This window comes from Pseudomonas allokribbensis (assembly GCF_014863605.1).
GTDB lineage: Bacteria > Pseudomonadota > Gammaproteobacteria > Pseudomonadales > Pseudomonadaceae > Aquipseudomonas > Aquipseudomonas allokribbensis.
Genome location: NZ_CP062252.1, coordinates 930,116 through 987,786 on the forward strand (window position 1 = coordinate 930,116; position 57,671 = coordinate 987,786).

General features: G+C 59.8%; 44 protein-coding genes and 3 tRNA genes (1 of these 47 cut by a window edge). 27 read left to right on the forward strand and 20 right to left on the reverse strand.

Features of this window, described 5'->3' with window-relative positions:
- Positions 1–17: 17 nt before the first annotated feature.
- From IF199_RS04085 to IF199_RS04130, 10 genes are all read left to right on the forward strand, one after another.
- Positions 18–103, forward strand: a tRNA-Leu gene (locus tag IF199_RS04085).
- A gap of 97 nt (positions 104–200) precedes the next feature.
- Positions 201–277: transfer RNA gene (locus IF199_RS04090), tRNA-Met, on the forward strand.
- Positions 278–415: 138 nt separating this feature from the next.
- On the forward strand, positions 416–874 hold the full coding sequence (rimP, locus tag IF199_RS04095; RefSeq protein ID WP_039769696.1) for a ribosome maturation factor RimP: 459 nt from the start codon (positions 416–418) through the stop codon (positions 872–874).
- A gap of 47 nt (positions 875–921) precedes the next feature.
- Positions 922–2,403 carry a transcription termination factor NusA gene (nusA, locus tag IF199_RS04100; RefSeq protein ID WP_003221546.1) on the forward strand — a complete coding sequence of 494 codons (1,482 nt, stop codon included), beginning with the start codon at positions 922–924 and terminating at the stop codon, positions 2,401–2,403.
- A 27-nt stretch (positions 2,404–2,430) separates the two neighbouring features.
- Positions 2,431–4,950: a translation initiation factor IF-2 gene (gene infB / locus IF199_RS04105; protein ID WP_102619400.1), complete on the forward strand. Its 2,520-nt coding sequence runs from the start codon at positions 2,431–2,433 to the stop codon at positions 4,948–4,950.
- A gap of 159 nt (positions 4,951–5,109) precedes the next feature.
- A complete protein-coding gene (rbfA, locus tag IF199_RS04110) occupies positions 5,110–5,511 on the forward strand; it encodes a 30S ribosome-binding factor RbfA (RefSeq protein WP_096818842.1) in 402 nt (133 codons plus the stop codon).
- A 4-nt stretch (positions 5,512–5,515) separates the two neighbouring features.
- Positions 5,516–6,433, forward strand: a complete 918-nt coding sequence (gene truB / locus IF199_RS04115) for a tRNA pseudouridine(55) synthase TruB (protein ID WP_096818844.1) — start codon at positions 5,516–5,518, stop codon at positions 6,431–6,433.
- A 141-nt stretch (positions 6,434–6,574) separates the two neighbouring features.
- Entirely contained in the window at positions 6,575–6,844 is a 270-nt protein-coding gene (rpsO, locus tag IF199_RS04120; RefSeq protein ID WP_011332409.1) for a 30S ribosomal protein S15, read from the forward strand.
- A 194-nt stretch (positions 6,845–7,038) separates the two neighbouring features.
- Entirely contained in the window at positions 7,039–9,144 is a 2,106-nt protein-coding gene (pnp, locus tag IF199_RS04125) for a polyribonucleotide nucleotidyltransferase (RefSeq protein WP_096818846.1), read from the forward strand.
- A 129-nt stretch (positions 9,145–9,273) separates the two neighbouring features.
- Positions 9,274–9,349, forward strand: a tRNA-Thr gene (locus tag IF199_RS04130).
- Positions 9,350–9,355: 6 nt separating this feature from the next.
- Here IF199_RS04130 and IF199_RS04135 read toward each other — a convergent pair.
- Entirely contained in the window at positions 9,356–9,859 is a 504-nt protein-coding gene (locus IF199_RS04135) for a hypothetical protein (RefSeq protein WP_192559753.1), read from the reverse strand.
- A 276-nt stretch (positions 9,860–10,135) separates the two neighbouring features.
- Here IF199_RS04135 and IF199_RS04140 point away from each other — a divergent pair, with 276 nt between their 5' ends.
- Positions 10,136–10,441 carry a DUF6388 family protein gene (locus tag IF199_RS04140; protein ID WP_096819324.1) on the forward strand — a complete coding sequence of 102 codons (306 nt, stop codon included), beginning with the start codon at positions 10,136–10,138 and terminating at the stop codon, positions 10,439–10,441.
- A gap of 51 nt (positions 10,442–10,492) precedes the next feature.
- Here IF199_RS04140 and nadC read toward each other — a convergent pair whose 3' ends face one another.
- Positions 10,493–11,341: a carboxylating nicotinate-nucleotide diphosphorylase gene (gene nadC, locus IF199_RS04145; protein WP_085711842.1), complete on the reverse strand. Its 849-nt coding sequence runs from the start codon at positions 11,339–11,341 to the stop codon at positions 10,493–10,495.
- 255 nt (positions 11,342–11,596) lie between these two features.
- On the opposite strand from nadC, the gene IF199_RS04150 reads away from it, so the two are divergent.
- The 5 genes from IF199_RS04150 to IF199_RS04170 all read left to right on the forward strand — a co-directional run bounded on the left by IF199_RS04150 (position 11,597) and on the right by IF199_RS04170 (position 17,995).
- On the forward strand, positions 11,597–13,786 hold the full coding sequence (locus IF199_RS04150) for a DUF1631 domain-containing protein (RefSeq protein ID WP_192559754.1): 2,190 nt from the start codon (positions 11,597–11,599) through the stop codon (positions 13,784–13,786).
- 64 nt (positions 13,787–13,850) lie between these two features.
- Positions 13,851–14,411 carry a 1,6-anhydro-N-acetylmuramyl-L-alanine amidase AmpD gene (ampD, locus tag IF199_RS04155; protein ID WP_096818851.1) on the forward strand — a complete coding sequence of 187 codons (561 nt, stop codon included), beginning with the start codon at positions 13,851–13,853 and terminating at the stop codon, positions 14,409–14,411.
- Positions 14,408–15,241: a regulatory signaling modulator protein AmpE gene (gene ampE / locus IF199_RS04160; RefSeq protein ID WP_096818853.1), complete on the forward strand. Its 834-nt coding sequence runs from the start codon at positions 14,408–14,410 to the stop codon at positions 15,239–15,241. The genes ampD and ampE overlap by 4 nt, the downstream gene beginning before the upstream one ends.
- A gap of 179 nt (positions 15,242–15,420) precedes the next feature.
- Positions 15,421–17,451: a methyl-accepting chemotaxis protein gene (locus IF199_RS04165; RefSeq protein ID WP_192559755.1), complete on the forward strand. Its 2,031-nt coding sequence runs from the start codon at positions 15,421–15,423 to the stop codon at positions 17,449–17,451.
- A 154-nt stretch (positions 17,452–17,605) separates the two neighbouring features.
- Positions 17,606–17,995: a hypothetical protein gene (locus IF199_RS04170; RefSeq protein WP_096818857.1), complete on the forward strand. Its 390-nt coding sequence runs from the start codon at positions 17,606–17,608 to the stop codon at positions 17,993–17,995.
- On the opposite strand, the gene IF199_RS04175 is transcribed toward IF199_RS04170, so the two are convergent.
- Both IF199_RS04175 and cra read right to left on the reverse strand, forming a co-directional pair.
- Complete coding sequence (locus IF199_RS04175) at positions 17,996–18,772, reverse strand: TatD family hydrolase (protein WP_192559756.1); 777 nt, start codon at positions 18,770–18,772, stop codon at positions 17,996–17,998. It abuts the gene before it with no gap.
- A 3-nt stretch (positions 18,773–18,775) separates the two neighbouring features.
- The gene (cra, locus tag IF199_RS04180) at positions 18,776–19,771 is read right to left on the reverse strand and encodes a catabolite repressor/activator (protein ID WP_192559757.1); all 996 of its coding nucleotides are present in this window, start codon (positions 19,769–19,771) and stop codon (positions 18,776–18,778) included.
- Positions 19,772–20,077: 306 nt separating this feature from the next.
- Between cra and ptsP the strand changes: the two genes are divergently transcribed.
- Genes ptsP through IF199_RS04200 form a run of 4 tightly spaced genes read left to right on the forward strand, consistent with a single transcriptional unit; the run spans position 20,078 to position 27,226 of the window.
- A complete protein-coding gene (ptsP, locus tag IF199_RS04185) occupies positions 20,078–22,939 on the forward strand; it encodes a phosphoenolpyruvate--protein phosphotransferase (protein ID WP_192559758.1) in 2,862 nt (953 codons plus the stop codon).
- Positions 22,939–23,880 (forward strand): 1-phosphofructokinase, encoded by a 942-nt coding sequence (pfkB, locus tag IF199_RS04190; RefSeq protein WP_192559759.1) that lies wholly within the window; start codon positions 22,939–22,941, stop codon positions 23,878–23,880. Before ptsP ends, pfkB begins: the two co-directional genes overlap by 1 nt.
- 11 nt (positions 23,881–23,891) lie before the next feature.
- Positions 23,892–25,625 carry a PTS fructose-like transporter subunit IIB gene (locus IF199_RS04195; RefSeq protein WP_192559760.1) on the forward strand — a complete coding sequence of 578 codons (1,734 nt, stop codon included), beginning with the start codon at positions 23,892–23,894 and terminating at the stop codon, positions 25,623–25,625.
- Positions 25,626–25,684: 59 nt separating this feature from the next.
- Entirely contained in the window at positions 25,685–27,226 is a 1,542-nt protein-coding gene (locus IF199_RS04200; RefSeq protein ID WP_192559761.1) for an alkaline phosphatase D family protein, read from the forward strand.
- Between the two features lie 50 nt (positions 27,227–27,276).
- Here IF199_RS04200 and IF199_RS04205 read toward each other — a convergent pair whose 3' ends face one another.
- Both IF199_RS04205 and IF199_RS04210 read right to left on the reverse strand, forming a co-directional pair.
- Positions 27,277–29,805 carry a PepSY domain-containing protein gene (locus IF199_RS04205; protein ID WP_192559762.1) on the reverse strand — a complete coding sequence of 843 codons (2,529 nt, stop codon included), beginning with the start codon at positions 29,803–29,805 and terminating at the stop codon, positions 27,277–27,279.
- Between the two features lie 132 nt (positions 29,806–29,937).
- Positions 29,938–32,262, reverse strand: a complete 2,325-nt coding sequence (locus tag IF199_RS04210) for a TonB-dependent receptor (protein WP_102619411.1) — start codon at positions 32,260–32,262, stop codon at positions 29,938–29,940.
- 207 nt (positions 32,263–32,469) lie between these two features.
- Here IF199_RS04210 and IF199_RS04215 point away from each other — a divergent pair, with 207 nt between their 5' ends.
- The 4 genes from IF199_RS04215 to IF199_RS04230 all read left to right on the forward strand — a co-directional run bounded on the left by IF199_RS04215 (position 32,470) and on the right by IF199_RS04230 (position 37,288).
- Complete coding sequence (locus tag IF199_RS04215; protein ID WP_085698411.1) at positions 32,470–33,150, forward strand: Fe2+-dependent dioxygenase; 681 nt, start codon at positions 32,470–32,472, stop codon at positions 33,148–33,150.
- A complete protein-coding gene (locus tag IF199_RS04220) occupies positions 33,151–33,909 on the forward strand; it encodes a tetratricopeptide repeat protein (RefSeq protein ID WP_244142440.1) in 759 nt (252 codons plus the stop codon).
- Positions 33,910–34,144: 235 nt separating this feature from the next.
- Complete coding sequence (locus tag IF199_RS04225) at positions 34,145–36,364, forward strand: alpha-xenorhabdolysin family binary toxin subunit A (RefSeq protein WP_192559763.1); 2,220 nt, start codon at positions 34,145–34,147, stop codon at positions 36,362–36,364.
- A gap of 45 nt (positions 36,365–36,409) precedes the next feature.
- Entirely contained in the window at positions 36,410–37,288 is an 879-nt protein-coding gene (locus IF199_RS04230) for a hypothetical protein (RefSeq protein ID WP_244142441.1), read from the forward strand.
- 43 nt (positions 37,289–37,331) lie between these two features.
- On the opposite strand, the gene IF199_RS04235 is transcribed toward IF199_RS04230, so the two are convergent.
- The 5 genes from IF199_RS04235 to IF199_RS04255 form a co-directional block, all read right to left on the reverse strand.
- Positions 37,332–38,495, reverse strand: a complete 1,164-nt coding sequence (locus IF199_RS04235; protein WP_102619415.1) for a type III PLP-dependent enzyme — start codon at positions 38,493–38,495, stop codon at positions 37,332–37,334.
- Positions 38,496–39,076: 581 nt separating this feature from the next.
- Positions 39,077–40,231 carry an osmoprotectant ABC transporter ATP-binding protein OsmV gene (locus tag IF199_RS04240; protein WP_085685646.1) on the reverse strand — a complete coding sequence of 385 codons (1,155 nt, stop codon included), beginning with the start codon at positions 40,229–40,231 and terminating at the stop codon, positions 39,077–39,079.
- Positions 40,228–40,881, reverse strand: a complete 654-nt coding sequence (locus IF199_RS04245; protein ID WP_085729571.1) for an ABC transporter permease — start codon at positions 40,879–40,881, stop codon at positions 40,228–40,230. The genes IF199_RS04240 and IF199_RS04245 overlap by 4 nt, the downstream gene beginning before the upstream one ends.
- Positions 40,882–40,894: 13 nt before the next feature.
- Positions 40,895–41,788 (reverse strand): glycine betaine ABC transporter substrate-binding protein, encoded by an 894-nt coding sequence (locus tag IF199_RS04250; RefSeq protein WP_192559765.1) that lies wholly within the window; start codon positions 41,786–41,788, stop codon positions 40,895–40,897.
- A 21-nt stretch (positions 41,789–41,809) separates the two neighbouring features.
- Positions 41,810–42,499: an ABC transporter permease gene (locus IF199_RS04255; protein WP_192560906.1), complete on the reverse strand. Its 690-nt coding sequence runs from the start codon at positions 42,497–42,499 to the stop codon at positions 41,810–41,812.
- Between the two features lie 357 nt (positions 42,500–42,856).
- Between IF199_RS04255 and IF199_RS04260 the strand changes: the two genes are divergently transcribed.
- The 3 genes from IF199_RS04260 (at position 42,857) to IF199_RS04270 (ending at position 46,224) form a co-directional block, all read left to right on the forward strand.
- A complete protein-coding gene (locus tag IF199_RS04260; RefSeq protein WP_192559766.1) occupies positions 42,857–44,440 on the forward strand; it encodes a peptide chain release factor 3 in 1,584 nt (527 codons plus the stop codon).
- Positions 44,441–44,574: 134 nt separating this feature from the next.
- A complete protein-coding gene (locus tag IF199_RS04265; protein WP_192559767.1) occupies positions 44,575–45,810 on the forward strand; it encodes an MFS transporter in 1,236 nt (411 codons plus the stop codon).
- Positions 45,811–45,966: 156 nt separating this feature from the next.
- On the forward strand, positions 45,967–46,224 hold the full coding sequence (locus IF199_RS04270) for a hypothetical protein (RefSeq protein WP_096818890.1): 258 nt from the start codon (positions 45,967–45,969) through the stop codon (positions 46,222–46,224).
- A 103-nt stretch (positions 46,225–46,327) separates the two neighbouring features.
- Here IF199_RS04270 and IF199_RS04275 read toward each other — a convergent pair whose 3' ends face one another.
- The 9 genes from IF199_RS04275 to IF199_RS04315 all read right to left on the reverse strand — a co-directional run.
- Positions 46,328–47,308, reverse strand: coding sequence for a peptide ABC transporter ATP-binding protein (locus IF199_RS04275; protein WP_192559768.1), 981 nt, complete (start codon positions 47,306–47,308; stop codon positions 46,328–46,330).
- A complete protein-coding gene (locus tag IF199_RS04280) occupies positions 47,308–48,276 on the reverse strand; it encodes an ABC transporter ATP-binding protein (RefSeq protein WP_192559769.1) in 969 nt (322 codons plus the stop codon). Before IF199_RS04280 ends, IF199_RS04275 begins: the two co-directional genes overlap by 1 nt.
- 10 nt (positions 48,277–48,286) lie before the next feature.
- Positions 48,287–49,213 carry an ABC transporter permease subunit gene (locus tag IF199_RS04285; RefSeq protein ID WP_192559770.1) on the reverse strand — a complete coding sequence of 309 codons (927 nt, stop codon included), beginning with the start codon at positions 49,211–49,213 and terminating at the stop codon, positions 48,287–48,289.
- A gap of 11 nt (positions 49,214–49,224) precedes the next feature.
- The gene (locus IF199_RS04290; RefSeq protein WP_192559771.1) at positions 49,225–50,235 is read right to left on the reverse strand and encodes an ABC transporter permease subunit; all 1,011 of its coding nucleotides are present in this window, start codon (positions 50,233–50,235) and stop codon (positions 49,225–49,227) included.
- A 73-nt stretch (positions 50,236–50,308) separates the two neighbouring features.
- A complete protein-coding gene (locus tag IF199_RS04295; RefSeq protein ID WP_096818898.1) occupies positions 50,309–51,904 on the reverse strand; it encodes an ABC transporter substrate-binding protein in 1,596 nt (531 codons plus the stop codon).
- A 78-nt stretch (positions 51,905–51,982) separates the two neighbouring features.
- Positions 51,983–53,395, reverse strand: coding sequence for an OprD family porin (locus IF199_RS04300; protein WP_096818899.1), 1,413 nt, complete (start codon positions 53,393–53,395; stop codon positions 51,983–51,985).
- Positions 53,396–53,573: 178 nt separating this feature from the next.
- Positions 53,574–55,172 (reverse strand): ABC transporter substrate-binding protein, encoded by a 1,599-nt coding sequence (locus tag IF199_RS04305; protein WP_102619422.1) that lies wholly within the window; start codon positions 55,170–55,172, stop codon positions 53,574–53,576.
- Between the two features lie 294 nt (positions 55,173–55,466).
- Positions 55,467–57,089: an ABC transporter substrate-binding protein gene (locus IF199_RS04310; protein ID WP_192559772.1), complete on the reverse strand. Its 1,623-nt coding sequence runs from the start codon at positions 57,087–57,089 to the stop codon at positions 55,467–55,469.
- A 260-nt stretch (positions 57,090–57,349) separates the two neighbouring features.
- Positions 57,350–57,671: the 3' portion of an ABC transporter substrate-binding protein gene (locus IF199_RS04315; RefSeq protein WP_192559773.1), read on the reverse strand. It continues 1,280 nt past the right edge of the window; 322 of the gene's 1,602 nt are visible here — the last part of the coding sequence; its start codon lies off the right edge, out of view; it ends in the stop codon at positions 57,350–57,352.

Here is a 57,671-nt window from a genome sequence, read left to right on the forward strand (position 1 = left end):
GTTTCAAACGTAGTATTGCCGAGGTGGTGGAATTGGTAGACACGCAACCTTGAGGTGGTTGTGCCCATAGGGTGTAGGGGTTCGAGTCCCCTTCTCGGTACCAATTAGTCAGGAGAGCCCGCTGTTGCGGGCTTTCTTGCAGGTGGAAGGTTACATTGACCCTACTGGGGATCGGTCGTATACTTCCGCCCCAGCTTTGTCGCGGGGTGGAGCAGTCTGGTAGCTCGTCGGGCTCATAACCCGAAGGTCGTCGGTTCAAATCCGGCCCCCGCAACCAGTTTAAGGAGCCCCTTTTAAGGGGCTTTTTGTTAGCTGGACACTTTCAACGCCGCTGTTCGACGGCGTTTCAAGGATGGGCGTTTCGCCCATTTTTTTATTTTGCATAGCATGCACATACATGCACGAGGGGGTTCAGGTGTCGAGCAAGCTAGAAGAGTTGCAGGCCTTGCTGGCCCCGGTGGTCGTGGCCCTAGGCTATGAATGCTGGGGTATTGAGTTTTCGGCTCAAGGTCGCCACTCAATGTTGCGCGTTTATATCGATAAGGAAGGCGGCGTACTGGTGGACGATTGCGCCATCGTCAGCCGTCAGATCAGCGGTGTGCTGGATGTTGAAGATCCGATATCCGTTGAATACACCCTTGAAGTTTCCTCGCCAGGCATGGAACGCCCACTGTTCACTCTTGAGCAGTTTGCCAAATATGTCGGTGAACAAGTGAAGATCAAGCTGCGCTCGCCTTTTGAAGGACGACGCAACTTTCAGGGCCTTCTGCGCGGTGTAGAAGAACAGGATGTCGTGGTGCAGGTAGATGACCATGAATTCCTGTTGCCGATCGATATGATCGACAAGGCCAACATTATTCCCAGTTTTGACTGAGACGCGGATCCCGCGGATCCAATGGCTTGCGAAAGGCGAGGCGTACGATGAGCAAAGAAGTACTGCTGGTTGTTGAGTCGGTATCCAATGAAAAGGGCGTACCGGCAAGCGTAATTTTTGAAGCGCTGGAGCTGGCTCTGGCCACTGCTACCAAAAAGCGTTTTGAAGACGAAGTTGATCTGCGTGTGGAAATCAACCGCCACACCGGTTCTTACGAAACTTTCCGTCGCTGGACGGTCGTCGAAGAGAATGATCTCGATGATCCGGCCATCGAAACCTGGCCAAGCAAGGTTGCTGAAACGCATCCTGGCGCCAAGGTTGGTGACGTCGTCGAAGAAAAGATCGAATCCATCGAATTCGGCCGCATTGCTGCGCAGACCGCCAAGCAGGTCATCGTGCAGAAAGTGCGCGAAGCCGAGCGCGCTCAAGTGGTTGACGCTTATCGCGAGCGCCTGGGAGAAATCATCTCCGGCACCGTGAAAAAAGTGACCCGCGACAACGTGATCGTCGACCTGGGTAATAACGCTGAAGCGTTGCTGGCCCGTGAAGACATCATCTCTCGCGAAACCTTCCGTGTTGGCGTGCGTCTGCGTGCGCTGCTCAAGGAAATCCGCACCGAGAACCGTGGCCCGCAGTTGATCCTGTCGCGTACCGCGCCGGAAATGCTGATCGAGCTGTTCCGTATCGAAGTGCCGGAAATCGCTGAAGGCCTCATCGAAGTCATGGCCGCTTCCCGTGATCCGGGTTCGCGCGCCAAGATCGCTGTCCGCTCCAAGGACAAACGCATCGACCCGCAGGGCGCGTGCATCGGTATGCGCGGTTCGCGCGTCCAGGCCGTGTCGGGCGAGTTGGGTGGCGAGCGTGTCGATATCGTCCTGTGGGACGATAACCCGGCGCAGTTCGTGATCAATGCCATGTCGCCGGCAGAAGTGGCGGCCATCATCGTTGATGAAGATGCCCACGCCATGGACATCGCCGTTGGCGCAGACAATCTGGCTCAGGCCATCGGTCGTGGTGGTCAGAACGTGCGTCTGGCGAGCCAGCTGACTGGCTGGACCCTGAACGTGATGACCGAATCGGACATCCAGGCTAAGCAACAAGCGGAAACCGGCGACATCCTGCGCAACTTCATCGACGAGCTGGAAGTCGACGAAGAGCTGGCTCAGGTGCTGGTTGACGAAGGCTTCACCAGCCTGGAAGAGATTGCCTACGTACCGTTGGAAGAAATGCTCAACATCGACGGCTTTGACGAAGACATCGTCAACGAGCTTCGTGCTCGTGCCAAGGATCGCTTGTTGACCAAAGCCATCGCTACTGAGGAAAAGCTGGCAGACGCCCATCCGGCCGAAGACCTGCTCTCGCTTGAGGGTATGGACAAGGATTTGGCGATGGAACTGGCGGTGCGCGGCGTAATTACCCGCGAAGACCTGGCCGAGCAGTCTATTGACGACCTGCTCGACATCGACGGCATTGACGATGATCGTGCCGGCAAGTTGATCATGGCCGCCCGAGCCCACTGGTTCGAGTAATTAGGCGCGGCCTGAGGAGAGAAATGCATGACGCAAGTCACGGTGAAACAACTGGCCGATGAGGTCAAAACACCGGTAGAGCGCCTGTTGCAGCAGATGCGTGAGGCAGGTCTGCCGCACACCGCCGCCGAAGAACATGTGACTGACAGTGAGAAGCAATCCCTGCTGACTCACTTGAAGAGCAGCCACAAGGCGAAAGTGGAAGAACCACGCAAGATCACGCTGCAGCGTAAAACCACCAGCACCCTGCGTGTGGCTGGCAGCAAAAGCATCAGCGTTGAAGTCCGCAAGAAGAAAGTTTTCGTACAGCGTAGCCCGGAAGAAATCGAAGCCGAGCGCAAGCGTGAACTGGATGAGCGTCGCGCAGTAGAAAATGCTGCCCGTCAAAAGGCTGAAGAAGAAGCCCGTGTTCGCGCCGAAGAAGAAGCGCGTCGCCAGCCTGCTGCTGCATCGACCGCCACTTCCGAGCCTGTTGCAGCACCTGCGCCAGCCGCTGAACCTGTGCGCGAAGCTGCGCCGGTTGTGGCTGCAGCGCCAGCTGCCGACGCTCGCAAGCGCGACGAACAGCGCCGTCCGGACAAACCACGTGCCGACGACAACAACCGTCGCGGCAGTGGCGATGGCGAGCGCAAAAACGCTCCGCATCGCGCTTCGGTCAAGGAAAAGGCACCGGCTCCACGTGTGGCGCCACGCACTACCGATGAAGAAAGCGATGGCTTCCGTCGCGGCGGTCGCGGCAAGGCCAAGTTGAAGAAACGCAACGCCCACGGTTTCCAGAACCCTACCGGTCCTGTCGTGCGTGAAGTGAAGATCGGCGAAACCATCACTGTTGGCGATCTCGCTCAACAGATGTCGGTGAAGGCTGCTGAAATCATCAAGTTCATGTTCAAACTGGGTACTCCAGCGACCATCAACCAGGTGCTTGATCAGGAAACTGCTCAGCTGGTAGCCGAAGAACTGGGCCACAAAGTGACCCTGGTCAGCGACACCGCCCTGGAAGATTCCCTGGCCGAGTCCCTGAAGTTTGAAGGTGAAGCCGTTTCCCGTGCTCCAGTCGTGACCGTAATGGGCCACGTTGACCACGGTAAGACTTCCCTGCTCGACTACATCCGTCGTGCCAAGGTAGCTGCAGGCGAAGCCGGCGGCATCACCCAGCACATCGGTGCGTACCACGTTGAAACCGACCGTGGCATGGTGACGTTCCTCGACACCCCTGGTCACGCCGCGTTTACCGCAATGCGTGCCCGTGGTGCCAAGGCGACCGACATCGTGATCCTGGTGGTTGCGGCGGACGACGGCGTGATGCCACAAACCATCGAAGCCGTTCAGCACGCTGTTGCTGCTGGTGTTCCGCTGGTGGTTGCGGTGAACAAGATCGACAAGCCGGGCGCTGATCTCGATCGCATCCGTAGCGAACTGTCGGCCCACGGCGTGACCTCCGAAGAGTGGGGTGGTGACACTCCATTCGTTCCGGTCTCCGCGAAGATGGGTACCGGCGTCGACGAACTGCTTGAAGCTGTATTGCTGCAAGCCGAAGTTCTCGAACTGACTGCAACCCCATCGGCTCCTGGCCGTGGTGTCGTGGTTGAATCGCGTCTGGACAAGGGCCGTGGCCCGGTGGCGACTGTTCTGGTTCAGGACGGTACTCTGCGTCAAGGCGACATGGTGCTGGTCGGCTCGAACTACGGCCGCGTGCGCGCCATGCTCGACGAGAACGGCAAGCCGATCAAGGAAGCAGGTCCGGCCATTCCGGTCGAGATCCTCGGTCTGGACGGTACGCCTGATGCTGGCGACGAGATGAGCGTGGTTGCCGACGAGAAGAAGGCCCGTGAAGTGGCTCTGTTCCGTCAAGGCAAGTTCCGCGAAGTCAAACTGGCTCGCGCTCACGCCGGCAAGCTGGAAAATATCTTCGAAAGCATGGGTCAGGAAGAGAAGAAGACGCTCAACATCGTCCTCAAATCCGACGTCCGTGGTTCGCTGGAAGCATTGCAGGGCGCTCTGAACGGCCTGGGCAACGACGAAGTGCAAGTGCGCGTGGTCGGTGGCGGTGTCGGTGGTATCACCGAATCCGACGCCAACCTGGCACTGGCTTCCAACGCTGTACTGTTCGGCTTCAACGTGCGTGCCGATGCCGGCGCACGGAAGATCGTCGAGCAGGAAGGTCTGGATATGCGTTACTACAACGTAATCTACGACATCATCGAAGACGTCAAGAAAGCCCTGACCGGTATGCTTGGCAGCGATGTTCGCGAGAACATCCTCGGTGTGGCCGAAGTACGTGACGTGTTCCGTTCGCCTAAGTTCGGCGCTATCGCCGGCTGCATGGTGATCGAGGGTACTGTTCACCGTAACCGTCCGATCCGCGTACTGCGTGAAGACATCGTGATCTTCGAAGGCGAGCTGGAATCCCTGCGCCGCTTCAAGGATGACGCTTCCGAAGTACGTGCCGGCATGGAATGCGGTATCGGCGTGAAGAGCTACAACGACGTCAAAGTCGGTGACAAGATCGAAGTCTTCGAGAAGGTTCAGGTTGCTCGCAGCCTCTGACTCGCGCACTTCAAGGGCCACGTCGGGCCGTCGCATGAACATGCGCGGCACGGCGTCAGGACTCTAAACGCAACGCCCGGTCTGGCTTTTGTCAGGCCGGGCGTTTGCCGCTTTCAGACCTTGCGGGTTTCACCGCGGGGCAGTAACAGGTAACAAATCATGGCAAAAGAATACAGCCGTACCCAACGTATCGGCGATCAGATGCAGCGTGAGCTGGCCCAACTGATCCGTCGTGAAGTCAAAGACCCGCGCGTCGGCCTGGTCACCATTACCGCTGTTGAAGTCAGCCGTGACGTCGGTCACGCCAAGATTTTCATCACCGTGATGGGGCAGGACAACGCTGAAGACATCGCGCAAAGCATCAAGGTGCTCAATGCTGCCGCCGGTTTCCTGCGCATGCAGTTGGCCCGTGAGATGAAGCTGCGCAGCGTGCCGCAATTGCACTTCCACTACGACGAAAGCGTCGTGCGTGGCGCGCACCTGTCGGCCCTGATCGAGCGCGCCGTGGCTGAGGACAATCAGCACGTGGTTGCGGCAGAACCCGAAGACACCAAGGAGTAACTCGGTGGCTCAGGTCAAACGTATCCGTCGTAACGTCAGCGGCATCATCCTGCTCGACAAGCCGCTGGGGTTCACCTCCAACGCCGCGTTGCAGAAGGTTCGCTGGCTGCTCAATGCCGAGAAGGCCGGGCACACCGGCAGTCTCGACCCACTGGCCACCGGCGTGCTGCCGTTGTGCTTTGGCGAGGCGACCAAGTTCTCGCAATACCTGCTCGATTCCGACAAGGGTTACGAAACCCTGGCGCAACTGGGCAAGACCACCACCACGGCAGACGCCGAAGGCGAGGTTTTGCAGGAGCGTCCGGTGACCGTTGGTCAGGCCGACATTGAGGCGGTCCTGCCGAAATTTCGCGGGCAAATCAGTCAGATACCGCCGATGTACTCGGCCCTCAAGCGTGATGGCCAGCCGCTGTACAAGTTGGCCCGTGCAGGCGAAGTAGTGGAGCGTGAACCGCGTTCTGTTACTATTGCGCGCTTGGAATTGCTGGCCTTCGAAGGTGATACTGCGCGTCTTGCGGTGGATTGCAGCAAGGGCACCTATATTCGTACCCTGGTGGAGGATATCGGTGAGCAACTCGGTTGTGGTGCGTACGTCGCTGAATTGCGCCGTACCCAGGCCGGGCCTTTCACCCTGGCGCAGACCGTGACCCTCGAAGAGCTTGAAGCGGTACATGCCGAAGGCGGCAACGAAGCGGTCGACCGCTTCCTGATGCCATCGGACAGCGGCCTGCAGGATTGGCCACTGCTGCACTTCTCGGAACACAGTGCGTTCTACTGGCTCAACGGCCAGCCGGTACGTGCTCCGGATGCTCCGAAGTTCGGCATGGTGCGGGTACAGGATCACAACGGTCGCTTCATCGGTATCGGTGAAGTGAGCGAAGACGGGCGTATCGCGCCGCGTCGACTGATTCGGTCAGAATGACCGGAAACCAGCCTGTGTAACAGCAGGCTGGCGAGTGTGGCTGTTAACAGGCACGGTCACTACTCATTTATAGATACAGGGATTTGTCCCTGGCCTGTTGAAACTGTTTTTGAAACAGTTTCCTGATAAAAGGATTGCCTCATGGCTCTCGACGTTCAAGAAAAAGCTCAAATCGTAGCTGACTACCAGCAAGCTGTTGGTGACACTGGTTCGCCAGAAGTGCAAGTTGCACTGCTGACCGCCAACATCAACAAACTGCAAGGTCACTTCAAGGCCAACGGTAAAGACCACCACTCCCGTCGTGGTCTGATCCGCATGGTAAACCAGCGTCGCAAGCTGCTGGACTACCTGAAAGGCAAGGACGTGAGCCGTTACAGCGCTCTGATCGCTCGCCTGGGTCTGCGTCGCTAATCAGCGATTGCGCTAGAGGTTGGTTGTCTGTCGTGCGTCAGTGGGATTCCCGCTGGCGCATGGCAGGCTCCCAGCCTCAAGTTTTATCTGGATACACGTTTTACCCCGGACAGACGTCGGGCCGATTCCCGGCATTGCCCAAGAATTTCGCAAGAAACCAGTTCCCCCAAGAGCCACAAAGAAGGTAGGACACCGTGAACCCGGTAATCAAAAAATTCCAGTTCGGTCAGTCGACCGTTACCCTCGAGACTGGCCGTATCGCCCGTCAGGCCTCCGGCGCAGTATTGGTCACCGTTGACGACGACGTCAGCGTATTGGTGACTGTAGTCGGTGCAAAACAAGCCGATCCGGGCAAGGGTTTCTTCCCTCTGTCCGTTCACTACCAGGAAAAGACTTACGCTGCCGGTAAGATCCCTGGCGGTTTCTTCAAGCGTGAAGGCCGTCCTTCCGAGAAAGAAACCCTGACTTCCCGACTGATCGACCGTCCGATCCGTCCGCTGTTCCCAGAAGGTTTCATGAACGAAGTGCAGGTTGTCTGCACCGTCGTTTCCACCAGCAAGAAGACCGATCCGGACATCGCTGCGATGATCGGTACCTCGGCTGCCCTGGCGATCTCGGGCATTCCGTTCGACGGTCCGATCGGCGCCGCTCGCGTTGCCTTCCACGAAAGCACCGGCTACCTGCTGAACCCGACTTACGAGCAGCAAGCTGCTTCGAGCCTGGACATGGTCGTTGCCGGTACTTCGGACGCCGTGCTGATGGTTGAATCGGAAGCCAAAGAGCTGACCGAAGACCAGATGCTGGGCGCGGTACTGTTCGCTCACGACGAGTTCCAGGTTGTGATCAACGCAGTCAAAGAACTGGCCGCTGAAGCCGCCAAGCCAACCTGGACCTGGGCACCTGCTCCAGAAGCCACCGAACTGCTGGGCGCTATCCGTGCCGAGTTCGGCGAAGCGATCTCCCAGGCTTACACCATCACCATCAAGGCCGACCGTTACGCTCGCCTGGGTGAGTTGAAGGATCAGGTTGTTGCCAAGCTGTCCGGTGAAGAAGGCCAGCCTTCGGCTTCCGACGTCAAAGCCGCTTTCGGCGAAATCGAATACCGCACCGTTCGCGAAAACATCGTAAACGGCAAGCCACGTATCGACGGTCGCGACACCCGCACCGTGCGTCCGCTGAACATCGAAGTCGGCGTTCTGCCGAAGACCCACGGTTCGGCGCTGTTCACCCGTGGCGAAACCCAGGCTCTGGTAGTCGCGACGCTGGGCACCGCCCGTGACGCACAGTTGCTGGACACCCTGGAAGGCGAGAAAAAAGACCCGTTCATGCTGCACTACAACTTCCCTCCGTTCTCGGTGGGCGAGTGTGGTCGCATGGGTGGCGCCGGTCGTCGTGAAATCGGTCACGGCCGTCTGGCCCGTCGTTCGGTTTCGGCGATGCTGCCTGCCGCTGACGTGTTCCCGTACACCATCCGTGTGGTTTCGGAAATCACCGAATCCAACGGTTCGAGCTCGATGGCTTCCGTTTGCGGCGCTTCCCTGGCCCTGATGGACGCTGGTGTTCCGATGAAGGCACCGGTTGCCGGTATCGCCATGGGTCTGGTTAAAGAAGGCGAGAAATTCGCTGTTCTGACCGACATCCTGGGTGACGAAGACCACCTGGGCGACATGGACTTCAAAGTAGCCGGTACCGCCAAAGGCGTCACCGCGCTGCAGATGGACATCAAGATCAAGGGCATCACCGAAGAGATCATGGAAATCGCTCTGGGCCAAGCCCTGGAAGCGCGCCTGAACATCCTCGGCCAGATGAACCAGATCATCGGCCAGTCGCGTACCGAGCTGTCGGCCAATGCTCCGACCATGATCGCGATGAAGATCGACACCGACAAGATCCGTGACGTTATCGGTAAAGGTGGCGCGACCATCCGTGCGATCTGCGAAGAAACCAAGGCTTCGATCGACATCGAAGACGACGGTTCGATCAAGATCTTCGGCGAAACCAAGGAAGCGGCTGAAGCTGCACGTCAGCGCGTTCTGGGTATCACCGCAGAAGCCGAGATCGGCAAGATCTACGTCGGCAAGGTTGAGCGCATCGTCGACTTCGGCGCATTCGTCAACATCCTGCCAGGCAAGGATGGTCTGGTTCACATCTCGATGCTGAGCGACGCTCGCGTAGAGAAAGTGACCGACATCCTGAAAGAAGGCCAGGAAGTGGAAGTACTGGTACTGGACGTGGACAACCGCGGCCGTATCAAACTGTCCATCAAAGACGTGGCAGCGGCCAAGGCTTCGGGCGTTTAATCACCCCGTCGCTTTAACGCAATAAAAATGCCCCGCCGTGAAAACGGCGGGGCATTTTTTTGCCTGCGAAATATCGAGACATTCGGCGAAGTTGCCGACCTTCAAGACCAGTGCTAGGTTTAGCCCACCGCCCGTGTAGCTCAGCCGGTAGAGCAGCGCACTCGTAACGCGAAGGTCGCAGGTTCGATTCCTGTCTCGGGCACCACTTCTCTTATTTCACCTTGCGGCTCAACTCCTCGACGGTACGTTTGAGCTGATCCATCGCGCGATCCTGGTCGTTGAGCTTCTGTTTGAGGCTGGAGATTTCGCTGTTGCTCGAACTGGAGCTGGAGCCGCTGTTGCGCTTGAGGTCCTCGACCTGACGGCTCAGCGTATCGAGCTGACGGTCCTGTTCCTTGACCTTGTTCTTCAGATCGTCGATTTCTCTGCCGCTGGAGCTTGAGCTGGAACCGCTGCTGCGCTTGAACTCTTCGATCTGACGCGACTGGTCGTTGACGGTGTCGCGCATCTTTTTCAGTTCCTCGACACCGATGCCGCTCTTGATCACTACGTCTTTGCCGAAATCGTTGTGAATGGCGGAGATCTGGTCGCCATAGGAAGGGCTGCTGCTACTCAGTTCAACTGCCATTGCGCTGGCCGGCAGGGCCAGGGTGCCCAGCAGGGCGGTCAGAGCGGTGGCGGACACAACAGAAGCAATCTTCGAAAAGCTGCGCATCACTGGGTTTCCTTGTGAACAGCGAAGGTAAGTGCCGACATGGCACATCGCTATGACTTGGAATTCCGGTTTATGTTCCCCAGGTCAACTTTTTTTGGGAGAGATGTAAAGACCCGTGTAATTCGCTCGCCAAACGTCCTATATTCGTTGTCTGCATGAGCATCGCCCAGCAGTTTTCAGATGATCCCGAATGGTTCCGAAGGCCGGACAATCCGCGTCAGAGAGATCCTTGATGATCCAGATCCATCTTCCATTCCCATGATCAGCGAGAACGACATGACTGTGAAAGAATTGACCCAAGAGCAAAGGCACGAACAGGCGCTGGAAAAGTACAAACTTGATGCGTCGGAGCTGATGGACGAGATCAAGGATCTGAGTCCCGATGAGCAGAAAGATCAGATCCAATGGGCGTTCGAAGACGAAGCCGAAGCCCAGGGATTGCAGCCGTGGGAACTGACGCTCAAATACACCAGCACCCCTGAAGAGTTCGAGGCCAAGCGCCTGGAGCTGCACAAGGAGGCGGCTGAAGTGTTGGGCGTCGAGTGGGAAGAATACTGCGAGATGAACAATCTGGTGGTCTGAAACAAAAACGCCAGCCTCGAAAGGGCTGGCGTTTTTTATTGCGCGCTCGATTCAGAGGCTGAGTCGCATCGACAGGTCTACGGCCTTCACATCCTTGGTCATCGCACCGATCGAGATGTAATCCACCCCGGTCTGTGCAATCGGCAGCAACGTGCTTTCGTTGATGCCGCCACTGGCCTCCAGTTTCGCCTTGCCGCCGTTCAGGCGCACGGCTTCGCGCATGTCATCGAGGCTCAGTTCGTCGAGCATGATGATGTCGGCGCCGGCCGCCAGCGCTTCCTTCAGTTCATCCAGGCTTTCCACTTCGATTTCCACTGGTTTGCCCGGCGCGATCTTGTGCGCGGCGGCAATGGCCTGCGGGATTCCGCCGCTGGCGGCGATGTGGTTTTCCTTGATCAGGAACGCGTCGTACAGGCCGATGCGATGGTTATGGCAACCGCCGCAGGTGACCGCGTACTTCTGCGCCAGACGCAGGCCCGGCAGGGTCTTGCGGGTGTCGAGCAGTTTCACGTCGGTTTCTGCGACGAAGTCCGCAAGGTATTGCGCGCGGGTGGCCACGCCGGACAGCAACTGCAGAAAATTCAGGGCGCTGCGTTCGCCGGTCAACAGCGAACGGGCCGGGCCTTCCAGGTGAAACAACGGCTGGTTCGGCGAAACCCGTTCGCCATCGCGTACCTGCCAGTGCACCGCCACCCGAGGATCGAGCTGACGGAACACCGTGTCGACCCAGGCTGTGCCGCAGATCACGGCAGCGTCACGAGTGATGATGGTGGCTTTGGCCAGGCGTTCGGCCGGGATCAGTTGCGCAGTGATGTCGCCGCTGCCGATGTCTTCGAGCAACGCACGGCGCACGTTGGCTTCGATTTCGGCGGTCAAATCGGCGAGACGTAGATTCGGCATAACGGGCTCCACAAACTAAGTGGCCCGATTATAGGGGCATGGCATCGACCAACCCAAGGCGAGAACCTCCCCGTTGGCTTGCATCCGGTCGAATTTCTTTGAGCAAACCCGATTCCCGGGTGGTCACTTGAAGGCGTCGGCGTCTAGGGGAAACCCTGACGCCTCTGGCGCCGGATGCAACTTTTGCAAGATAATCCGCCTTGCATTTGACGCCATAGCTTTGACGTCGGCAAATCACCGTTTCAGGAGGCTTGGATGCACAACGACGGGAATGTAGTGCCTTTGCACAAGGCTGCTACCGATCAGGCGACTCACTCGCCGCTCGCCCGCCTGCCTGTGATTCTGCTTCAGGTTCGCGACAAGGCTGCACAGCGCCTGCGCAACGGTTTGCAGGAGCTGTTCGATAACGCCGACGACACGCTGTTCGAAATGGCCGACCGGGCGCGCAACGACGTCGAACAGAACATCTTTTTCGAAGCCATGCGCGACCTGCGCCTCAAGCGCAAGAACATCGAGCGTGGCTTTCTCGAGCAATTCTTCGAGGCCTTTGTCGGCCTCACTCAATATGATCCCGCCCAGAATGTCGTGTCTCATGCATTGCAGTACGAAGACACCACGGCGCGCACCGACGACATGGAGCGCAGCGTAGCGATCGAGACCATGGTTGGCCGTGTGCTGAATCGCGACGGTTTCGCCCTCGATCAATTGACCGCGCGGCTCAGCGCGCTGCTGGGCAAATCCCTCGATGATCAACACAACCCGCTGGGCCCGGCGATGCTGTGTGAGTACTTCCTGCAGGCCGGGCGCAATCTGGGCGTGGAGATCAAGGTCAAACTGATCCTGCTCAAACTGTTCGAGCACTACGTGTTGGCCGATACCGACCAGCTCTTCGCGGAGGCCAATCAACTGTTGGTCGCTACAGGCGTGTTGCCCGAGCTGAAACCGGCACCGGCCCGTCGCGCCAGGGATCATGCTTCGGCCAGTGCACACAGCGAATTCGACGATCTCGATCAATCCCCGGCGGACGCGGGTGTGCAGGAGGTTTTCGCCGCACTCCAGGAACTGTTGATGCACGTGCGCGGCAGCGTCGCGCCGACCCTTGAGCCAAGCGCGGCGACTCAGCCGATTTCCACCCGCGACCTGTTGCGCCTGCTCTCGCATTTACAGCAGTACGTGCCGGCGCTGGCGGGGCAGGAAGACTTCGATCTGCGCAATCAGCTAGAGCAATTGCTGACCCGGGTCAGCGTGAAAAGCGGTAAATCACGGATCGTCGGTGGCGCCGACGAGGATGTGATCAACCTGGTTGCCATGGTTTTCGACTGCATTCTGGATGACCGCAACCTGCCGGATTCGCTCAAGGCGCTGATCGCCCGGTTGCAGATTCCGATGTTGAAAGTCGCGGTGATCGACAAGAGCTTTTTCAGCCGCAGCAGCCACCCGGCGCGACGCCTGCTCAACGAAATCGCCGAAGCGGCCATGGGCTGGGGCGAGTGCGACGGCGATGCACGTGACAGCCTCTATCTGCGCATCGAACAAGTGGTGCAGCGTCTGCTGACGGACTTCGTCGATGACCCGGCGATTTTCTCCGAGCTGCTGGCGGATTTTCTCACCTTCACCAGCGACGAGCGTCGCCGCAGTGAATTGCTTGAACAGCGTCTGCGCGATGCCGAAGAGGGCCGCGCGAAAACCGAACTGGCCCGCCTGCGTGTCGAACAGGCATTGAACCAGGCGATGCTGGGCAAAGTCCTGCCACCGTCGGTGGTGACCTTCGTCCAGACGGCCTGGGGCAAGGTGTTGCTGCTGACGTGCCTCAAGCACGGCGATCAGTCCGCCGAATGGCAAGCCGACGTGCAGACCATGGAGCAGTTGATCTGGAGTGTGCAGCGTCACGAGGATGCCGAGTCAGGCTTGCGCTTGCTGTCGCTGGTGCCGGGCTTGCTCAAGTCGCTGCGTGACGGGCTGAGCAGTTCTGCCTTCGACCCGTTTGCCACCAGCGAGTTTTTCAGTGCGCTGGAAGCATTGCACGTTCGTTTGCTGCAGCCCTCCGTCGAGCCGGATCAGGTTGAATCGCCGCCGATGATCCAGGTGTCACAGGCCATCGTTCTGCAGACCGCCGACGAAGGCAATCTGACCTTGGGCGCGGGGCGTTTGCCGGCCGATGAGGCGAGCCTGCGCCAGGTCGATCAATTGCGTCTGGGCAGTTGGGTGGCGTTCGAAGAAGATGAAGAACACACCTTGCGCTGCAAACTGGCGGCAATTATCGAGGCGACCGGCAAGTATGTGTTTGTCGACCGCACCGGGATGAAAGTGCAGGAGCGCAATCGCATCGCCCTGGCCATGGAGTTCCGTCGCGGGACGGTGCGGGCGCTGGATGACACCTTGTTGTTCGACCGCGCGCTGGAGTCGGTGCTCGGTAACTTGCGGCGGCTCAATCGCGGCAAGTGATCGCGCGCCAGGGGCCGATCACGGCATACTGGGCGCCAACACAGTCGGCGTTGAAGGAATCGGTATGCAGTTGGATCCCGCAAGCGGGTGGTGTCACGGGGTGCAGGTCTGCCCGTCACCCAACTTCAATGAACGCCCGGCGGGCGAAGTGTCCCTGTTGGTCATCCACAACATCAGCCTGCCGCCGGCGCAGTTCGCCACCGGCAAGGTGCAGGAATTTTTCCAGAATCGTCTGGATGTCACGGAGCATCCCTATTTTGCGGGGATCGCCGACCTGCGCGTCTCCGCGCATTTCCTGATCGAACGTGACGGCAAGGTCACCCAGTTTGTCTCCTGTCTTGAGCGTGCCTGGCATGCCGGCGTTTCGGTGTTCGAAGGGCGGGAAACCTGTAACGATTTTTCTGTGGGCATCGAACTCGAAGGTACCGATGATCTGCCGTTCACCGATGCGCAGTATCAGGCGTTGATCGTGCTGACCCGCCATTTGCAAAAAGCGTTTCCGGCGATCACTGTCGAACGTATCTGCGGGCACAGCGATATCGCACCCGGACGCAAGACCGACCCTGGACCCGCATTCGACTGGGCACGCTACCGCGCCGCCCTGGCACAAGAGGAAGGACAATGAGTTTTCTGGTGTTACTGCTGGCGGTCTGGATCGAGAAGTTCTCGGCCCTGCGCCATCGGGTTCAACGCGATGGCGGATGGATCCGCGAACTGCACAAGCTTGAAAGTGGCCAATTGGCAAAGCGGCCGTGGCTGGTGCTGGTCATTCTGGTGCTCCTGCCGGTGGCGTTGCTGGGGTTACTGCTGGTGGTGCTGGATCCGGTCGCCTACGGCTTGCTGGCCCTGCCGGTGCATCTGCTGGTGGTGATTTACAGTCTGGGTCGCGGCGATCTGCTCGGCGGTCTGGGCCCGTTCCGCGATGCCTGGCGCCGGGAAGACTTGCAGGCCGCCGCCCATGTGGCCAAACGCGATCTGGATATCTGTGCCGAAAGTGGCGAGCAATTGCTGGAGCAAGTGCAGCGCCATCTGTTGTGGCAGGCCTATCAGAGCTTCTTTGCAGTGATTTTCTGGTACTTCCTGCTCGGTCCGGTTGCCGCGCTGAGCTATCGCCTGCTGGCGCTGGCTGAAGAAAACGCGCAGAACCCGGCACTGGCCGAGCGGGCAGGGCAACTGCGGCACGCGTTCGACTGGGTGCCGGTGCGCTTGCTGGCGGCGAGTTTCGCCCTGGTCGGCAACTTCGTTGCGGTCAGCCGGGTCATGCTGCATGAACTGTTGAACTGGAACATCAGCGCCGCGCAATTGATCAACAAGGTCGGTCTGGCTGCCGGGGAAATCCCGCCCGCCGCCGTCGGCCCGGAAGGCATCAACACCCTCGATTGCCTGTGGGAATTGCTGCTGCGTGCCGCCGTGTTGTGGTATGCCGGATTTGCGCTGTGGACCGTGTTGCACTAGCACTTCTGTCGTCCTGTTGTAGTCCATGCGTGTAGCGAGGGGGGCAATCCCCCTCGTTAACCTTAAGTTACAAAACCTCCCTTCGATTTGAGCTATACAGAGATAGCGCCCGATAGTGGCTATCTGCTGTCGCCCCGCGCCTGCCAATAAAAACAAGAAAAAACCAAGGGAGACTTCCAGTGAAGAGCTTGCTCTATCCCGCCGTCTCGCTGATGAACCGCTTGAGCTTCGGCATGAAGTTCAGCCTGATCAGCGTGCTGTTCCTGGTACCGATGCTGGTGACCAACTTCTATCTGGTGCGCGATTCCTATCGCGAATTCCAGGGCACCCGGGTGGAGTTGCAAAGCCTCGACCTGCTGGGCAGCAGCCTGACCCTGCGTCGGGATCTGGAAACCCTCAACAACCTGGTGCAGATCAACGTCACCCTCGGCCAGTCGGGCAAGGCCGGTAATGTCGAAGCGCAAATCACTGGCCTTGAGCAAAACGTACTGGCGCGCCTGCAAGGGCTGACGGCCATGACCGAGGATCCGGAGCAGATCAAGGTCTTCGATGCCAAGCGCGATGAGATGATTACCGCGTTCAAGGCCCAGCAAGCGGAAAACTCCCTGCAAAGCAAAAGTGCGCTGATCGGCAAGCTGCTCGGCAGTGCACAGATTTTCAGCCAGATCATCGCCAGCCAGGCCGGTCTGAGCCGCGACACCCAGAGTGACATTCGCCAACTCAGCGAGCTGGTCACAGCGATCACGCCGGCCATCACCCAGACCCTCGGCGAAGGCCGGGCCGTGGGCTCTTTCTCGTTGGGGCAGGGGTTTCTCAACAGTTCCTCCAGTACCCGGTTCGATGAGCTGCTGGCACAGATCGAAAAACTTCAGGGCGAGTACGGGCTGAAATTGCAGGATGCGCTGGGCTCAAGCAAGGCCGCACGGGATTCGCTGAGTGCCGTGGCCGACGCCAGCAAGGCCTCGCTGAAACAGGCCAGCGAAATATTCGAAGAGCAAGTGGTGGTGGCCGAGACCCTCGATGCGCCGTGGCAGGCGTTTTATGATCAGGTCACCGCACTGATGGACCGGACTTACCAGCTCAACGAAGCCACCCTGAAATTCCTCGATACCCAATTGCAGCAGCGTCTGGCGCAGAACCGCACGCACATGGTGTTGCAGGCCGTGGCGCTGTCGGTGGTGTTCGTGTTGATTTTCTATCTCTATGGCGGCTTCTACGCCTCGACCCGCACCACGCTCAAACGCCTTGGCGCGATGATGGACAAAGTCGCGGCCGGGGACATGACGGTCAATTTCGTGGCCCATAGTCGCGATGAACTGGGCGAACTGGGTGAAGTGTTCAATGGCACGGTGCGCAAGATCCACGACCTGATCGAGCGGGTCGGGCATACCGTCGGCGAAGTCGAGCGTCAGGCCGGGCAAGTGGAAAACGTCTCGGCACAAAGCAATCAGGCCGTGGCCGGGCAGCGCACCCAGATCGAACAAGTGGCCACGGCCATGAACCAAATGTCAGCGACCTCGCAGGAAGTCGCCCGCAGTGCGGCGGCTGCGGTGAGCAGCGCCCACAGCGTCAACGACGAAACCATCAGTGGACGTGGCCTGGTGGAGTCGCAGCAGGGCAGCATCGCGGCACTGGCCAGCGAGATCGATCAGTCGGTGCTGGTGATCAATCAGTTGGCCAGTGACAGCCAGTCGATCAGTCGTGTGCTGGAGGTGATCAAGAGCATCGCCGAGCAGACCAATCTGCTGGCTCTCAACGCGGCGATCGAAGCGGCGCGGGCCGGGGAACAGGGACGAGGTTTTGCGGTGGTGGCGGACGAGGTTCGGACCCTGGCCAAACGCACTCAACAATCGACCGAAGAAATCGAGCAGATGATCGCCAGGCTTCACGGTGGGGTCGGCGCAGCAGTGAAGGCCATGGGCGTCAGCCATCAGATGGCCAATGGCACCGTCGGGCAATCGGAAAAGGTCCAGCAGGCACTGGAAAACATCCTCGGTGCGGTAGGCATGATCGTCGATCAGAACCAGCAGATCGCGGCTGCCGTGGAGCAGCAGACTGCTGTCGCCCATGACATCGACCAGAACATCGTCGAGATCAACCGCGCCGGTGAGCGCACGGCCGAAGGTGCCTATCAGACCGAAAACGCGAGTCGGGCCCTGTCGGCGCAGGTAGTCGAGTTGAAGCAGTTGATCAGCGCCTTCCGGGTCTGAACGAGCCTGCCTCTCGGGAGGCAGGCTTGTCGGAATAATTTGTAGTACTTCTTTGCTTACGTTTGTAAGCAATTTCCTGATTTCCTCCGTGCTCTGATTTTTCGTCTTCAATGGATCAAGATCACATCAACTGACCGTTTGGAGGAGGCCACACATGTCTGTTGCAACCCTGGGAGTCCAGGGCCGCTGTGCCCATTGTCAGACCACGCTGCTGCTCAAACCCTGGCAACTGAATGCCATTGCGATCAATGAACCGTTCACCTGTGCCCACTGCCAGAAAAGCCTGGAGCTGCGCTGCCCGAAACAGATCAGACGCTTCAGATCCCTCGATTCGCTGGGCTGGTTGCGCTTCAGTGCATCGTTGACGGTGTGCACCGCGTTGCTGGTGGCGCTGGTGATGGAATGGATCGGGCTGCTCAACGTGACGGAACAGTTGAATGCCTCTTTGATCGTGATTTTCGTGTACTTCGCACTGATGCGCCTGGTTCACCACCGCCAACACATGACCCTGACGCTCGACGCCGTCAGGTCCCTCGACGACTGACTACCAGCCGAACACTTCGCAGCCGTTGGCAGTGCTGGCCTCGGCGAGTTGTTCTGCAGTGACGTTCATCAACCCGGCAAGTGCCGTGCAGATGGCCGGCAAATGCGCTGGTGTATTGCGCACGCCGGGGTACATGGCGGGCGCCATGTCCGGTGAGTCGGTTTCCAGCACCACCGAACCCAGTGGCAAGTCGGCCAGCACCCGATGCATGCGCAAGGCCTGGGGCCAGGTGGGTGCGCCACCGAGGCCGAGTTTGAACCCCAACTTGATGTACTCCCGCGCTTCTTCACGACTGCCGGCGAAGGCATGGATGATGCCCCCGCGCTTGAGCTTGAAGCGCTTGAGCGTGGCAATCACTGCCGCATGACTGCGCCGCACGTGGATCAGCGCGGGTAACTCGAAATCCGCCGCCAGTTGCAGTTGCGCGTCGAACAGCGCTTGCTGGCGTTCGCGGTCGAGGGTTTCGATGAAGTAATCCAGCCCTATTTCGCCGACGGCGCACAGTTGCCGATGACCGTGCAGCCGTGTCAGCCAATCGCCCAGTACAAGCAAATCTTCTGGCCGATGCTGATCGAGATAGACCGGGTGCAAGCCGAAAGCCGCGTACAACTCGGGATCGCTTTGCACCAGATCCCACACCCGCTGCCAGTTGCCCTCATACACCCCCAGCACCACCATCCGCCGCACCCCGAGGGCACGGCTTTCAGCCAGCAACGCCGCACGGTCGGCGTCGAAGTCGGGAAAGTCCAGGTGGGTGTGGCTGTCGATCAGCTCCACGGCTCAGCCCCGATGAATACGCTGCTTGAAGGTACGAGCGATGGCCTGTACGCCAGGCTGGTAATCCGCTTGCTCGACCGCCGCCAGCGCCAGTGCCAGCGCCTTGTCGGCGATCAACTGGTGCTGCTGGGCCATGGCGTTGACCGGCAGCGGCAGGAAGTCCAGCAACTGAGTGTCGCCAAACGTGCCAAGACGCAGCGGGCGGTTCTTGAGCGGGAAGTCATGCAGCGCATCGAACACACCCTGCAACAGCACGTAGGACGTGGTCACCAGTGCATCGGGCAAATGCCCGAGGCGTTGCAGGAGTTCTTCCATCAATTGCTTGCCGCACTCGCGGCTGAAGGACTCGGCGTGCTCGATCAGCACTTCGCCTTTGAAGCCCGTGAGAGCCTGTTTGAAGCCGGCGGCGCGTTCCTGGCTGATGCTCAGTTCCGGGCGGGCGCCCAGCAGCACGATCTGTTTCGGTTGCGGGTCGAGCAGGCTTTCGGTGAGGTGCAGGCTGGCCTCGCGGTCGTCACTGACCACCGAGCAGAAGTGCTCGGGGTCCATCACTCGGTCGATGGCGATGACCGGCAAACCCTTGGCCTGCAACTGGCGATAACTGTCATCACCGGCCGGCAGGCAACTGGCAACGATCAACGCATCGCAGCGCCGGGCGCGGAACAGTTGCAGCAGTTGCCGTTCGCTGTCCGGCGCATCGTCGGAACTGGCGATCAGCAACTGATAGCCCCGCGCCCGGGCGCCTTGTTCCAGCAGCTTGGCGATCCGCGCGTAACTGGGGTTTTCCAGGTCCGGCAGGATGAAACCCAGGGTCCGGGTGTGCCGACTGCGCAGCCCGGCCGCCTGGGGATTGGGGGTAAAGCCGTGCTGATCGACCACCGCCCGCACCCGCTCGACGGTCGCGGTGCTGATGCGTTGCTGTTCGGCCTTGCCGTTGATGACGTAGCTGGCGGTGGTCACGGACACTCCGGCCAACCGCGCGATATCACTGAGTTTCAACCCGGGATTTCCTTGTTTTTTCGAGCTTGCCGCCACATTTTCGCCAATCCTACCCGATTCAGGCAGACGACCATTGTCGCAGCGCATCCGACAAGTTGGACTTCAAGGATGAGACATTATCGAGTAACGTGCCGATCAATCTAGATTAAACGTTTCAGCAAGCGTATTTTCTACGTTTTAGACGCCTTTGGCCGGTGCTGCCGTGAAACCGCCAAAACTGCCTCCTGAAAGGGAAGCGCACAAGCGCCTAAGCTGGAACCATTCAAAACAATACCTGGCGCCACCTGACGCCAAAAAGGAGAACGCATGCTCGAGCTCACTATAGAGCAGATATCCATGGGCCAATCGGCTGTGGATAAACCCGCTGCCCTGCAATTGCTGGCCGATCATCTGGTGGCTGATGGTCTGGTCGCCGACGGTTACCTTGCCGGTTTGCAGGCGCGGGAAGCCCAGGGCTCGACCTTTCTCGGCCAAGGCATTGCGATCCCGCATGGCACGCCCGAAACCCGCGATCAGGTGTTTGCCACCGGCGTGCGGCTGATGCAGTTTCCCGACGGCGTGGATTGGGGCGACGGCCAGATCGTCTATCTGGCCATCGGTATCGCCGCCAAATCCGACGAACACCTGCGCCTGCTGCAATTGCTGACCCGCGCCCTCGGCGAGACCGATCTGGGCCAGGCCCTGCGCCGCGCCAGTTCGCCCGAAGCGCTGCTGAAACTGTTGCAAGGCGCGCCACAGGAACTGGCGCTGGATGCGCAGATGATCGGCCTCGGGGTCTCCGCCGACGATTTCGAAGAACTGGTCTGGCGCGGTGCACGTCTGCTGCGTCAGGCCGATTGTGTGAGCAACGGTTTTGCCGGCGTGCTGCAGCAAGTCGAAGCGCTGCCGCTGGGTGATGGCCTGTGGTGGCTGCACAGCGAGCAGACCGTGAAGCGTCCGGGCCTGGCCTTCGTCACTCCGGACAAACCGATGCGTTACCTCGGTCAGCCGCTCAGCGGTCTGTTTTGTCTGGCCAGCCTCGGCGAAGCGCATCAGGCGTTGCTCGAGCGTTTGTGCGCGTTGCTGATCGAAGGTCGTGGCCATGAACTGGGCCGCGCCACCAGCAGCCGCAAAGTCCTCGAAGTGCTCGGCGGCGAGTTGCCGGCCGACTGGCCAAGTGCGCGAATTGCGCTGGCCAACGCCCATGGCCTGCATGCGCGGCCGGCGAAGATCCTCGCGCAACTGGCGAAGAGTTTTGACGGTGAGATTCGCATCCGCATCGTCGACGGCCAGGACAGCGCCGTGTCGGTGAAAAGCCTGAGCAAACTGCTGAGCCTCGGCGCCCGTCGCGGCCAGGTGCTGGAAATCATCGCCGAGCCGAGCATCGCCGCCGACGCCTTGCCGGCCTTGCTGGCGGCCATCGAAGAAGGCCTCGGCGAAGAAGTCGAACCGTTGCCGGCCGTGAGCCAACAACGTGAAGTGATCGCCGACATCGCCGAAGTCTTGAGCGCCCCGACCTCCGGCAGCCTGCTGCAAGCGATTCCTGCTGCCCCCGGCATTGCCATCGGCCCGGCGCACATTCAGGTCCAGCAAACCATCGATTACCCGTTGCGCGGTGAGTCCGCCACCATTGAGCGCGAGCGTCTGAAAAATGCCCTGGCCGACGTGCGTCAGGACATCCAGGGCCTGATTGAGCGCAGCAAGGCCAAGGCAATCCGCGAGATTTTCATCACCCACCAGGAAATGCTCGACGACCCGGAGCTCACCGACGAAGTCGACACCCGCCTCAAGCAAGGCGAAAGCGCCGAAGCAGCCTGGATGGCGGTGATCGAGGCCGCCGCGAAACAACAGGAAGCGTTGCAGGACGCTTTGCTCGCCGAACGTGCCGCCGACCTGCGCGACATCGGTCGTCGAGTGCTGGCGCAACTGTGCGGCGTGCAGACGCCCGCCGAGCCTGAGCAGCCGTACATTCTCGTGATGGATGAGGTCGGCCCGTCCGACGTCGCGCGTCTGGATCCGGCGCGGGTCGCGGGGATTCTTACCGCCCGTGGTGGCGCCACCGCTCACAGCGCCATCGTGGCGCGCGCGCTGGGGATTCCGGCGCTGGTCGGTGCGGGCGCTGCGGTATTGCTGCTGAAACCGGGCACGCCGTTGCTGCTCGATGGCCAGCGCGGTCGCCTGCATGTGGATGCCGATGCCGCGACCCTGCAACGCGCCAGCGAAGAACGCGACACCCGCGAACAACGCCTGAAGGCCGCCGCCGAACAACGCCATCAACCGGCGCACACCACCGACGGCCACGCCGTGGAAGTGTTCGCCAACATCGGCGAAAGCGCCGGTGTCACCAGCGCGGTGGAGCAGGGCGCCGAAGGCATCGGTCTGTTGCGCACCGAGCTGATTTTCATGGCCCACCCGCAGGCGCCGGACGAGGCGACTCAGGAAGCCGAATACCGCCGCGTCCTCGACGGCCTCGCCGGTCGGCCGCTGGTGGTACGCACTCTCGACGTCGGCGGCGATAAACCGTTGCCGTATTGGTCGATTGCCAAGGAAGAAAATCCGTTCCTCGGCGTACGCGGCATTCGCCTGACCTTGCAGCGTCCGCAGATCATGGAAGCGCAGTTGCGCGCCTTGCTGCGCTCGGCGGATAACCGCCCGCTGCGGATCATGTTCCCGATGGTCGGCAGCGTCGACGAGTGGCGTCAGGCCCGCGACATGACCGAGCGGCTGCGCCTGGAAATCCCGGTCGCCGACCTGCAACTGGGGATCATGATCGAAGTGCCGTCCGCCGCGTTGCTGGCGCCAGTGCTGGCCAAAGAAGTCGATTTCTTCAGCGTCGGCACCAACGACCTGACGCAATACACCCTGGCCATCGATCGCGGTCATCCGACCCTGTCCGCCCAGGCTGACGGCCTGCACCCGGCGGTGCTGCAACTGATCGACATCACCGTGCGCGCGGCCCATGCCCACGGCAAATGGGTCGGCGTCTGTGGCGAACTGGCGGCGGACCCGCTGGCGGTGCCGGTGCTGGTCGGCCTCGGTGTGGATGAACTGAGCGTGTCCGGGCGCAGCATCGCCGAGGTCAAGGCGCGCATCCGCGAACTCAGCCTGACCCAGACTCAAACCCTTGCTCAACAAGCCCTGGCCGTGGGCAGCGCCAACGAAGTGCGCGCATTAGTGGAGGCCCTGTAATGGCCAAGATTCTCACCCTGACCCTCAACCCGGCGCTGGACCTCACGGTGCAGTTGCCGCGTCTGGAAGCCGGTCAGGTCAATCGCAGCGACGAAATGCACACTCACGCCGCCGGCAAGGGCGTCAACGTCGCGCAAGTGCTGGCCGACCTCGGTCATCAACTGACGGTCAGCGGCTTTCTCGGCGAAGACAATCTGCAGGCGTTCGAAACCCTGTTCGCCAAGCGTGGTTTTGTCGACGCCTTCATCCGCGTGCCGGGCGAGACCCGCAGCAACATCAAGGTCGCGGAACAGGACGGACGCATCACCGACATCAACGGCCCGGGCCCGGTGGTCGGCGTGGTGGCGCAACAGGCGTTGCTGGAGCGTCTGGTGCAGATTGCACCGGGGCATGACGCGGTGGTGGTCGCCGGCAGTCTGCCGCGCGGGGTCAGTGCGAAGTGGTTGCGTGAGTTGATCGAGCGCCTGAAGGGCCTGGGCCTGAAAGTCGCGCTGGACACCAGCGGCGAAGCGTTGCGCACGGCACTCAAGGCTGGCCCGTGGCTGATCAAACCGAATACCGAAGAGCTGGCGGATGCGCTGGGCTGTGAAGTGGTGTCGCACGCGTCTCAGGCCGAAGCCTCCAATCGGCTGCACGCTCAAGGCATCGAGCATGTGGTGATTTCCCACGGTGCCGAGGGTGTGAACTGGTTCAGTGTCGGCTCGGCGTTGCACGCCACGCCGCCGAAGGTCAGCGTCGCCAGTACGGTCGGTGCCGGCGATTCGTTGCTGGCCGGCATGCTGCACGGTCTGCTCAGCGCCGATACGCCGGAGCAAACCCTGCGCACGGCCACGGCGATTGCGGCGCAGGCGGTGACCCAGATCGGATTCGGTATTCACGATGCTGCGCAACTGACGCAGCTCGAACAGGGCGTGCGCGTGCGTCCCCTGACAGAACAATAAGAGGGTTTGTCATGAAGTTAGCCATTGTCACGGCCTGCCCGAACGGCATGGTCACCAGTGTGCTGTGCGCCCGGTTGCTGGATGCTGCGGCCCAGCGTCAGGGCTGGAGCACCAGCGTCGAAGTGGTGGATGCGGCGCATCCGGAACGCGAATTGTCGGCGGCGACGATCGAGGCGGCGGAGTGGGTGTTGCTGGTGACCACCGGATCGGTCGACATGACCCGATTCGTCGGCAAACGGGTCTACAGGATTGCCCCGGCGCAAGCGCTGCAGGATGTCGAAGCGGTGCTGCGTCGCGGTGCCGAAGAAGCCGAAATTCATGTTGCCAGCGAAGTTGCACCGACGGCCGCTGAGCAACGCGCACCTCGCATCGTCGCTGTCACCGCGTGCCCGACCGGCGTCGCCCACACCTTCATGGCTGCCGAAGCTTTGCAGCAGACGGCCAAGCGCCTGGGCTATGAGTTTCAAGTGGAAACCCAGGGTTCGGTCGGCGCGCGAAATCCACTGAGCGCGACGGCAATTGCCGAGGCCGACGTGGTGCTGCTGGCGGCGGATATCGAAGTCGCCACCGAGCGTTTCGCCGGCAAGAAAATCTACCGCTGTGGCACCGGAATCGCGTTGAAGCAATCCGAAGCCACACTGAAAAAGGCCCTGGCCGAAGGCAAGCAGGAAAGCGCCGCGAGCGACGGCAAGGCCCCGGCCAAACAAGAAAAAACCGGCGTCTACAAACACCTGCTGACCGGTGTGTCGTTCATGCTGCCAATGGTGGTGGCGGGCGGCTTGATGATCGCGTTGTCGTTCGTGTTCGGCATCACCGCGTTCAAGGAAGAAGGCACGCTGGCGGCGGCGCTGATGCAGATCGGTGGCGAGACCGCGTTCAAATTGATGGTGCCGTTGCTGGCCGGTTACATCGCCTACTCGATTGCTGACCGTCCGGGTCTGGCGCCGGGGATGATCGGCGGTTTGCTGGCGAGCACCCTGGGCGCCGGATTCATCGGCGGGATCGTCGCCGGTTTCATCGCTGGTTATGCGGCGAAGCTGATCAGTCGTTATGTGGCGTTGCCGCAGAGTCTGGAAGCGCTGAAACCGATTCTGATCATCCCGCTGTTCGCCAGTCTGATCACCGGGCTGGTGATGATTTACGTGGTCGGCAAACCGGTGGCCGGGATGCTCGCGGCGCTGACGCATTTCCTCGACAGCATGGGTACCACCAACGCGATCCTGCTCGGTGTGCTGCTGGGCGGCATGATGTGCGTCGACCTCGGCGGGCCGATCAACAAGGCCGCCTATGCGTTCTCGGTGGGGCTGCTGGCCTCGCAGAGTTATGCTCCGATGGCCGCGACCATGGCCGCGGGCATGGTGCCGCCGATCGGTCTGGGCATCGCCACGTTCATCGCCCGACGCAAGTTCGCCCAGACCGAGCGCGAGGCGGGTAAAGCGGCGCTGGTGCTGGGCTTGTGCTTCATTTCCGAAGGGGCGATTCCGTTTGCCGCGAAAGACCCGTTGCGGGTGATCCCGGCGAGCATTGCCGGCGGTGCGCTGACCGGTGCGCTGTCGATGTACTTCGGCTGCAAGCTGATGGCGCCGCACGGTGGCCTGTTTGTGCTGGCGATCCCGAATGCGATCAACCATGCGTTGCTGTATCTGCTGGCAATCGTTGCGGGCAGCCTGCTGACGGCGGTGGTGTATGCGTTGGTCAAGCGGTCGGAAGCCGTCGAGCTGGCGCTGGAGCCCGCCAACGCCTGAGGTGTCATACCCGCTTCATCTGGTGATGGTTAAGTTTTCCTTTTTTCAGGGAGAACAGCATGAGCGATTTCAACCTCGGTCGCCGGCGCGTGATGCAAGTGGTCGGCGCCGGTTTGCTGATGCCAGGGCTGGCACCGGCCGTGATCGCCTCGGTCAAGGATCGACCGCAACTCACCGACGGCGTGCAGTCCGGCGACTTGCAGGGCGATCGGGCGATGATCTGGAGCCGCAGCGATCGTCCGGCGCGGATGGTGGTGGAGTGGGACACCCGCAGTCAGTTCCGCCATCCGCGACGCGTCATCTCCGCGTTGGCCGACGCGCGCAGCGATTTCACCGCCCGCGTCGAACTCACCGGATTGCCCGCCGATCAGGCGATTTTCTACCGCGTGTATTTCAAGGACGCCCAGACGGGTGTTGCCAGCGAACCGTGGCTCGGCCACCTGCGCAGTGCACCGACCGCACGGCGCAATATCCGCTTCGTGTGGAGCGGCGACACCGTCGGCCAGGGCTTCGGCATCAACCCCGATATCGGTGGCATGCGCATCTACGAATCCATGCGCATGCGCCTGCCGGACTTCTTTATCCACAGCGGCGACACGATCTACGCCGACGGCCCGGTGCCGGCGCAACTGACCACTGAGGGTGGCCGGATCTGGCGCAACCTCACCACAGAAGCCAAGAGCAAGGTCGCCCAGACCCTCGACGACTATCGCGGCAATTACCGCTACAACCTGATGGACGAAAACATCCGCCGCTTCAACGCCGAAGTGCCGCAGATCTGGCAATGGGATGACCATGAAGTGGTCAATAACTGGTCGCCGGGCAAACAACTCGACGAGCGCTATCAGGAAAAAGATATCCACACCCTGGTCGGCCGTGCGCGTCAGGCCTGGCTCGAATATTCGCCGATGCGCCGTCAGGCAGCGGACGGTGGCGGGCGGATCTATCGCAAGCTGAGCTACGGGCCGATGCTCGATGTGTTCGTGCTCGACATGCGCAGTTATCGCGGCGCCAACGACGACAATCTCGGGGCGGAAAAACCGTTCCTCGGGCGCGAGCAATTGAACTGGCTCAAGCGTGGGCTGAAGTCGTCGAAAGCCCAGTGGAAAGTCATCGCCGCCGACATGCCGATCGGCCTTGGCGTGCCCGATGGTGAAGTCAGCCCCGGCGTGCCGCGTTGGGAAGCGGTGGCCAACGGCGACCCCGGCCCGGCTCAGGGACGCGAACTGGAAATCGCCGAACTGCTGGGCTTTCTGCGGGCGCAGCAGGTGCGCAATTTCGTGTTCCTGACGGCGGACGTGCATTACTGTGCGGCGCATCACTATCACCCGGATCGCGCAGCGTTCCAGGATTTCGAACCGTTCTGGGAGTTTGTCGCAGGGCCTCTGAACGCCGGGAGTTTCGGGCCCAATCCGCTGGACAAGACCTTCGGCCCGGAAGTGGTGTTTCAGAAAGCACCGCCGACGCAAAACGCTTCACCGTTTGCCGGGTTTCAGTTTTTTGGCGAGGTGAACATCGAGGGGCAGAGCGGGGAGTTGAGTGTGGTGTTGCGGGATCTGGATGGGGTGGCGGTGTTTGAGCAGAAGCTGCAGCCAGTCTAAATGCAGTGAACCTGTGGGAGCAGGCTTGCTCCCACAGGAATGCAGGTGAATCAGTAAACGTCGCGGCGATAACGACCCTGTTCGATCAGGCGTTCGACTTCGGCGGCCCCCAGCACTTCATTCAGCACTTGATCCACGCCCGAAGCCATTCCCTGCAAGCTGCCGCAGATGTAGATCACGGCACCGTCCGCCAGCCATTTCTTCAGCTCGGCAGCCGACTCGCGCAAGCGATCCTGTACGTAAATCTTCTCGGCTTGATCCCGCGAGAACGCCAGGTCCAGTCGCGCCAGATCACCGTTGATCAGCCACTCCTCCAGCTCTGCACGACAGAGGAAATCGTGTTCCCGGTTGCGCTCGCCGAACAGCAGCCAGTGGCGTTGCTGCCCGTCGGCAATCCGCGCCTTGAGCAAGCTGCGCAGGCCGGCAAGGCCGGTGCCGTTGCCCAGCAAGATCATCGGCACCGGCTGGTTCGGCAGATGGAAGCCGCTGTTGCGGCGTACCCGCAGACTGATACTGCCGCCTACCTGCGCATGTTCGGTCAGCCATCCGGAACCGATGCCGAGGGTGCCGTCAGAATGCTGTTCCTGACGCACGATCAATTCCAGCACGCCGTCGGCAGCAATCGAGGCGATCGAGTATTCGCGCATCGCCAGCGGCACCATCGCATCGACCAGCGCCTGGGCATGCAGGCCCACCAGATGGGCGCGGTGTTCGGGCAACTGGCGGGTGGCGAGGGCGACTTCCAGCGATTCTTCCAGGCCGTTGACCTTCACGCAGGTTTCGCCACGAATGCCGAGGCCGTCGAGGAAATGTTCGATGGCCCACGGGCAATTGCGTGGCAACACTTCCACCAGATCGCCAGCGAGCCAGCTGCTGGTGTCAGGCGCCGAGAGACCCAGCAGGAAAACCGGTGAACCGCTGCTGTCAGGGTTCATCAGTTCGCGGCGTTCCAGCGTCCAGTTGCTGTAGCTCGGTGCCTGCCAGGTGTCGACCGGTGCTTGCCCGGTGATCAGGCCGAGCTGGGTCTGCCAGTGACGCAGTGCGTAAGGATCACCATTGTCGACCTCCACCGGAGCGAACAGCGTCTTGCCGCCATGCTCGCCCAGCCATTGGTGCAGGCGTCGGGCGAAACCGCAGAAGTGCTGATACTGACGGTCGCCGAGACCGAGTACGGCGTAATTGAGGCTGTCGAGGGTCGAGGCGCTGTTCAGCACTTTGCGCTCGAAACCGCGAGCGCTGTCCGGTGCTTCGCCGTCGCCGAAGGTGCTGACCACGAACAGCGCATTGTTGGATTCCTGCAGATCCTGCTCGCTGACATTCGCCAGCGGCTGCACCTTCACCGGCAATCCTGCTGCCTGCAACTGGCCGGCGGTCTGCCACGCCAGTTGCTCGGCAAAACCGCTCTGGCTGGCGAAACCGATCAACCATGCCGGGGTGTCACCGGTCGGTTGCTCGAGGCCTTGGCGGGCATCTTTGATCTGCTTTTTCTTGCGGCGGCGATCGAGGTACAACAGCCATCCGGTGATAAAGAACAGCGGCATCAGCACCGCTGCGACTGTCACGATGATTCGCCCGACCAGACCGAAATAGCTGCCGACGTGCAGCGCGTAAATGCTGGTCAGCAATTGCGCCTTGAAGCTTTTGTCGGCGTAGCGGTCGACGCGTTTGACGACGCCGGTGGCCGGGTCGAGGGTGATCTGGTTCAGCGCGCGCTCGTGGGGCGAGCTGTCGAGCAGATAGAACACGGTCGCCGGTTGGCCGGCCACAGGCGGCATTCGGATGTTGTAGGAGGCGAGGCCTGGACCTGCGGAGCTGTAGATGCTGACCCACATTGCGGCGTAATCGGCAGTCGGCGCCGGACCTTCGGGTGCCGGGCCGCGTCCACCGCGCACGCGTTCGTTTTGCGGCGCATCGGAAAGCAGTCTGGTCAGGCCTTTGTTGTACCACTCGTAGGACCAGGACAGACCGGTCAGCGCCAGCAGCAGGTAAACCAGCATGCACCAGGTGCCGAACACCGAGTGCAGGTCCCAGTTGAAGCTGCGGCCCTTTTTCTTCCAGTCCAGGGTCAGCCACACGCGCCAGCTGTTCCACTGACGCGGCCAGCGCAGGTACAGGCCGGACAGGCAGAAGAACAGCAGCATCAGGGTGCAGGCGCCGGTGATGTTGCGACCGGTGTCGCCCATGGCGAGGAACCGGTGCAGTTGCAGCATCAGGCCGAAGAAGTCCTGGCCGGTGGCCTCGCCCTTGAACTCGGCGGTGTAGGGATCGAAGTAGCGCATCTCGCCACGACGCTCACCTTTCGGCGGGGTGAACCAGACGCGTCCGGCGGTGCCGCTTTCGGTTTCGACCGAGAGCATCGAGACTTTCTTGCCCGAGGCCGCTTCGATGTGCGCCACCAGGTCGGCGGGCGGCAGGACGCCGGCCACCTGCTTCTCCACCTGCAACACGGATGGGTTGAGGGCTTTCAGGATCTCGTCCTGAAACGAATAGGCAGCGCCGGTGATGCCCATCAGGGCCAGCACCAGCCCGGCAGTGATGCCAAAAAACCAGTGCAACTGGAACAGGGTTTTCTTCAACACGTCGCTTGCCTTGTCCGTTCGGAAATTGTGTTCACGGCGAGCATTATGCCGTGGCTTATCGAGAAACGTTCTTTATTACGCACAAAAGCCCCGTTCAAGTGAATGAACGGGGCCCGAGGCTTCCGGCTTCTATCAGAAGTGGAAGTTGGTGCTCAGCAATGCCGTACGGCCCGCCGCCTGGTTGGCGAAGTGAGTCGAGAAGGCTTTGTCGTAGTAGGTTTCGTTGGTCAGGTTCTGCACGTTCAGTTGCAGGTCGACGTTCTTGGTCAGCTTGTACGCAGCCATCGCGTCGTAGCGAACGTAGGAATCGACCATGGTGGTGTTGGCCACGCTGCCGAACACGTCATCCACGTAGAACGCACCGCCACCGATGGTCAGCTTCGGCGTGACCTGGTAAGTGGTCCACAGGCTGGCGCTGTTTTTCGGCGTGTTAGGCAGTTCGTTGCCGTCGGTGGCACGGTTCAGCGGGCCGCCATCCACTTGCTCGCTGTCCATGTAGGCGTAACCGGCGAACACTTGCCACTTGTCGGTGATCTTGCCGCTGGCCGACAGCTCGATACCTTGTACACGAGTCTTGCCGGCGTTTTCGTACGACGTGGTATCAACCTGGACACGCGCGTTTTCTTTCTCGGTGCGGAAGATGTCGGCGGTCAGCGACAGGCGATCGTTCAACAGATCCCACTTGGTGCCGATTTCGTAGTTCTTGGTGGTTTCCGGCTCCATGTCGCTCTTGAGCAGGTTGCCGTTGCGATCGGTGGTGCCGCCCAGCGGGTTGCCGTCCATGCCTTCGCCCAGGGTGTTGCCCGGTGGCGTGGCGGAAGTGGCGTAGGACGCGTAGATGCTGCCGTTCTCTGCCGGTTTGTAGACGATGCCGAACTGACCGGTGACGAACTCGCTGGTGTCTGCACCTTTGGCGGTGGTGGTGCCAGCGTTGTTGTAGGTGTGGTAGCCGGTTTCGAAGTGGTCGTAACGCAGGCCCATGTTCACCAGCCATTGCTGGGACAGTTCCAGGGTGTCGAACACATACAGCGCGTAAGTATCGGACTGGGTGTCAGTGCCGGCGTAGTTGCGCGAAATGGCGCCGTTCCACGGATCGTTCGGGTTCGGGTTCGACAGCGAGGTGCAGTTGTAGCCGCTCGACGCGCCGATCATCGACGGGGTGCAGTTGGTGCTGGACGGCACGTTGGTGGTGCGCGGCGTGGTATCGGTGTTGACGTTGTAAGAGGACTTGCGGCTTTCCTCACGGGTGTATTCGACACCGGTGGAGAAGCTGTTCTTGAAGCCTGCAACGTAGAAGTTACCGAACAGGTCAGTCTGGTTGGTGGTGGTCTCGGTGTTGCTCACTCGAGTGTTCGCACGACGCCAGACGCTGCCGTTGTTGACGTTGCCCTTGCTGTCGTCCGGCTGGGTCAGGATGTAATCCTGCATGCTGGTGCCGTGACGCAGAGTGTTCTTGATGGTCAGCGAGTCATTCAGGTCATGCTCGATGGCGAACGTCGCGGTGTCGGTACGACCCTTGCGGAAGTCGCGACCGTCCAGACCGTAGAAGTTGCTGTGATCGCCGCCCGAGTACGGCTTGTCCGGATTGGACTTGGTACGTGCCGCCGAGCCGGCAGCCGGAATGGTGTACGGGATGCCCGAGTCCGGCGTGTCGTTGCTTTCGAGATGGTAGTAGTCGAGGTTGACGCGAGTATCGGTGCCCAGGCCGAAGGCCAGGGATGGCGCGATGCCCCAGCGGTCGTAGTCGACGCTGTCGCGACCGGCGACGTTGCTCTCGTGGCTCATCAGGTTCAGACGGCCGGCTGCGGTGTCGCTGAACTGGTAGTTGCCGTCCAGGGTGTAGCGCTGGGTCTGGTCGGAACCCCAGGTGAAACCACCGTCGAACGAGTTGCCCAGGTGCGCTTTCTTGCTCACCAGGTTGATGCTGCCGCCCGCCGCGCCGCGACCGCCAATGGCGGAGTTCGGGCCCTTGCTGACTTCGATGTTTTCCACGGCGAAGATCTCGCGGCTCTGCGAACCGGTGTCGCGCACGCCGTCGAGGTAGGTGTCGCCCTGGGCGTCGAAACCACGGATGAACGGACGGTCGCCCTGCGGGTTGCCACCTTCACCGGCACCGAAAGTGATGCCCGGTACGGTGCGCAGCGCGTCCTGCATGTTCAGGGCGCCGGTGTCCTTCAGGACTTGTTGCGGAATAACGGTGACCGAGCGCGGCGTATCGACCAGCGGCGCGGTGTACTTGGGCGAGGAGGCTTTCTCGACCTGGTAGGACGTCGAGTCCTGGGCTTCGCCGGTGATGGCGGTGGCGTCCAGGGCGATGGCATTGCCGGAGGCTTTGCTGTCGGTCTTTTCAGCGGCGAACACCATGTGGCCAGCGGAGCCGGCGGTGATTGCCACGCCGATGGCGGAAGCGAGCAGACGTGGTGAACTGACCGGTAATTGTGCTTGTTGACGTGCCATTTTTATTCCCCTCCCCAAGGATTTGAGGCGGCGGAATATAGGGTAAACAGGTATTCGTATCAATTGCGAAACATTGCTATCCGCACTGAATTTACATTCTTTACAATTTAACCTTACGGTTTTTGCCAGTTCATTCGTCTAGCGGGTTTTACACAGCCAATAAGAATCAATACCATTGCCGCCTCTTTGCCATCAGGTGACTTCGACATGCTGCTGCACATCCCCGCTCTGTTCGAGAAAGACGAAGTGCGGCGCATCCGCGAGGCTCTGGAGCAGGCCGACTGGGCCGATGGCAAGATCACCGCCGGCTATCAATCGGCCAAGGCCAAGCACAATCTGCAACTGCCCGAAGGCCATCCGCTGGCCAAGGAAATCGGCGCCGCGATGCTTGAGCGCCTGTGGAAAAATCCGCTGTTCATGTCCGCCGCGCTGCCGCACAAGGTATTTCCGCCGTTACTCAACTGCTACACGGCGGGTGGCAGTTTCGATTTCCACATCGACAACGCCGTGCGCCAGCCCAAGGGCAGCATCGAGCGGGTACGCACCGATCTGTCGGCCACGCTGTTTTTCAGCGAACCCGAGGACTACGACGGCGGCGAGCTGGAAATCCAGGACACCTTCGGCACCCAGCGCGTGAAACTGCCCGCCGGCGACATGGTGCTTTACCCCGGCACCAGCCTGCATAAAGTCAACGCGGTGACTCGTGGCGCTCGGTATGCCTCGTTCTTCTGGACCCAAAGCCTGGTGCGCGAGGACAGCCAACGCGCCTTGCTGTTCGAGATGGACGGAGCGATCCAGCAACTCACGCAAGACATGCCCGATCACCCTTCGCTGATCCGCCTCACCGGCACCTATCACAACCTGTTGCGCCGTTGGGTCGAGGTCTGAGTGGCGGACTTTCGGTTACGTCGCGAAGAGGTCCTCGACGGTGAACGCCTCACCGCCATGCTCGAAGAAAGCCCGGCTCGCGCGGCTCAGGCGATTCTGATGGCGGCAGGTGAGGGCGTGCTCGAAGCGCAGGCGCTGCTCGGGCAGATTCTGCTTGATGGTCATGGGATTGCTCAGGATCAACCGCTGGCATTGCGCTGGTTTGAAATTGCCGCCGGGCAAGGTCATCTAATGGCGCGCAACATGCTCGGCCGCTGTCATGAACACGGGTGGGGTTGTGTGGCCGACGCCGAGCGCGCTGCGCGCCATTACCAAACAGCCGCCGACGCGGGGCTGGATTGGGCGATGTACAACCTGGCAAACCTGCACGCCACCGGGCGTGGAATACCCGAGAACCACGCGCTGGCCCTCGCCTTGTACCGCCGTGCTGCCGAGTCGGGGCATGCCAAGTCGATGAACCTGCTGGGCCGGTATCTGGAAGAGGGACGTCAATGCCCGCAAGATCTGCCAACGGCCCGCGACTGGTATCGCCGTGCGGCCGAGGGCGGCGATTTTCGTGGACAGTTCAGTCACGCCGCGATACTTGCCGATGACGGGCGCATCGATGAGGCACTCGGCTGGCTGCGCAAGGCGCTGGACGGGGGCAGCGTGAATTTCCTGCGAGTCGCCAGTGAGTCTTTGATGAATGCTCAGTACTCGCAAATACGCGCAATGTCCGACGCTTATAAGTTGCGGCTGGCAGAACTAGTTGCTTTGTAGTTATTTATTTTGCAGTTGATTGATTTAATCAAGTTGATCGGATTGTTGTTCGGTGCTTGCGCGGGTGAGTGGTTTGTTTGTCTTGATTGCTAATATTTAAGTGCTTGTTGATTATTGTCTTGCTGTCCTAAGGTTGTTTTGCGATGTCGGCGCTCAAGTTGGAATGAGTCGCTCGATGATGTCGTATATCTAAAACGACTTTTATTAAATATCCGAAGAAGACAAGGAGTCTCTTATGGAATTCAAGATGGACAGCAAGATTGCCGAGGTCGCCGCAAAGGCGCCTCGGGTGTTTGTAAGTGCTTCGCTCGGCGAGAGTGAAGAATACAATCGGGAAACCGGTATTCAATTAACCAAAGAACAGATTGTCAGCCTGCGCAAGTATGAAGTGCTGGGGTTGTCGCTTCCCGTTCGGCTGGCGGATGTCGTTGCCTATCTAAACTATGGCGCCGGGGATGCAGGGGGCGTTGGTCTCAAGGCAGCAGACTTTCTGCGGACATTCACCTACACCTATGACCATGCGAAACGCTGGTCGCCGTTGCGTGAAAAAATCATGCTCACCGGGACTGATCTGAAGATTTTTGCCGGCAGCATTATTCGTACGGGTGAAGGAATCGTAGAGATCTACGAAGACCTGAAAGCCTCCAGGTATCTGGAGGAATACGATATCAATACGCCGGAAGAGTATCTGGAGTTGAAACGCACGATTCCGGGTCTTCCAGACCTGGGTTTGCCGTCCGGTGATGTGCCAGAAATCAAGGTCTACCTCAATGACATGCTGGCCAAAGTCATGCAATGCCACGCGAAGGCCGAGTATGTCAGATCAGAGCTCGACAGTTTTGGCGCTGACATGCGCGAGATCGTGCTGCCGGAGATCAGGCTGCGACTGGAGTTCGTGTCGCGCAATACCTATCAGGCAGACATCCAGGCCCTGCAGGACGAAATCGACCAGCGCTCGAAAGAAATCGATGAGCTGAACAAACAATATGATCAGTTGGTTCAGGAAGCGATCAGGTCAGCAGCGACACTGAATATCGGTGGTTTGATTCTCGGCATCTATCAGGGCGTCAAGGCTGAAAAAATCCGCAAGGAGCGAAACAGGTTGAAGGCAGAGCAACAGGCTTCCAACCAGGTAATGGCCAGCAAAAACCAGACGCTGAGTTCCCTGAACAAAGTGCGCGATGATTTACAGAACCTGAGTTATGTAGCGATTGAAGCTGAAGTCGCCACGCAAAACCTGATGCTGGTCTGGAATGCACTGAGTACTTATATCACTGCATCTGTCAAAGAAGTTGATCTGCTTGAGGAAGCCACTTCCCTGAGGAAATTCAAAAATCAGATTCTCGGCATTATTGATCCGTGGGAGCAGATCAAGGTGAGTTCCGATCAGCTGTTGGATGTCTTCGCTGCGGCAGATAAAGAATATGGAAACCGCTTTACAGTATTCGGGAGTAAAACAACTATGTTGTCGCCAAATAATCATCCAGCCGTTTCGGATTTTGACATCGTTGCTTTGCGTTCCTGCGCTGCAGCTGTTCAAACAAGCAATGTCACTGCACAAATGCTGGGTGAGCAATTCAATTATCTGCCGGGTACCGTCCGCACAATGAATGGGCTGACGGTGGCTATCCAGAAAGCTACATTCGAACTTCGTAATCAGGCCCAGACTACGGGGATCAATCTGGAGCGTGCGCAGAACAAGCTGGAAATATCTCAGGCCGAACTTCTCGAATATCCGGAAGACGCGGATGAAATCCGCGAGGAAATGGAAAGCGAACTCAAGAATGTATCGATGAAAATCTCCGAGCACACAGGTGACTTGAAGATGACGCACAGCAGCTTGAGTGCCGCCTATGACCGATCGGCTTCGGCGCAATGGATCGTGACGCTGCAGCAGGACCGGGCTTTCACGGAGGCACTGAAGGTCAAATCGGAAGAAAAAGTCGTCGATTTCGAAAAGCAGATGAAAGCGGTATCTGAAGCGCTCGAGCTGATCGCGAAAGCCGGTGTGGAGAAAATCGGTCAGGAAGCCCAACTGACACTGGATAACCTGAAAGCACTGGGGCTGGCACCACCGCAGGTTCAAGTCGCGTTGTTCGCCATTGATACCTTGAAAAAAATGATCGCGGGTATCGGTGAGGCCATTTCCTATCTGAACATGCTGGCGGGTTACAACCAGATCAAGGATAAGGCGGCTGATCTGAGGGCGCAGTTGAAGAAGCACGTCAACGAGATCGCCCAGATCGATGGAAAGATTCAACTGGTGCAAGTCCTCGACCAACTGGACGAAGAGCGTTGGAGTTACGTGAATGAGTTCTCGAATCTGGTGGCCGTATTCGAGTCTTTCGCCCGAGACTTCAAACAGGACAAGTCGCAGCCTGCCGAGCAACGGACGGCTGCCGCACTCACCCGGATTGCCGACGTCAGGCAGTATCTGAAAACGCTTCAGCAGTAAGGAGTCGAGGCGGTGGGTGTCGTGCCCACCGTCTCCCGATCAGTCATGAATACACTTGCCTATGAGTTCTGCGCAGCACAACGGCGGACACTGGACCGATATACCAATTTCCTGGTTTCTCTTCACCCTACCTTCAACAACATTCCTTTGGTGTTTGAGCGCCGCAGAGCCAGCGGTCATCAACTGGCCGTACTGGACAACGATTCGCGTTTGAACAATGCCAGCTTCAATGCGCGCTACTTGCAGGAGTTCTGGCAATGCACCGAAGACGCTCGGCGCCTGTGCAGCACTTATGTTGCGGATCTCGCCCTGTTCACTGCTGAAACTCAGGAAATCATCAAAAACACTTCAAGGAACGAGCCCCTCAGTCAGGTGGATTTCAAGTTGTACAGTTTATCCAGGTCGCCAACCTGGAAGTTGTTTCCCCCCACCGATGTGCCGGACCTTGTTCACGAACTGGCACTTCGGTTTTCCTCGTTGAGGGCGGCGATACGCCAACTGAAATACACCATCGCTGAGGTGCATGACGAGTCGTTCGGGCTTAAGTCGGTGTTCATCAGGGCGATGGATCATCGCTCGTGCCAGTGTCATACCCAACCAACAGTGGTCGAGGAGTTGTTTCGCGAAGCGCGTACAGCACCAGTCTGGGACTTCGCTTGGTCGTCAGCTGATCCGCTCGTAAAAGCCGCAGAGTACAAAACCGATATCGCCGCGTTGTTTAACGGACTGGCTTCCGTGAGTTTGCAACTCAGCGTGTTTCTCGAAGAGACCGGCTTGCGCATCGATACTGTGTTCAATGAGTTGTTGAGAGCTGAACGTGTATCGAAACTCGGGGAGTTGAATTTCCAGCTCGCCGCCTCGAAGGAGGGCGCTGAAGAGTTCATGGCGATGATCAATCACCTAGAGACTTGGCTGCGCAAATAAAAAAGGCCCATGCATGCATGGGCCTTTTCAGTTGAAGCGTCGCTTACACGTAGAACGATTTCAGCGGCGGGAAGCCGTTGAACTCTACGGCGCTGTAACTGGTGGTGTACGCACCGGTCGACAGCCAGTACAGGCGATCACCGATCGCCAGGTTCAGCGGCAGGCCGTACTTGTAGTTTTCGTACATGATGTCGGCGCTGTCGCAGGTCGGGCCGGCGATCACGACTTCTTCCATCTCGCCTTTCTTCTCGGTCCAGATCGGGAACTTGATCGCTTCGTCCATGGTTTCGATCAGGCCGGAGAATTTGCCCACATCGGTATAAACCCAGCGCTCGACGGCGGTGCGGGATTTACGTGCAACCAGTACCACTTCGCTGACCAGGATACCGGCGTTGGCGATCAGCGAACGGCCCGGCTCCAGAATGATTTCCGGCAGGTCATCACCGAAGTCTTCCTTCAAGAAGCGGATGATCTCTTCGGCATAGGTTTCCAGGCTGTTGGTGCGGGTGATGTAGTTGGCCGGGAAGCCGCCACCCATGTTGATCAGCTTCAGGTGGATGCCGTCTTCTTCCTTCAGGCGCTCGAAGATCACTTTGACCTTGGCGATCGCCGCGTCCCAGACGCTGATGTCGCGCTGTTGCGAGCCGACGTGGAACGAGATGCCGTAAGGCACCAGGCCCAGGTCGCGGGCGAGGATCAGCAGGTCCATGGCCATGTCGGTCTGGCAGCCGAATTTGCGCGACAGTGGCCAGTCAGCCGTGGTCGAGCCTTCGGTCAGGATGCGCACGTAGATTTTCGAGCCCGGCGCAGCCTTGGCGATGTTGCGCAGGTCGGCTTCGGAGTCGGTGGAGAACAGACGCACGCCCTTCTCGTAGAAGTAGCGGATGTCCTTGGATTTCTTGATGGTGTTGCCGTAGCTGATGCGGTCCGGGCTGACGCCACGGCCCAGCACTTTGTCCAGCTCATAGATCGAGGCGATGTCGAAGCTCGAACCTTTCTCTTTGAGCAGGTCGATGATCTCGACGGCCGGGTTGGCCTTGACCGCGTAGTAGACCTTGGCGAATTCGAAACCGGCGCGCAGGTCATCGTAGGCCTGGGCGATCATCGCGGTGTCGATCACCACGAACGGGGTTTCCTGTTTGTCGGCGAACGCCTTCATTTTGTCAAAAGTGGCGCGCGCGAAATAGTCTTCGACCTGGATCGACATGCTGGGAGCTCCTATGGGCAAACTCGTAAAAACAATGGGTGCAAATGAACGCCCTCCGTATCCCCACTTTGGTTCGCCTACTTCCCAAGGCATGTCGCCGAAAGCAAAAAGGCCATGGGTCGCTGCCCTTGGCCTTGCTGTCTCGTCGTCAGTACTTGAGCCGGATGGATCGTTTCCAGCATGGACGTTCGGCGCGAACTTTAGGGCGTGAGGGGCCTGAGATCAACTAAAAATGTCGCGTTTTTGCACGCTTCTGACGTGCGTCGCGGATATCACTCTTTGTAGCCGACCGAGATGACGGTCAGATGTTCCGCAATAATTTTCAGGTGTTAAAAATACCTGCACGTTCGAAGCTGATGCGCGCCAAGTCGCAGATAAGTGCGATCACTTCAACATCGGCGACGTTGGCGGCGAGAAGGGCAGGTGAGGGGGAAGTTGCTGGTTGAGACTGATAAAACCGGCCGGGTTCGGCCCTCTGATGTGTTGATATTTCTTGCCGGCTCATCGTCGGCAAAAAAATCCCGGCTTTCAGGATCCGGCGGTCGAAAAAAAGGGCTGTCGAACAGCCCTTTTGTTTTTGATCAGGCCACCGCCTCGGCTGGCGAGACGATATTGGTCTTCATTCCGCGTGATCGGCCCGAACTCAGGTACGCCGCAATCGACTCCTGGGTGACCTCGCCAAGGAACACCCGCTCGGCATCCATCACCGGCAGCCACGCCCGATTGAACTCGTACATCCGTGACAACAGGATGCGTAAATGCTCGTCGTATGCAGCCGTGGCGTTGAACTCGCGCAGGAACTGCGCGCAGGTGCCGGTCTGGCGGTGCAAGTCGCGACGTCGTACATACCCCAGTGCCTTGTTTTCGGCACAGGTGACCACCACATAGCGACGGTCATGTTCGTCCATCAATTCCAGCGCATCGGCCACCGGGGTTTCCGGGCTGACCGATGGCGCGTTGTCCGCGGCATCTTCGGCCTTCACCAGCAGCAGGCGTTTGAGCGTGCTGTCCTGGCCGACGAAGTTGCTGACGAAGTCGTCTGCCGGATGGGCGAGCAGTGTGTCTGGGTGGTCGATCTGCAACAACTTGCCGGCGCGGAAGATCGCGATCTTGTCGCCGAGCTTGATCGCTTCATCGATGTCGTGGCTGACCATGATCACGGTCTTGTTCAGCGCGCGCTGCATTTCGAAGAACTCGTTCTGGATCATCTCGCGGTTGATCGGGTCGACTGCGCCGAACGGTTCATCCATCAGCAACAGCGGTGCATCCGCTGCCAGTGCACGGATCACGCCGATCCGTTGCTGCTGGCCGCCGGACAATTCGCGTGGATAACGATGCAGATATTGCTTGGGCTCAAGCTTGATCATGCTCATCAGTTCGCGGGCGCGGTCGTGGCATTTCTGTTTGTCCCAGCCGAGCAGTTTCGGCACCACCACAATGTTCTCTTCGATGGTCATGTTCGGGAACAGACCGATCTGCTGGATCACGTAGCCGATGTTGCGACGCAGGGTCACTTCGTCGAGGTCGGTGGTGTCTTCGCCGTTGATCAGGATCTTGCCGGAGGTCGGCTTGATCAGGCGGTTGATCATTTTCAGCGTGGTGCTTTTGCCGCAACCCGATGGCCCGAGGAATACGCAGATTTCGCCTTCATTGACGGTCAGGCTCACCGAGTCCACGGCTTTCACATCTTTGCCGTTGCTTTGGAAGGTCTTGCTGAGGTTTTGAAGTTCGATCATTTGAGTAATCCTTTTGGAGTCAAAGAGCGTTGCAGCCACTGCAAAAACAGGTCGGCGAAGATCGCCAGGAGACTGACCAGCAGCGCGCCGACGATCAGCATCGACATGTCGCTGCGGCTGATGGAGGCGAGGATCAACACGCCAAGACCGCCGGCGCCGATGGTTGCGGCGATGGTCATCACGCCGATGTTCATCACCACGGCGGTGCGCACGCCGGCAAGGATCACCGGCACTGCAATCGGCAACTCGACCATGCGCAGGCGCTGGCCGAAGGTCATGCCGATGCCGCGTGCGGCTTCGCGAATGCCCGGCTCGACACCGGTCAGGGCGAGGTAGGTGTTGCGCATGATCGGCAGCAGTGAATAAAGGAACACGGCGGTGATCGCCGGCATCGGGCCAAGGCCTTGGCCGAATTTGGAGTAGAACGGCAGCAGCAGGCCGAACAACGCAATCGACGGCACGGTCAGCAGCACCGTGGCGCTGGCCTGCAAGGGACCGGCGAGGCTCGGGAAACGCGTCATCAGAATGCCCAGCGGTACGCCGATGAGAATCGCCAGGCTGACGGCGATGCCGACCAGGGTGATGTGTTGCCAGGTCAGGTGCATCACCTGCTGCCAGTCGAGGTGGGAAAAGGCGTTCAGGAATTCCATGACTTTTCCTCCTTTAGTTCAGTGGGTGCTGGCGCAGGAAATCTGCAGCGACTTTTGACGGGCTCTCGTGATCGACATCGACCCGCGCATTGAGCTGACGCATGGTTTCGTCGTCGAACAATTCGGCCAGCGGCTTGAGTTGCTCCGCCAGTTGCGGGTGGGCGTCGAGGTAGGCCTGACGCACCACCGGGGCGGCGGTGTAGTCCGGGAAATAATGCTTGTCGTCTTCCAACAGCTTCAGCCCGAACGCGTTGAGGCGACCGTCAGTGGTGTAGACCAGACCGGCAAACACTTGCCCGTTGCGCAGTGCGGTGTAGACCAGCCCCGCGTCCATCTGCCGGATGTTCTGGCGGGTCAGGTTCATGTCGTACAGCTTGACCATGCCGTCCAGACCGTCCGAGCGGTTGGCGAACTCGGTGTCCAGCGCCACCAGATGATTGCGCTTGGCTTCGCTGCGCAGCACATCGTTCAGCTGACTGATATTGCTGATCTGCGGGTATTCCTCGGCCACTTTTTTCGGCAGGGCGAGGGCGTAGGTGTTGCTGAATTTCGACGGCGTCAGCCAGACCAGGCCTTTTTTCGCGTCGAGTTCTTTCACTCGGGCGTAGGACTGTTCGCTATCGAGCTTTTCGGTGACATGGTTGTAGGCCACCAGCGACACGCCGGTGTATTCCCAGAGCATGTCCAGTTGCCCGCTTTCGTGGGCGCTGCGGGCCAGGTTGCTGCCCAGACCACCGGTGATCTGCGCGTCGTAGCCTTTGCTGCGCAGGTATTGGGCGGTGATTTCCGCGAGCAGGGTTTGTTCGGTAAACACTCGGGCACCGAGGCGAATGAGCGGCTTTTCCGCCGCCTGGGCAAATCCTGCGAACAGCAGGGCGCAGCCTAGAATCAAGCTAAGTCGTTTCATGAATATTCCTTTGCCGAAGCCTTAAGACGGGCGCAAACCGCGTTCCAGCCAGAGACGGCTGGCGAGGGTGACCACGCCATCAAGCAGCAGGGCCAGCAGCGCGGTGCACGCGGCGCCGAGCAGCAGTTGCGGCTGATTGTTCAGGGCGATGCCGGGGAAAATCAGGCTGCCGAGGCTGTTGGCGCCGATCAGGAAGGCCAGCGGCGCAGTACCGACGTTGATCGCCAGCGCCACGCGCACACCGCCGATGATGATCGGCACGGCGTTGGGCAATTCGACCTGCCACAGCACCTGACGCGGGGTCATGCCGATGCCGACGGCGGCTTCTTTCAGCGAACCCTGGACGTTTTTCAGGCCTTCGTAGGTGTTGCGCACAATCGGCAAAAGAGAGGCGAGGAACAGGGCGAAGATCGCCGGTCCGCTGCCGATGCCGAGAACCCCCAGGGCAATCGCGAGTACGGCCAGTGGTGGCACGGTGTTACCGATGTTGAAGATCTGCATGAAGCGTTCGGCGCGGCCGACCATGGTCGGGCGGCTCAGGAAGATACCGGCGGGGATGCCCACGACAAGGGCGGCCAGCATTGAAGCGAGGACGAGAATCAGATGAGCTTGCAGGTAAAACAACAAATCGTCGCGGTAGTGTTCGATCGTGTTGATGCCGATCCAGTGGACCAGCAGGGCCAGGAGCGCGATCACCACCGCACCTCCCATCAGCCCTTTGCCATAGCGGATAGCCACAGGCGGACTCCTTTTTTATAGTCGGCGAACGCCGTCCCGAGTGGCATGCCATGCCTGGCTGCCGGGAAAATAACGTTCGCGAGAAGCAGCTCCCCCAGCACCGGCAACAGCGGTCTGAAAGCGAGCCATGAGCGCAGCCTCGTCAGGCTAACTTGCTGATTTTTCAGCCCCTGACGAAAAGTCGTAACAGGGGATGGACGTCTCCGTGCTTTAAAAGGTTCCCATCCACGGCAGCATTTGGCCACCCTTAATGTGCTCAACGGTTCGGTTATTGCGTTGACTTGGGCTATAATCGCGGCCCTTTTTTGAATCACCGCCAGGCGATTTCCTATGACCAACCAGGCCGCCGAAGTCGCGAAACGCCGCACTTTCGCCATTATTTCCCACCCCGATGCCGGTAAAACCACCATCACCGAAAAGCTCTTGCTGATGGGCAAGGCGATTGCGGTGGCCGGTACGGTGAAATCCCGTAAATCCGACCGCCACGCGACATCCGACTGGATGGAGATGGAAAAGCAGCGGGGTATCTCGATTACCACGTCGGTCATGCAGTTCCCATATCGCGAACACATGATCAACCTGCTCGACACCCCGGGCCACGAAGACTTCTCCGAAGATACTTACCGCACCCTGACGGCGGTGGACTCGGCCTTGATGGTCCTCGACGGCGGTAAAGGTGTAGAGCCACGTACCATTGCGCTGATGGACGTCTGCCGTCTGCGTGACACGCCGATCGTCAGCTTCATCAACAAACTCGACCGTGACATCCGCGACCCGATCGAACTGCTCGACGAAATCGAAGCCGTCCTGAAGATCAAGGCTGCGCCGATCACCTGGCCGATCGGTTGCTACCGCGACTTCAAGGGCGTGTATCACCTCGCCGACGACTACATCATCGTCTACACCGCCGGTCACGGTCACGAACGCACCGAAACCAAGATCATCGAGAAGCTCGACTCCGACGAAGCCCGCGCACACCTGGGCGACGAGTACGATCGTTTCCTCGAACAGCTGGAACTGGTGCAGGGCGCCTGCCACGAATTCAATCAGCAGGAGTTCCTCGACGGTCAGATGACCCCGGTGTTCTTCGGTACGGCGCTGGGCAACTTCGGTGTCGACCACGTTCTCGACGCCGTGGTCGACTGGGCACCGCGTCCGCTGGCCCGTGTGGCCAACGAGCGCACCGTGGAGCCGGTGGAAGAGAAGTTCTCGGGCTTCATCTTCAAGATCCAGGCGAACATGGACCCGAAACACCGCGACCGTATCGCCTTCATGCGTATCTGCTCCGGCAAGTACGAGAAAGGCATGAAGATGCGCCACGTGCGCACCGGCAAGGACGTGCGCATCGGCGACGCCCTGACGTTCTTCTCCTCCGAGCGTGAGCAACTGGAAGAGGCGTACGCCGGCGACATCATCGGTCTGCACAACCACGGCACGATCCAGATCGGCGACACCTTCAGCGAAGGCGAAAGCCTGGGCTTCACCGGTATCCCGCACTTCGCCCCGGAACTGTTCCGCCGCGTACGCCTGCGTGATCCGCTGAAATCCAAGCAACTGCGCCAGGGCCTGCAACAGCTGGCCGAAGAAGGCGCGACCCAGGTGTTCTTCCCGGAACGCAGCAACGACATCATCCTCGGCGCCGTCGGTGTGCTGCAGTTCGATGTGGTCGCCAGCCGCCTGAAAGAGGAATACAAGGTCGAGTGCTCCTACGAGCCGATCACCGTGTACTCCGCGCGCTGGATCGAATGCGGCGACAAGAAGAAGCTGGAGGAATTCTCCAACAAGGCTGTGGAAAACCTGGCACTGGACGGCGGCGGTCACCTGACCTACCTCGCTCCGACCCGCGTCAACCTGGCCCTGATGGAAGAGCGCTGGCCGGACGTGAAATTCCGTGCGACGCGTGAGCATCACTAAGCGCTGATTGGCGACACCCGAAAGCCCACTGATAAAACAGTGGGCTTTTTTTTGCCTGTTGATTGAGTATGGGCGGGTCCATTTGATCCGGGTGCGAACCTGCGGCGAAGAATGATCAAGGAGGGATCAAGGTAATGACCGGTCGGTTGATTCATCTGCTGCGACTCGACGGTTACTTCAGCACCATGGCCTGGGTGCTGGCAGCGCTGTTGTTCATCAATCGCCTGAGCAGCATGGTCAAGCTGTTCATGGCGCTGTATCTGCGTCAGGAACTGGGCTTCGCCATCGAGACCGTTGGTTGGCTATTGGCGGCGTATGGCGGCGGGCTGTTGATCGGTTCGATGCTGGGCGGCTTGCTCAGTGACCATGTCCGCACCGCTCGGCTGACGGCGACGCTGTTCTTCGTTTCAGCGTGGGTGCTGCTGGGGCTCGGGCTGGTCACGCAGGTGCCGTTGCTGGCCGGGCTGCTGTTGCTCAGCGGTACGATCGACGGCGCGATCCGTACGCTGCATCAACGATTGATCATGGAGTATTGCGAGGTTGCGCAGCGCCCACGGGCGCAGGCCTTGAGCCGTATCGCGCGAAACCTCGGGATGGCCGCCGCCGGTATCGCGGGCGGTGTGCTGGCGCAGACGGATTTTCGCTGGGTGTTCTTCATCAGTGCGGCGCTGACGCTGGTGGCGTTGCTCTGGTTTGTCCGCACGACCTGGCGACGACCGATTCTTGTCCCGCAAGAAACACCTGAGGCGCAGACCGGCTCCGGCCTGCCGTATCGCGACAAGCCATTCCTCTGGCTGCTGGCGGCGACCGTCCTGCTCGGCATGGCGTTCGACACGGTCTACAGCACGCTCGGCAACTACCTGCGCGATTACTATCGCTTGAGCACCGAAGCCATTGGCTGGCAGTTCGCGATCAACGCAGTCCTTGTCGTGGCGTTACAGATTCCAATCTCGCATTGGGGCGAACGCTGGGGCTCGCGCTGGCCGTTGATTGCCGGCTGCATACTGCTGGCGGTCGGGCTCGGCATGTTGCCGCTGGGTTCCGGTTTGTTTTATGCCTGTCTGTCGACGGTGGTCTGGACCCTCGGTGAAGCGCTGTTCATGCCGCCGCTGAACGTGCTGGTCATGCAGCATGCGCAACGCGGAAAAAGCGGTCAGTACTTCGGTCTGTTTTTCATGGCCTGGAGTGCGAGCGCGCTGCTGTCACCGGTGCTGAGCGGTCAGCTTTACGGGCAGTTCGGTGGTCACAGCGTCTGGGTGGCCAGTGCGGCGCTGGCGCTGATGTCCGTCCCGTTGGTGTATCTGGCGACCCGTTTGCGGGTGACGGGCAAGCAGCCCTTGCAAACCCGCAAGGCCGCCTCGCTTAGCTGATCCGGTTATGGAGGTTATTCGAAAGCGGTCTGTCCACCCGCAGCAATTATGGGCATTGGTTAGCGTCCTATCTGGTGAACCCGGCTGATCGGAACTAGATTTTATTCAGCGCCGGATCGGCACTCTGGCTTCAATCACGAAAGGATGGAAACGCTCATGAGCATTTTTCAACGCATAGTGTTGTTGCTTAAGGTTTTGGTGATGCTGACGCTCGGCACCACGGCGGCATGGGCGAGCACTGGCGGCCCACCGCAAGGTTTTAACGCTACCCATGGCCACGCAGCGGTGATCATGCTCGCCAAGTCCGAGTCCGAACCGGGTGATCAGGATCAGGGCGGCAGCAAGGACGATGACGACTCGACCACCGACGAGCCGGATACCGATGATCCGGATGATGGCGACAGCCAGACGTAGATTGCAGACAAAAGAAAACCCCTTCTTCCCCGACTGATGCGCAATCGAAGAAGAAGAGGTTTGGTCAACTCATCAGCCCGCCCCGGCAACAGGGCGGGTTTTTTCAGGCCGCGCCGTCGAGGAACTGTTCGGCGTAGTGGCAAGCCACTTGCCGATTGTCGAGATGGCGCAACGCCGGCTCTTCAGTACTGCAACGCTCGGTCGCGTACGGGCAGCGCTTGTGGAAAGCACAGCCCGGCGGCGGGTTCAGCGGGTTGGGCAACTCGCCGACGATCTTGATCTTCGGCTTGTTCGGGTCCGGGTGGATGGTCGGGGTCGCCGACAACAGCGCCTGGGTGTACGGGTGCAGCGGGCGCTCGTAGATGTCGTTCTTCGGGCCCATTTCAACCGGGCGACCGAGGTACATCACCATCACGTCATCGGCCACGTGTTGCACCACCGCGAGGTTGTGCGAGATGAACACGTAGGCGGTGTTGAACTCCTGCTGCAGATCCATGAACAGGTTCAGCACCTGGGCCTGGATCGACACGTCGAGCGCCGAGGTCGGTTCGTCCGCCACCAGCACTTTCGGTTGCAGCATCATGGCGCGAGCCAGTGCAATACGCTGACGCTGACCGCCGGAGAACATGTGCGGATAACGCTGGTAGTGCTCGGGACGCAAGCCGACCTGCTTCATCATCGCCTGGACTTTCTCGCGACGCTCGGCAGCCGACAGGTTGGTGTTGATCAGCAGCGGCTCGCCGAGCTGGTCACCGACTTTCTGCCGTGGGTTCAACGAGGCGTACGGGCTCTGGAACACCATCTGCACGTCTTTGCGCAGTTGCTTGCGCTGGGCCTTGTCGGCGCCGGCCACTTCTTGCCCGGCGATTTTCAGGGAACCGGACGACGGCTCCTCGATCAGGGTCAGGGCGCGGGCCAGGGTGGACTTGCCACAGCCCGACTCGCCCACAACGGCGAGGGTCTTGCCGGCTTCCAGTTCGAACGACACACCGTTGAGGGCGCGTACGGTCGCGTGGCCTTTGAACAGGCCACGGGAGACTTCGTAGTGACGGGTCAGGTCGCGGGCGGTAAGTACGACGGCCATTACGCCACCTCCTGGTTCAACGGGTAGAAGCAGCGGGCGAGGCTGTTGCTTTTCGGGTCAAGGGTCGGACGCTGCGTGCGGCAGCTGTCCTGCACGTACGGGCAGCGTGGCGACAACAGGCAGCCTTGCGGACGGTCGTAGCGGCCGGGAACGATGCCCGGCAGGGTCGCCAGACGCTCGGCACCCTGGCTGTGTTCCGGAATCGCCTTGAGCAGCGCTTCGCTGTACGGGTGGGCCGGGATGTCGAACAGTTGCGGCACCTGACCGACTTCAACGGCTTGACCGGCGTACATCACGCACACGCGCTGGGCGGTTTCAGCCACGACGGCGAGGTCGTGGGTGATCAGCACCAGGCCCATGTTCTGCTCTTTCTGCAACGCCAGCAGCAGGTCCATGATCTGCGCCTGAATCGTCACGTCGAGTGCGGTGGTCGGTTCGTCCGCGATCAGCAGTTTCGGCTCGCCGGCAATCGCCATGGCAATCGCCACACGTTGGCTCATACCGCCGGACAGTTGGTGCGGATAGGCGTCCATACGGCTCGCGGCGCCCGGGATTTCCACTTTTTCCAGCAGTTCGATCGCACGTTTACGCGCTTGCTTGCCGGACATTTTCAGGTGCAGGCGCAGCACTTCTTCGATCTGGAAACCGACGGTGTAGCTCGGGTTGAGCGCGGTCATCGGGTCCTGGAACACCATGGACAGGTCTTTGCCGACGATCTGCCGACGCTGGCGATTGCTCAACTTGAGCATGTCTTTGCCGTCGAAGCTCAGGGAGTCGGCTGTCACGATCCCAGGGTGCTCGATCAGGCCCATCAGCGCCATCATGGTCACGGACTTGCCGGAACCCGACTCGCCCACGATGGCCAGGACTTCGCCCTTGTCCACTTTGAGGTCGAGGCCGTCGACCACCGGTGTGGCGTTCTTGTCGCCGAAGCGTACGTTGAGATTCTTGATTTCTAACAGTGACATGGGAATCTCCTCAGGCGGCGTTCTTGAGTTTCGGGTCCAGCGCATCGCGCAGACCGTCGCCCATCAAGTTGATTGCCAGCACGCTGAGCAAAATGGTCAAGCCAGGCAGACTCACTACCCACCAGGCGCGTTCGATGTAGTCGCGGGCCGAAGCCAGCATGGTGCCCCACTCAGGGGTTGGCGGCTGGACGCCGAGGCCGAGGAAGCCCAGGGCGGCGGCATCGAGGATCGCCGAAGAGAAGCTCAGGGTCGCCTGAACGATCAGCGGCGCCATGCAGTTCGGCAGCACGGTGATGAACATCAGGCGTGGCAGGCCGGCACCGGCCAGGCGCGCGGCGGTCACGTAGTCACGGTTCAGTTCGCCCATCACCGCAGCGCGGGTCAGACGTACGTAGGACGGCAGCGAAACCACGGCGATGGCGATCACGGTGTTGATCAGGCCAGGGCCGAGGATGGCGACGATCGCCACGGCCAGCAGCAGCGACGGCAGGGCCAGCATGATGTCCATCAGACGCATGATGGTCGGGCCAATCATTTTCGGGAAAAAGCCTGCGAACAGACCCAGCAGAATCCCCGGGATCAGCGACATCACCACCGACGACAGGCCGATCAGCAGCGACAGGCGCGAACCCTGGATCAGACGCGACAGCAGGTCGCGGCCCAATTCATCGGTGCCGAGCAGGAACTGCATCTGCCCACCTTCCAGCCACGCCGGTGGCGTCAGCAGGAAGTCACGGTATTGCTCGCTCGGGTTATGCGGGGCAACCCACGGCGCAAAGATCGCGCAGAAAATCACCAGCAACATGAACAACAGGCCGGCAACGGCGCCCTTGTTCTTGGAGAACGCTTGCCAGAACTCTTTGTACGGCGATGGGTACAGCAGGCTTTGATCCGCAGCGGTGGCGGCGGTGGCTACTGAGGAAGTTGGAGTGCTCATGGATATTGTCCTCAGCGCTGATGACGGATGCGTGGGTTGGCAAAGCCGTAGAGGATGTCCACCACGAAGTTGACCAGGATCACCAGGCAGGCGATCAGCAGGATGCCGTTCTGCACGACCGGGTAGTCCCGGGCGCCGATGGCTTCGATCAGCCACTTGCCGATGCCGGGCCACGAGAAGATGGTTTCGGTCAGTACCGCACCGGCCAGCAGGGTGCCGACTTGCAGGCCGACCACGGTCAGCACCGGGATCAGCGCGTTGCGCAGACCGTGCACGAACACTACGCGCGACGGCGACAGGCCTTTGGCCTTGGCGGTACGGATGTAGTCTTCACGCAGCACTTCGAGCATCGACGAACGGGTCATCCGCGCGATCACCGCCAGCGGAATGGTGCCGAGCACGATGGCCGGCAGGATCAGGTGATGCAGCGCATCGAGGAACGCGCCCATGTCATCGGCGAGCAGGGTGTCGATCAGCATGAAACCGGTGCGCGGCTCGATGTCGTAGAGCAGATCGATCCGCCCGGACACCGGGGTCCAGCCCAGGCTTACCGAGAAGAACATGATGAGGATCAGGCCCCACCAGAAGATCGGCATCGAATACCCCGCCAGGGAAATGCCCATCACCCCGTGGTCGAACAGGGATCCTCGCTTGAGGGCCGCGATCACCCCGGCCAGAAGGCCCAGGATGCCGGCGAACAGCAGGGCGGCCATGGACAGTTCCAGGGTCGCCGGGAAGAGGGAGGTGAACTCGGTCCATACGCTCTCACGGGTGCGCAGGGATTCGCCGAGATCGCCATGGGCCAGTTTGCCGACGTAGTCCAGGTACTGGGCATACAGCGGCTTGTTCAGACCGAGGCGTTCCATTGCCTGAGCGTGCATTTCGGGGTCGACCCGACGTTCGCCCATCATCACTTCCACGGGGTCGCCGGGAATCATGCGAATCAACGCGAAAGTCAGCAAGGTGATGCCGAAAAACGTGGGGATCAACAACCCCAGTCGGCGGGCAATAAAACTAAACATCTTGTGTGGTACCTCATCAGCCGGTTAGGCGTGCCCGGCGACCCTGGGGTCAGGGAGGCCGGGAGTTTCTTATCTACTTCACCTGGGTGGTGGCGAAGTTATTGGTTGTGAGAGGGCTGATGTGATAACCCTCTACGTTGTTGCGCATTGCGGTGAACATCCGGGTGTGGGCCATGCTGATCCACGGCTGGTCCTGATTGAAGATGGCCTGGGCTTCTTCGTACAGTTTGGCGCGTTCGGCCGGATCTACTTTAGCCCGTGCTTCGTCGAGCAGGGTCTGGAATTTCTCGTTGCACCAGCGAGCGTAGTTTTCGCCGTTCTTGGCGGCTTCGCAACTGAGCATAGGCGTCAGGAAGTTATCCGGGTCGCCGTTGTCGCCCGCCCATCCGGCCGAAACCATATCGTGTTCGCCGGCTTTGGCGCGTTTGAGCATTTCGCCCCATTCCATCACGCGGATGTCGATCTTGATCCCGACTTTCGCCAGGTCAGCCTGCATCATTTGCGCGCCCAGCATCGGGTTCGGGTTGGTCGGGCCGCCGCCGTTGCGGGTGAACAGGGTGAACGTGGTGCCTTCCGGTACACCGGCTTCCTTGAGCAGGGCGCGGGCCTTGTCGAGGTCACGTGGCGGGTTCTTCAGGTCGTGGTTGTAGCCCAGCAGGGTCGGCGGGTACGGGTTGACCGCGACCGACGCGTTGCCCTTGCCGAACAGTGCGTTGACGTAGGCGGCCTTGTCGAAGGCGATGTCGATCGCTTTACGCACCCGCACGTCGCTGATGTATTTGTGCTGGGTGTTCATGGCGATGTAGGAGACGGTCATCGCGTCCATTTCATCGACTTTCAGCTTGTCGTCTTTCTTGATGCTCGGGATGTCGTCCGGCTTCGGATACAGCGCGACCTGGCACTCGTTGGCCTTGAGTTTCTGCAGGCGAACGTTGTTGTCGGTGGCGATGGCCAGAATCAGGGCATCAGCCGGCGGCTTGCCACGGAAATAGTCCGGGTTGGCCTTGAAGCGAACCTGGGCGTCCTTGTTGTAGCGCTGGAAGACGAACGGGCCAGTGCCGACCGGCTTGTTGTTCAGGTCGCCGGTCTTGTTGGCCTTGAGCAACTGGTCGGCGTATTCCGCCGGGTAGATCGAGGAGAACGCCATGGCGATGTCGGCCAGGAACGGCGCTTCGCGGCGGGTCAGGGTGAACTTGACCGTGTTGTCGTCGACTTTCTCGACGCTCTTCAGCAGTTCCTTGAAGCCCATGCTTTCAAAGTACGGGAAGCCCACGCTCGACAGCTTGTGCCACGGGTGATTCGGGTCCAGCTGACGCTGGAAGCTCCAGACCACGTCGTCGGCGTTCATGTCGCGAGTCGGCTTGAAGTATTCGGTGGTGTGGAACTTGACGCCTTTGCGCAGGTGGAACGTGTAGGTCAGGCCGTCGTCGCTGATGTCCCAGGACTCGGCAAGCGCCGGGATCACTTCAGTGGTGCCTGGCTTGAAGTCGGCCAGACGGTTGAAGATGGTTTCGGCCACCGCGTCGGCAGTGACTGCAGTCGTGTACTGGACCATATCGAAGCCTTCCGGGCTGGCTTCGGTGCAGACCACCAAGGGTTTGGCCGAGACGCCGACAGCGACACTCAGCAACGCGGCAGCGATGGCCGCACGTAGGGGAAGCATTTTCATCAAGAACCCTCTGCAATCGGTTGAAGACAAAAAGCCGAACGGCCGACTCGTCACTGAGTTAGCCGTCGGCGTGCGTTTTTACAGGATGTTGAATGGTACGGTGGTCACGAGACGGAACTCGTTGATGCTGCCGTCAGCCTGGTTTTCGCTGGCGCGGTGAGCGGTGTAGGTGCCACGGATGGTGGTGGCCTTGAGTGGGCCGCTCTGTACGGCGTAGGTTGCACCGATGCCGTATTCGTAGTGGTGCTCGCCGTCCATGTTTTTCACGTCATACGCAGTGCCGGTGTAGTGAGTACCGTCGATGCCCCAGCCGCGAGCCTGGTAGATGTTGAACTTCAGGCCTGGCACGCCGTATTCGGCCATGTTCAGACCGTAGGCGACCTGGAAGGATTTCTCGTTCGGGCCGTTGAAGTCGGACAGCAGGGAGTTGGCCAGGTAGATGCCGTTGGTTTCGTGCAGGTAGTCGAAGTACTCGTTACCGTTAATTTCCTGGTACGAGAAGGTCAGGCTGTGGGCCTGGTGGGTCAGACCGAACGACAGGGAGTAGGTGTCGTTGTCGATGTTGCCCATCTCTTTTTTGCCGGTATCGACAGTTTTGTAGTAGTTCAGGCCGGTGGTCAGGCTTACGACGTTGCTGTCACCCAGTTCGTGGGTGGCGCCGAAGTAGTACTGGTTCCAGAAGTCTTCAACCTTGGAAGCGTACAGGCTGGTCTTCAGGCTTTTCAGCGGCTGGTAGTTCAGGCCGACGATGCTCACGCGATCGGTCTCGGCGCTGTTGTTGGTGTACTCGGAGCGGAATTTCGACAGGCTCTCTTCGGTACGCGGCGATACGCGGTCGAAGCTGCCGGCGTCGAACGACAGGTTGTTCAGCTCTTCGCTGTGCAGGCTGACACCTTCAAAGCTCGAAGGCAGCGCACGGTTGCCGATGGTGTCGACGATTGGCGTGCTGAAGTTCTGGCGACCGGCGGTCAGCGTGGTGTTGGAAACGCGGAACTTGACGTTGGCCAGGCCCAGTTTGCTCCACTGACCTTCAGCGTCGCCGCCTTCTTTGGTCAGCGTACGGTTGTTGCCTGCGCCTGGACGCGAACCCGGTGCGCCACCATTGTTGGAGGCCAGATCCTTGCGATCGCGCTCCAGGGCAACGGCGTTGTACGCGGCCACTTCAGTGCTGACACCGACGGTGCCCTGGGTGAAGCCGGAGGTGTAGTTGACGATGGTGCCCTGCACCCAGTTGATACGACGATCGGTCGGGGTCGCGACACCGTCTTTGCGGTAGGTGAACTTGCCGCCACGTTTCAGTTGCTCGTTGGCGTACCAGTTACGGGTCGTGCCGCTGATCTTGGAGCCTTCGAGGAAACCGGTGGCTTCAGCCTGGGCGCTCTGCTCGTTGACGGTAACCGGGGTGTACGCCTGGCTCTGTTCCTCGGCATAAGCCGTGGCGGTGATGCTGCTGATGGCCAGAGCCAGTATCGCGGTGCTGCTCAGTTTCATGGGTGAAGCTCCTTTACTTTCTTTTTATGCCGGCTTTTTTGGGTTGGCCGGTTTTTGGTTTTAGAACTCATTCACACATCGCAAACGTTTGCAAAACGCCTGATTGGCGAATTTCGGCAAAGCGCTTGCGTGAGGAGGTAGACGGCCTCCTCAGCGTTGCGGCTAGTCGGTTTTTTGTTTAATCGATGCTGACACCCGAAAACACGTTGCGACCGAAGGGGCTGACCTTGAATCCTTCGATCCTGGCGCTTAACGGCTGGTTGACCGTCGAGTGGGCGACAGGCGTGATCGGCACTTGCTGCTTGAGCAACTGCTGGGCCTGTTTGTAGAGCACGGTGCGCTGGTCGCGGTCGGTGACGACCTTGGCTTCTTTGATCAGCTTGTCGTAAGCCGGGTCGCACCACATGGAGTAGTTGTTGCCGCCAATGGCGTCGCAGCTGTACAGCGTGCCGAGCCAGTTGTCCGGATCCCCGTTATCACCGGTCCAGCCGATCAGGCTGATGTCGTGTTCGCCATTCTTGGTGCGTTTGATGTATTCGCCCCATTCGTAGCTGACGATCTTCACTTTCAGACCGATCTTGGCCCAGTCAGCCTGGAGCATTTCGGCCATCAGTTTGGCGTTCGGGTTGTATGGACGTTGCACCGGCATGGCCCACAGGGTGATCTCGGTGCCTTCCTTGACGCCGGCAGCCTTGAGCAACTCCTTGGCTTTTTCCGGGTTATAGGCGGCGTCCTTGATCGTGGTGTCGTAGGACCATTGGGTCGGCGGCATGGCGTTGACCGCCAGTTGACCGGCACCCTGGTAAACAGCGTTGAGAATCCCTTGTTTATTCACCGCCATGTCCAGCGCCTGACGCACTTCGAGCTGGTCGAACGGTTTGTGGCGCACGTTGTAGGCGATGTAGCCAAGGTTGAAGCCCGGCTTTTCGATCAGTTTCAGTTTCGGGTCGTTCTTCAGTGCCGGCACATCGGCCGGGCGCGGGTGCAGGGTGACCTGGCACTCGCCAGCCTTGAGCTTCTGCACGCGGACCGAAGCGTCGGTGTTGATCGCGAAAATCAGGTTCTTCAGCTTCACCCGGCTCTGATCCCAGTAATGCGGGTTGCCGGTGTAGCGGATGTTCGAGTCTTTCTGATAGCTCTTGAACACGAACGGGCCAGTGCCGATCGGCTTCTGGTTGATGTCGCTCGGCTTGCCTTCGGCCAACAGTTTGTCGGCGTATTCGGCAGACAGAATGGCGGCGAAGCTCATGGCGATGTTCTGGATGAACGCGGCGTCGACGCTGTTGAGCGTGAACTGCACGGTCAGCGGCCCGGTCTTCTCGACCTTGGCGATGTTCTTGTTCAGGCTCATCCCGTTGAAATACGGGAACTCGGTCGGATAAGCCTTACGGAATGGCTGTTGCGGATCGAGCATGCGGTTAAACGTGAACAGCACGTCGTCGGCGTTGAAATCGCGGGTAGGTTTGAAGTACGCCGTTGTATGAAATTTCACCCCTTCACGCAGGTGAAAGGTGTACTTGAGGCCATCCTCGGAAATATCCCAGCTCGTTGCCAGGCCCGGTACGACATTGGTCGCGCCTTTTTCGAACTCGGCCAGGCGGTTGTACAGCGGTTCGGCGGCGTCGTTATCGGTCGCGGTCGTGTACTGCGCGGTATCGAAACCGGCCGGGCTGCCTTCGGAGCAGAACACCAGACTGTCGCTGGCGGCAAAACTCGCGGACGTGGCGGCCAACAGGCCGGCGCCCAGCAATGCGGAAAAAACCAAGGTGTGGCGCATGACGCTCCCTCTTTTCTCAGTGTTTTTCAATGCGCCGCGATCCCTTCCAGGGAAGTTGTGGCGGCATTGAGCTCAAACCCACAGCAAACCGATAGCCCACGCAGTCACTGGTCAGAACCTGACGGTAGGGGCCGCAGGTCTGGCAGTAAATGCGCTGAGTCCTAAAGACTCGTAGGAAAAGGCGACACGTCCTAGACCAACCTGGTAAGACCAGGTGGAAATGGATGTAGGCAAATTCCTGACTATTCGGCAGAAAAAAACAGCGGCGACGCTGAAAACGTCGCCGCCGGTTTTTTACTTGATGCTGACGCCGTAGAAGGAGTTCAAGCCGAATGGGCTGATCTTGAAGTCCTGCACGTTGGCGCGCATGGGTTGATACACCGTCGAGTGAGCGATAGGTGTCATAGGGACTGCATCTTTGAGGACGTGTTGCGCCTCTTTGTAGAGTTCGGTGCGCTTGGCCTGGTCAGTGGTGCGCTTGGCTTCTTTCACGAGGCCGTCGAATTTCTTGTCGCACCATTTGGAGAAGTTGTTGCCACTCAGGGAGTCGCAACCAAACAACACGTTGAGCCAGTTGTCCGGATCACCATTGTCACCGCTCCAGCCAATGATCATGGCCTGGTTCTCGCCACCTTTGGAACGCTTGATGTACTCGCCCCACTCGTAGCTGGTGATCTTCACGTTCAGACCGATCTTCTTCCAGTCGGACTGGAGCATTTCGGCCATCAGTTTGGCGTTCGGGTTGTACGGACGCTGAACCGGCATCGCCCACAGGACGATCTCGGTACCTTCCTTGACGCCGGCTTCCTTGAGCAGCTGCTTGGCTTTCTCAGGATCGTACTTGGCGTCCTTGATGGTGGTGTCGTAGGACCACTGGGTCGGTGGCATGGCGTTGACGGCCAGTTGGCCCGCGCCCTGGTAAACCGAGTCGATGATCTGTGGCTTGTTGACGGCCATGTCCAGCGCCTGGCGAACGCGCAGGTCGGCCAGCGGGTTGGCTTCGTTGCTGCCCTTGACCTTGTCCATCACGTTGTAGGCGATGTAGCCCAGGTTGAAGCCGGCCTGGTTCGGCATCTTCAGCGTTTTGTCTTCATTCAACGCTTTCAGGTCGGCTGGACGCGGGAACAGGGTGACCTGGCACTCGTTCTTTTTCAGCTTCTGGATACGTACCGACGGGTCGGTGGTGATGGCGAAGATCAGGTTGTCGATCTTCACGTCATCAGGCTTCCAGTAGTCCTTGTTGCCGGTGTAACGGATGTTGGAGTCTTTCTGGTAGCTCTTGAACACGAACGGACCAGTGCCGATCGGCTTCTGGTTGATGTCGGCAGCCTTGCCTTCTTTCAGCAGCTGGGCTGCATACTCGGCGGACTGAACCGACGCGAAGCTCATGGCCATGTTCTGGATGAACGCGGCGTCGACTTCTTTCAGAGTGAACTTGACGGTGTGGTCGTCGACTTTATCGATCTTGGTGATGTTGGTATCCATCCCCATGTCGGTGAAGTACGGGAATTCGGTCGGGTACGCCTTACGGAACGGGTCATCCTTGTTAATCATGCGATTGAAGGTGAACAGTACGTCGTCGGCGTTGAACTCACGAGTCGGCTTGAAATACGAGGTGGTGTGGAACTTGACGCCTTCACGCAGGTGGAAGGTGTAAGTCAGGCCATCGGTCGAAATGTCCCAGCTGGTCGCCAGCCCAGGAATCACGGCGGTGCCGCCACGCTCGAACTGGGTCAGACGGTTGAACATGGTTTCGGCTGAGGCGTCGAAGTCGGTTCCGGTGGTGTATTGGCCTGGGTCGAAACCGGCCGGGCTGCCTTCGGAGCAGAACACCAGGTTAGTCGCAGCGGAAGCGAAAGGTGCGGAGGCTAACAAGCCTGCGCCGACTAAAAACGGAATGACCGCGTGTTTAAGCATGTTGGCCTCATGATTTGTTGTCATTTTTTAATATTGAGGTACGACCTCGTGAGTCGTGCCTGCGGATACTTATGCAGGGCCCATACCCAATGCAAGATCCAGAGCGCCCGGCGGCATCAAACGGTGGCACGAACGTACCTTAATGTCGCATCTGTATAACTTCTGACGCATTTGACCGTTTGCGGTCGGTTTTTACGGTGCAAACGAAGCCCCAAAACGGTGCATTGGTCACGATTTGCGCGCCGCCTTGGGGCTCGGTGTTACTTATTTATACCCACGCCATAGAAGGGGGTTAGACCGAACGGGCTGATCTTGAAGTCGGTGACTTCCTTGCGCAGCGGCTGGAACACCGTGGAGTTGGCGATCGGCGTGATCGGCACCTGCTGTTTAAGGATCAGTTGCGCCTGTTGATACAGTTTTACCCGTTGCGATTTATCGGTGGACACCTTGGCCTGCTGCACCAGTTTGTCGTAGGCCGGATCGCACCACTTGGCGTAGTTGCTGCCTTTCACTGCCGCGCAGCTGTAAAGCACGCCCAGCCAGTTGTCCGGGTCGCCGTTGTCACCTGTCCAACCATAGATC

What these genes read in the sequence shown, in the direction of transcription:
- nusA (WP_003221546.1), top strand. Translation starts at nt 922, where the DNA reads ATGAGCAAAGAAGTACTGCTGGTTGTTGAGTCGGTATCCAATGAAAAG.
- infB (WP_102619400.1), top strand. Translation starts at nt 2,431, where the DNA reads ATGACGCAAGTCACGGTGAAACAACTGGCCGATGAGGTCAAAACACCG.
- rbfA (WP_096818842.1), top strand. Translation starts at nt 5,110, where the DNA reads ATGGCAAAAGAATACAGCCGTACCCAACGTATCGGCGATCAGATGCAG.
- rpsO (WP_011332409.1), top strand. Translation starts at nt 6,575, where the DNA reads ATGGCTCTCGACGTTCAAGAAAAAGCTCAAATCGTAGCTGACTACCAG.
- IF199_RS04135 (WP_192559753.1), bottom strand. Translation starts at nt 9,859, where the DNA reads ATGCGCAGCTTTTCGAAGATTGCTTCTGTTGTGTCCGCCACCGCTCTG.
- IF199_RS04140 (WP_096819324.1), top strand. Translation starts at nt 10,136, where the DNA reads ATGACTGTGAAAGAATTGACCCAAGAGCAAAGGCACGAACAGGCGCTG.
- nadC (WP_085711842.1), bottom strand. Translation starts at nt 11,341, where the DNA reads ATGCCGAATCTACGTCTCGCCGATTTGACCGCCGAAATCGAAGCCAAC.
- IF199_RS04150 (WP_192559754.1), top strand. Translation starts at nt 11,597, where the DNA reads ATGCACAACGACGGGAATGTAGTGCCTTTGCACAAGGCTGCTACCGAT.
- ampD (WP_096818851.1), top strand. Translation starts at nt 13,851, where the DNA reads ATGCAGTTGGATCCCGCAAGCGGGTGGTGTCACGGGGTGCAGGTCTGC.
- ampE (WP_096818853.1), top strand. Translation starts at nt 14,408, where the DNA reads ATGAGTTTTCTGGTGTTACTGCTGGCGGTCTGGATCGAGAAGTTCTCG.
- IF199_RS04170 (WP_096818857.1), top strand. Translation starts at nt 17,606, where the DNA reads ATGTCTGTTGCAACCCTGGGAGTCCAGGGCCGCTGTGCCCATTGTCAG.
- ptsP (WP_192559758.1), top strand. Translation starts at nt 20,078, where the DNA reads ATGCTCGAGCTCACTATAGAGCAGATATCCATGGGCCAATCGGCTGTG.
- pfkB (WP_192559759.1), top strand. Translation starts at nt 22,939, where the DNA reads ATGGCCAAGATTCTCACCCTGACCCTCAACCCGGCGCTGGACCTCACG.
- IF199_RS04195 (WP_192559760.1), top strand. Translation starts at nt 23,892, where the DNA reads ATGAAGTTAGCCATTGTCACGGCCTGCCCGAACGGCATGGTCACCAGT.
- IF199_RS04200 (WP_192559761.1), top strand. Translation starts at nt 25,685, where the DNA reads ATGAGCGATTTCAACCTCGGTCGCCGGCGCGTGATGCAAGTGGTCGGC.
- IF199_RS04210 (WP_102619411.1), bottom strand. Translation starts at nt 32,262, where the DNA reads ATGGCACGTCAACAAGCACAATTACCGGTCAGTTCACCACGTCTGCTC.
- IF199_RS04215 (WP_085698411.1), top strand. Translation starts at nt 32,470, where the DNA reads ATGCTGCTGCACATCCCCGCTCTGTTCGAGAAAGACGAAGTGCGGCGC.
- IF199_RS04225 (WP_192559763.1), top strand. Translation starts at nt 34,145, where the DNA reads ATGGAATTCAAGATGGACAGCAAGATTGCCGAGGTCGCCGCAAAGGCG.
- IF199_RS04230 (WP_244142441.1), top strand. Translation starts at nt 36,410, where the DNA reads ATGAATACACTTGCCTATGAGTTCTGCGCAGCACAACGGCGGACACTG.
- IF199_RS04235 (WP_102619415.1), bottom strand. Translation starts at nt 38,495, where the DNA reads ATGTCGATCCAGGTCGAAGACTATTTCGCGCGCGCCACTTTTGACAAA.
- IF199_RS04240 (WP_085685646.1), bottom strand. Translation starts at nt 40,231, where the DNA reads ATGATCGAACTTCAAAACCTCAGCAAGACCTTCCAAAGCAACGGCAAA.
- IF199_RS04245 (WP_085729571.1), bottom strand. Translation starts at nt 40,881, where the DNA reads ATGGAATTCCTGAACGCCTTTTCCCACCTCGACTGGCAGCAGGTGATG.
- IF199_RS04250 (WP_192559765.1), bottom strand. Translation starts at nt 41,788, where the DNA reads ATGAAACGACTTAGCTTGATTCTAGGCTGCGCCCTGCTGTTCGCAGGA.
- IF199_RS04255 (WP_192560906.1), bottom strand. Translation starts at nt 42,499, where the DNA reads ATGGGAGGTGCGGTGGTGATCGCGCTCCTGGCCCTGCTGGTCCACTGG.
- IF199_RS04260 (WP_192559766.1), top strand. Translation starts at nt 42,857, where the DNA reads ATGACCAACCAGGCCGCCGAAGTCGCGAAACGCCGCACTTTCGCCATT.
- IF199_RS04265 (WP_192559767.1), top strand. Translation starts at nt 44,575, where the DNA reads ATGACCGGTCGGTTGATTCATCTGCTGCGACTCGACGGTTACTTCAGC.
- IF199_RS04270 (WP_096818890.1), top strand. Translation starts at nt 45,967, where the DNA reads ATGAGCATTTTTCAACGCATAGTGTTGTTGCTTAAGGTTTTGGTGATG.
- IF199_RS04275 (WP_192559768.1), bottom strand. Translation starts at nt 47,308, where the DNA reads ATGGCCGTCGTACTTACCGCCCGCGACCTGACCCGTCACTACGAAGTC.
- IF199_RS04280 (WP_192559769.1), bottom strand. Translation starts at nt 48,276, where the DNA reads ATGTCACTGTTAGAAATCAAGAATCTCAACGTACGCTTCGGCGACAAG.
- IF199_RS04285 (WP_192559770.1), bottom strand. Translation starts at nt 49,213, where the DNA reads ATGAGCACTCCAACTTCCTCAGTAGCCACCGCCGCCACCGCTGCGGAT.
- IF199_RS04290 (WP_192559771.1), bottom strand. Translation starts at nt 50,235, where the DNA reads ATGTTTAGTTTTATTGCCCGCCGACTGGGGTTGTTGATCCCCACGTTT.
- IF199_RS04295 (WP_096818898.1), bottom strand. Translation starts at nt 51,904, where the DNA reads ATGAAAATGCTTCCCCTACGTGCGGCCATCGCTGCCGCGTTGCTGAGT.
- IF199_RS04300 (WP_096818899.1), bottom strand. Translation starts at nt 53,395, where the DNA reads ATGAAACTGAGCAGCACCGCGATACTGGCTCTGGCCATCAGCAGCATC.
- IF199_RS04305 (WP_102619422.1), bottom strand. Translation starts at nt 55,172, where the DNA reads ATGCGCCACACCTTGGTTTTTTCCGCATTGCTGGGCGCCGGCCTGTTG.
- IF199_RS04310 (WP_192559772.1), bottom strand. Translation starts at nt 57,089, where the DNA reads ATGCTTAAACACGCGGTCATTCCGTTTTTAGTCGGCGCAGGCTTGTTA.